This is a genomic window from Streptomyces sp. NPDC007863, assembly GCF_040633895.1.
GTDB lineage: Bacteria > Actinomycetota > Actinomycetes > Streptomycetales > Streptomycetaceae > Streptomyces.
Map to the genome: position 1 here is coordinate 1 of NZ_JBEYEI010000030.1, position 56661 is coordinate 56661.

At 73.9% G+C, this 56661-nt stretch carries 47 protein-coding genes and 1 pseudogene (1 of these 48 only partly in view); 14 read left to right on the top strand and 34 right to left on the bottom strand.

Going from position 1 to position 56661, the window contains the following annotated elements; all coding sequences use genetic code 11:
• Positions 1 to 79: 79 nt before the first annotated feature.
• From adhE to ABZ621_RS34290, 5 genes and pseudogenes are all read right to left on the bottom strand, one after another.
• Positions 80 to 2674 carry a bifunctional acetaldehyde-CoA/alcohol dehydrogenase gene (adhE, locus tag ABZ621_RS34270; protein WP_360610585.1) on the bottom strand — a complete coding sequence of 865 codons (2595 nt, stop codon included), beginning with the start codon at positions 2672 to 2674 and terminating at the stop codon, positions 80 to 82.
• A 231-nt stretch (positions 2675 to 2905) separates the two neighbouring features.
• Positions 2906 to 3760 carry a S1 family peptidase gene (locus ABZ621_RS34275; protein ID WP_360610586.1) on the bottom strand — a complete coding sequence of 285 codons (855 nt, stop codon included), beginning with the start codon at positions 3758 to 3760 and terminating at the stop codon, positions 2906 to 2908.
• A gap of 204 nt (positions 3761 to 3964) precedes the next feature.
• Complete coding sequence (locus ABZ621_RS34280; RefSeq protein ID WP_360610669.1) at positions 3965 to 4777, bottom strand: DUF1684 domain-containing protein; 813 nt, start codon at positions 4775 to 4777, stop codon at positions 3965 to 3967.
• A gap of 48 nt (positions 4778 to 4825) precedes the next feature.
• Positions 4826 to 6586: pseudogene (locus ABZ621_RS34285) on the bottom strand (FAD/NAD(P)-binding protein); the annotation flags it as partial.
• Positions 6587 to 6670: 84 nt separating this feature from the next.
• A complete protein-coding gene (locus tag ABZ621_RS34290) occupies positions 6671 to 7966 on the bottom strand; it encodes a DUF5685 family protein (RefSeq protein ID WP_360610587.1) in 1296 nt (431 codons plus the stop codon).
• A gap of 309 nt (positions 7967 to 8275) precedes the next feature.
• Here ABZ621_RS34290 and sepF point away from each other — a divergent pair, with 309 nt between their 5' ends.
• Positions 8276 to 8707 carry a cell division protein SepF gene (gene sepF, locus ABZ621_RS34295; RefSeq protein WP_169092496.1) on the top strand — a complete coding sequence of 144 codons (432 nt, stop codon included), beginning with the start codon at positions 8276 to 8278 and terminating at the stop codon, positions 8705 to 8707.
• A 157-nt stretch (positions 8708 to 8864) separates the two neighbouring features.
• Here sepF and ABZ621_RS34300 read toward each other — a convergent pair whose 3' ends face one another.
• Positions 8865 to 10643: an MFS transporter gene (locus ABZ621_RS34300; protein WP_360610589.1), complete on the bottom strand. Its 1779-nt coding sequence runs from the start codon at positions 10641 to 10643 to the stop codon at positions 8865 to 8867.
• 408 nt (positions 10644 to 11051) lie between these two features.
• On the opposite strand from ABZ621_RS34300, the gene ABZ621_RS34305 reads away from it, so the two are divergent.
• Entirely contained in the window at positions 11052 to 11942 is an 891-nt protein-coding gene (locus tag ABZ621_RS34305) for a phosphatase PAP2 family protein (protein WP_360610590.1), read from the top strand.
• A 69-nt stretch (positions 11943 to 12011) separates the two neighbouring features.
• Here ABZ621_RS34305 and ABZ621_RS34310 read toward each other — a convergent pair whose 3' ends face one another.
• Positions 12012 to 12227 (bottom strand): I78 family peptidase inhibitor, encoded by a 216-nt coding sequence (locus ABZ621_RS34310; protein ID WP_360610592.1) that lies wholly within the window; start codon positions 12225 to 12227, stop codon positions 12012 to 12014.
• A 262-nt stretch (positions 12228 to 12489) separates the two neighbouring features.
• Between ABZ621_RS34310 and ctaD the strand changes: the two genes are divergently transcribed.
• Positions 12490 to 14169 carry a cytochrome c oxidase subunit I gene (gene ctaD, locus ABZ621_RS34315; protein WP_360610593.1) on the top strand — a complete coding sequence of 560 codons (1680 nt, stop codon included), beginning with the start codon at positions 12490 to 12492 and terminating at the stop codon, positions 14167 to 14169.
• An 18-nt stretch (positions 14170 to 14187) separates the two neighbouring features.
• Here the strand turns inward: ctaD and ABZ621_RS34320 are convergent, their stop codons facing one another.
• From ABZ621_RS34320 to ABZ621_RS34330, 3 genes are all read right to left on the bottom strand, one after another.
• Positions 14188 to 15471, bottom strand: a complete 1284-nt coding sequence (locus ABZ621_RS34320) for a glycosyltransferase (RefSeq protein ID WP_360610595.1) — start codon at positions 15469 to 15471, stop codon at positions 14188 to 14190.
• Positions 15472 to 15535: 64 nt separating this feature from the next.
• The gene (locus ABZ621_RS34325; protein WP_360610597.1) at positions 15536 to 16849 is read right to left on the bottom strand and encodes an ABC transporter substrate-binding protein; all 1314 of its coding nucleotides are present in this window, start codon (positions 16847 to 16849) and stop codon (positions 15536 to 15538) included.
• The gene (locus ABZ621_RS34330; RefSeq protein ID WP_360610599.1) at positions 16827 to 17342 is read right to left on the bottom strand and encodes a hypothetical protein; all 516 of its coding nucleotides are present in this window, start codon (positions 17340 to 17342) and stop codon (positions 16827 to 16829) included. Before ABZ621_RS34330 ends, ABZ621_RS34325 begins: the two co-directional genes overlap by 23 nt.
• Before the next feature lie 101 nt (positions 17343 to 17443).
• Here ABZ621_RS34330 and ABZ621_RS34335 point away from each other — a divergent pair, with 101 nt between their 5' ends.
• From ABZ621_RS34335 to ABZ621_RS34345, 3 genes are read left to right on the top strand one after another with little or no spacing between them, the layout of a single operon-like run.
• Positions 17444 to 17854 carry a hypothetical protein gene (locus ABZ621_RS34335; RefSeq protein WP_360610600.1) on the top strand — a complete coding sequence of 137 codons (411 nt, stop codon included), beginning with the start codon at positions 17444 to 17446 and terminating at the stop codon, positions 17852 to 17854.
• Positions 17842 to 20358, top strand: coding sequence for an ATP-binding cassette domain-containing protein (locus tag ABZ621_RS34340; RefSeq protein ID WP_360610602.1), 2517 nt, complete (start codon positions 17842 to 17844; stop codon positions 20356 to 20358). The genes ABZ621_RS34335 and ABZ621_RS34340 overlap by 13 nt, the downstream gene beginning before the upstream one ends.
• A complete protein-coding gene (locus ABZ621_RS34345) occupies positions 20355 to 21005 on the top strand; it encodes an ATP-binding cassette domain-containing protein (protein WP_360610604.1) in 651 nt (216 codons plus the stop codon). The genes ABZ621_RS34340 and ABZ621_RS34345 overlap by 4 nt, the downstream gene beginning before the upstream one ends.
• A 24-nt stretch (positions 21006 to 21029) precedes the next feature.
• On the opposite strand, the gene ABZ621_RS34350 is transcribed toward ABZ621_RS34345, so the two are convergent.
• The gene (locus ABZ621_RS34350) at positions 21030 to 21611 is read right to left on the bottom strand and encodes a transglycosylase family protein (RefSeq protein ID WP_360610671.1); all 582 of its coding nucleotides are present in this window, start codon (positions 21609 to 21611) and stop codon (positions 21030 to 21032) included.
• A gap of 412 nt (positions 21612 to 22023) precedes the next feature.
• Between ABZ621_RS34350 and ABZ621_RS34355 the strand changes: the two genes are divergently transcribed.
• Entirely contained in the window at positions 22024 to 22806 is a 783-nt protein-coding gene (locus ABZ621_RS34355) for a hypothetical protein (protein ID WP_360610606.1), read from the top strand.
• A gap of 179 nt (positions 22807 to 22985) precedes the next feature.
• Positions 22986 to 23273: a hypothetical protein gene (locus tag ABZ621_RS34360; RefSeq protein ID WP_360610608.1), complete on the top strand. Its 288-nt coding sequence runs from the start codon at positions 22986 to 22988 to the stop codon at positions 23271 to 23273.
• Between the two features lie 105 nt (positions 23274 to 23378).
• Here the strand turns inward: ABZ621_RS34360 and der are convergent, their stop codons facing one another.
• The 5 genes from der to ABZ621_RS34385 all read right to left on the bottom strand — a co-directional run bounded on the left by der (position 23379) and on the right by ABZ621_RS34385 (position 28041).
• Positions 23379 to 24827: a ribosome biogenesis GTPase Der gene (gene der, locus ABZ621_RS34365; RefSeq protein WP_360610610.1), complete on the bottom strand. Its 1449-nt coding sequence runs from the start codon at positions 24825 to 24827 to the stop codon at positions 23379 to 23381.
• Positions 24828 to 24901: 74 nt separating this feature from the next.
• Positions 24902 to 25546, bottom strand: a complete 645-nt coding sequence (locus ABZ621_RS34370) for a lysophospholipid acyltransferase family protein (RefSeq protein ID WP_360610612.1) — start codon at positions 25544 to 25546, stop codon at positions 24902 to 24904.
• Positions 25543 to 26217, bottom strand: a complete 675-nt coding sequence (gene cmk, locus ABZ621_RS34375; RefSeq protein WP_360610614.1) for a (d)CMP kinase — start codon at positions 26215 to 26217, stop codon at positions 25543 to 25545. The genes ABZ621_RS34370 and cmk overlap by 4 nt, the downstream gene beginning before the upstream one ends.
• Positions 26218 to 26356: 139 nt before the next feature.
• The gene (locus tag ABZ621_RS34380) at positions 26357 to 27445 is read right to left on the bottom strand and encodes a prephenate dehydrogenase (protein WP_360610616.1); all 1089 of its coding nucleotides are present in this window, start codon (positions 27443 to 27445) and stop codon (positions 26357 to 26359) included.
• 152 nt (positions 27446 to 27597) lie between these two features.
• Entirely contained in the window at positions 27598 to 28041 is a 444-nt protein-coding gene (locus tag ABZ621_RS34385; protein ID WP_360610617.1) for a YidB family protein, read from the bottom strand.
• 112 nt (positions 28042 to 28153) lie between these two features.
• On the opposite strand from ABZ621_RS34385, the gene ABZ621_RS34390 reads away from it, so the two are divergent.
• Genes ABZ621_RS34390 through ABZ621_RS34400 form a run of 3 tightly spaced genes read left to right on the top strand, consistent with a single transcriptional unit; the run spans position 28154 to position 29729 of the window.
• Positions 28154 to 28489 carry a DUF952 domain-containing protein gene (locus tag ABZ621_RS34390; protein ID WP_360610618.1) on the top strand — a complete coding sequence of 112 codons (336 nt, stop codon included), beginning with the start codon at positions 28154 to 28156 and terminating at the stop codon, positions 28487 to 28489.
• Between the two features lie 54 nt (positions 28490 to 28543).
• Positions 28544 to 29014, top strand: coding sequence for a Rieske (2Fe-2S) protein (locus ABZ621_RS34395; RefSeq protein WP_360610620.1), 471 nt, complete (start codon positions 28544 to 28546; stop codon positions 29012 to 29014).
• Positions 29015 to 29039: 25 nt separating this feature from the next.
• Entirely contained in the window at positions 29040 to 29729 is a 690-nt protein-coding gene (locus ABZ621_RS34400) for a nucleotidyltransferase domain-containing protein (protein ID WP_360610673.1), read from the top strand.
• Here ABZ621_RS34400 and ABZ621_RS34405 read toward each other — a convergent pair.
• From ABZ621_RS34405 to ABZ621_RS34470, 14 genes are all read right to left on the bottom strand, one after another.
• A complete protein-coding gene (locus ABZ621_RS34405; protein ID WP_360610621.1) occupies positions 29709 to 30479 on the bottom strand; it encodes a nucleotidyltransferase domain-containing protein in 771 nt (256 codons plus the stop codon). The genes ABZ621_RS34400 and ABZ621_RS34405 overlap by 21 nt on opposite strands.
• A gap of 25 nt (positions 30480 to 30504) precedes the next feature.
• Complete coding sequence (locus ABZ621_RS34410) at positions 30505 to 31524, bottom strand: ADP-ribosylglycohydrolase family protein (protein ID WP_360610622.1); 1020 nt, start codon at positions 31522 to 31524, stop codon at positions 30505 to 30507.
• Positions 31521 to 32258: an NUDIX domain-containing protein gene (locus ABZ621_RS34415; RefSeq protein WP_360610624.1), complete on the bottom strand. Its 738-nt coding sequence runs from the start codon at positions 32256 to 32258 to the stop codon at positions 31521 to 31523. The genes ABZ621_RS34410 and ABZ621_RS34415 overlap by 4 nt, the downstream gene beginning before the upstream one ends.
• The gene (locus ABZ621_RS34420) at positions 32255 to 33334 is read right to left on the bottom strand and encodes an AAA family ATPase (protein WP_360610625.1); all 1080 of its coding nucleotides are present in this window, start codon (positions 33332 to 33334) and stop codon (positions 32255 to 32257) included. Before ABZ621_RS34420 ends, ABZ621_RS34415 begins: the two co-directional genes overlap by 4 nt.
• Complete coding sequence (pnuC, locus tag ABZ621_RS34425) at positions 33331 to 33984, bottom strand: nicotinamide riboside transporter PnuC (RefSeq protein WP_360610627.1); 654 nt, start codon at positions 33982 to 33984, stop codon at positions 33331 to 33333. The genes ABZ621_RS34420 and pnuC overlap by 4 nt, the downstream gene beginning before the upstream one ends.
• A gap of 125 nt (positions 33985 to 34109) precedes the next feature.
• On the bottom strand, positions 34110 to 35231 hold the full coding sequence (locus ABZ621_RS34430; protein ID WP_360610629.1) for a pseudouridine synthase: 1122 nt from the start codon (positions 35229 to 35231) through the stop codon (positions 34110 to 34112).
• Positions 35231 to 35851, bottom strand: a complete 621-nt coding sequence (scpB, locus tag ABZ621_RS34435) for an SMC-Scp complex subunit ScpB (protein WP_360610631.1) — start codon at positions 35849 to 35851, stop codon at positions 35231 to 35233. The genes ABZ621_RS34430 and scpB overlap by 1 nt, the downstream gene beginning before the upstream one ends.
• On the bottom strand, positions 35848 to 36816 hold the full coding sequence (locus tag ABZ621_RS34440) for a ScpA family protein (protein WP_360610632.1): 969 nt from the start codon (positions 36814 to 36816) through the stop codon (positions 35848 to 35850). Before ABZ621_RS34440 ends, scpB begins: the two co-directional genes overlap by 4 nt.
• Positions 36817 to 36864: 48 nt before the next feature.
• Positions 36865 to 37368: a hypothetical protein gene (locus ABZ621_RS34445; RefSeq protein ID WP_360610634.1), complete on the bottom strand. Its 504-nt coding sequence runs from the start codon at positions 37366 to 37368 to the stop codon at positions 36865 to 36867.
• Positions 37365 to 38408, bottom strand: coding sequence for a ParA family protein (locus ABZ621_RS34450; RefSeq protein WP_240981853.1), 1044 nt, complete (start codon positions 38406 to 38408; stop codon positions 37365 to 37367). Before ABZ621_RS34450 ends, ABZ621_RS34445 begins: the two co-directional genes overlap by 4 nt.
• Before the next feature lie 454 nt (positions 38409 to 38862).
• Positions 38863 to 39978, bottom strand: coding sequence for an alanine dehydrogenase (ald, locus tag ABZ621_RS34455; RefSeq protein WP_360610636.1), 1116 nt, complete (start codon positions 39976 to 39978; stop codon positions 38863 to 38865).
• Positions 39979 to 40124: 146 nt separating this feature from the next.
• Entirely contained in the window at positions 40125 to 42110 is a 1986-nt protein-coding gene (locus ABZ621_RS34460) for an NB-ARC domain-containing protein (protein ID WP_360610638.1), read from the bottom strand.
• Between the two features lie 425 nt (positions 42111 to 42535).
• A complete protein-coding gene (locus ABZ621_RS34465; protein WP_360610640.1) occupies positions 42536 to 43162 on the bottom strand; it encodes an NUDIX hydrolase in 627 nt (208 codons plus the stop codon).
• Between the two features lie 84 nt (positions 43163 to 43246).
• Positions 43247 to 44899 (bottom strand): CTP synthase, encoded by a 1653-nt coding sequence (locus tag ABZ621_RS34470; protein ID WP_360610641.1) that lies wholly within the window; start codon positions 44897 to 44899, stop codon positions 43247 to 43249.
• Positions 44900 to 45466: 567 nt separating this feature from the next.
• Between ABZ621_RS34470 and ABZ621_RS34475 the strand changes: the two genes are divergently transcribed.
• The gene (locus ABZ621_RS34475; RefSeq protein WP_360610643.1) at positions 45467 to 47230 is read left to right on the top strand and encodes a glycoside hydrolase family 15 protein; all 1764 of its coding nucleotides are present in this window, start codon (positions 45467 to 45469) and stop codon (positions 47228 to 47230) included.
• A gap of 69 nt (positions 47231 to 47299) precedes the next feature.
• On the top strand, positions 47300 to 48688 hold the full coding sequence (locus ABZ621_RS34480; RefSeq protein WP_360610645.1) for an FAD-binding oxidoreductase: 1389 nt from the start codon (positions 47300 to 47302) through the stop codon (positions 48686 to 48688).
• A gap of 3 nt (positions 48689 to 48691) precedes the next feature.
• Here the strand turns inward: ABZ621_RS34480 and ABZ621_RS34485 are convergent, their stop codons facing one another.
• Both ABZ621_RS34485 and ABZ621_RS34490 read right to left on the bottom strand, forming a co-directional pair.
• On the bottom strand, positions 48692 to 50329 hold the full coding sequence (locus ABZ621_RS34485) for an NAD(P)/FAD-dependent oxidoreductase (protein ID WP_360610646.1): 1638 nt from the start codon (positions 50327 to 50329) through the stop codon (positions 48692 to 48694).
• 25 nt (positions 50330 to 50354) lie between these two features.
• Positions 50355 to 51878, bottom strand: a complete 1524-nt coding sequence (locus tag ABZ621_RS34490; protein WP_360610648.1) for an APC family permease — start codon at positions 51876 to 51878, stop codon at positions 50355 to 50357.
• Between the two features lie 159 nt (positions 51879 to 52037).
• Here ABZ621_RS34490 and ABZ621_RS34495 point away from each other — a divergent pair, with 159 nt between their 5' ends.
• Positions 52038 to 53660, top strand: a complete 1623-nt coding sequence (locus ABZ621_RS34495) for a PucR family transcriptional regulator (RefSeq protein WP_360610650.1) — start codon at positions 52038 to 52040, stop codon at positions 53658 to 53660.
• A gap of 54 nt (positions 53661 to 53714) precedes the next feature.
• Here ABZ621_RS34495 and ABZ621_RS34500 read toward each other — a convergent pair whose 3' ends face one another.
• Both ABZ621_RS34500 and recN read right to left on the bottom strand, forming a co-directional pair.
• Positions 53715 to 54806: a glycosyltransferase family 4 protein gene (locus ABZ621_RS34500; RefSeq protein ID WP_360610651.1), complete on the bottom strand. Its 1092-nt coding sequence runs from the start codon at positions 54804 to 54806 to the stop codon at positions 53715 to 53717.
• A 169-nt stretch (positions 54807 to 54975) separates the two neighbouring features.
• On the bottom strand, positions 54976 to 56661 hold the 3' portion of the coding sequence (recN, locus tag ABZ621_RS34505; protein ID WP_360610653.1) for a DNA repair protein RecN. The gene runs 66 nt beyond the window's last position; the window shows 1686 of its 1752 coding nt (coding positions 67-1752); its start codon lies off the right edge, out of view; it ends in the stop codon at positions 54976 to 54978.

A 56661-nucleotide genomic window follows, 5' to 3' on the forward strand; every position in this document is an offset into this window, starting at 1 on the left:
GTGCCGGGCACCTGGGCGTTCGCGGTCTCGGTGCGCCGCCCCCCGCCGGGGGGGGCCCCCCCCCACGTCTCCGGGCGGACTACTCGCCGTAGTAGGCCCGGACCATCAGCTCCTTCATCTCGTCGATCATCGGCATCCGCGGGTTGGCCGGGGCGCACTGGTCGGCGTAGGCGTTCATCGCCTGCCGCTGCAGGGCCTCCATGTAGGCCGTCTCGTCGACGCCCTCGGCCCGGAAGCCCGCCGGGATGCCGCACCGCTCGCGCAGCTCCTCGACGGCCCGGGCGTACGACTCCACGCCCTCCTCCGGCGTCGCGGCCGGCAGGCCCAGCATGCGGGCGATCTCCTGGTAGCGCTCGGGCGCCCGGTAGACCTCGGCCTTGGGCCACGGGACGGCCTTGTGGGTGACGGTGCCGTTGTGCCGGATGACGTGCGGCAGGAGCAGCGCGTTGGCGCGGCCGTGGGCGACGTGGAAGGTGTTGCCGAGGGTGTGGGCCATGGCGTGGACGAGGCCGAGGAAGGCGTTGGCGAAGGCCATGCCGGCGATGGTGGAGGCGTTGTGCATCCTCTCGCGGGCCTCGGGCGCCTTCGCGCCCTGCGTCACACAGGTCTCCAGGTTCTCGAAGATCAGCCTGATCGCCTGGAGACACTGGCCGTCGGTGAAGTCGTTGGCGTAGGCCGAGACGTACGCCTCGGTGGCGTGGGTCAGGGCGTCGAAGCCGGAGTCGGCGGTGACGGTCGGCGGGAGGTGCAGCGGGAGGACGGGGTCGACGATGGCGACGTCCGGGGTGAGGGCGTAGTCGGCGAGCGGGTACTTCTGCGCGGCCTCGGGGTCGGAGATGACGGCGAAGGGGGTGACCTCGCTGCCGGTGCCGGAGGTGGTCGGGACGGCGACCAGCCTGGCCTTCTCGCCCAGCTTGGGGAAGGTGTAGGCGCGCTTGCGGATGTCGAAGAACTTCTCCTTGGTGTCCGCGAACTCGACCTCGGGCCGCTCGTACATCAGCCACATGATCTTCGCCGCGTCCATCGGGGAGCCGCCGCCGAGGGCGATGATGGTGTCCGGCCGGAAGTCCCGCATGGCGGCGGCGCCGGCCCGGACGGTGGCGAGCTCGGGGTTGGGCTCGACGTCGTCGATCACCTGGATCGCGACGGGCTCGGCGCGTCCGTTCAGGATGTCGGTGACCTTGGCGACGAAGCCGATCTCGCCCATGGTCCTGTCGGTGACGATCGTGACCCGCTTCAGCCCCTCCATCTCGCCGAGGTACCGGATGGCGTTGCGCTCGAAGTAGATCTTCGGCGGGATCTTGTACCACTGCATGTTGGTGTTGCGCCGTCCGATCCGCTTGACGTTGATCAGGTTCACCGCGGTGACGTTGTCCGAGACGGAGTTGTGCCCGTAGGAGCCGCAGCCGAGGGTGAGGGAGGGGAGGAAGGCGTTGTAGACGTCGCCGATGCCGCCGAAGGTGGAGGGGGCGTTGACGATGACGCGGATCGCCTTGACCCGCCGGCCGAACTCCTCGGCGAGCGCCTCGTCCTCGGTGTGGATGGCGGCGCTGTGCCCGAGGCCGTGGAACTCGACCATGGCGGCGGACAGTTCGAGGCCCTGCTCGGTGGAGCCGGCCTTGAGGGCGGCGAGCACCGGGGAGAGCTTCTCCCGGGTGAGGGGTTCGTTCTCGCCGACCTCGGCGCACTCGGCGAGCAGGATCGAGGTGCCCTCGGGGACCTCGAAGCCGGCCTGTCCGGCGATCCACACCGGGGACTTGCCGACGACGGCCGCGTTGAGCTTGGCCCCGCCGCAGTTCGTGCCGTAGGCGGTGGCGCCGAAGAGGTACTCCTCCAGCTTGGCCTTCTCGGCGGCGGTGACGACGTGGGCGCCGAGCCGCTCGAACTCGGCGATGCCCTCCTCGTACACCTCGGCGTCGAGGATGACGGCCTGCTCGGAGGCGCAGATCATGCCGTTGTCGAAGGCCTTGGAGAGGACGATGTCGTGGATCGCGCGCCGGAGCCCGGCGTCCTTGGCGACGTAGGCGGGGACGTTTCCGGCGCCGACGCCGAGGGCGGGCTTGCCGCACGAGTAGGCGGCCTCGACCATGGCGTTGCCGCCGGTGGCGAGGATGGTGGAGACGCCGTCGTGGCGCATGAGGAGGCCGGTGGCCTCCATGGAGGGTTCCTCGATCCACTGGACGCAGCCGGCGGGGGCTCCGGCGGCGACGGCGGCGTCGCGGACGACGCGGGCGGCCTCGGCGGAGCAGTGCTGCGCGGAGGGGTGGAAGGCGAAGACGATCGGGTTGCGGGTCTTGAGGGCGATGAGCGCCTTGAAGACGGTGGTCGAGGTGGGGTTGGTGACCGGGGTCATCGCGCAGACGACGCCGACGGGCTCGGCGATCTCCGTGATGCCGTTCAGCTCGTCGCGGCGGATCACCCCGGCGGTCTTCAGGCCGGCCATCGAGTGGGTGACGTGCTCGCAGGCGAAGAGGTTCTTGACGGCCTTGTCCTCGAAGAGGCCGCGGCCGGTCTCCTCGACGGCGAGGCGGGCCAGCTCGCCGTGGGCGGCGAGGGCCGCGAGCGACGCCTTCTTGACGATGTGGTCGACCCGCTCCTGGTCGAGGGCCTCGAACTCCGCGAGCGCCCCGAGCGCCCGGCCGACGAGTCCTTCCACCATCTCCTTGGCCTCCATGACGGGCCTCCTTCACCGGTCCCTGGTTTCTTCGTCTCCTCCATTCGACACCCGTTGACCTGGGAAAAGAGGCGCGGAAAGACCCTCGGGAGGGGGTCGGAAGTCCTTTTGTGAACGGATTCACAAGATCTTGGGAGGGGAAGCCCCCGGCCGCACGGCCAGGGGCTTCCGAAGCGGGGACTTCCCGAGGCGGGGACTTCCCGAAGCGGGACTTCCCGAAGCGGGGCCGGGTCAGTACAGGGAGACCCCGTACTTGGCGAGCGCCTCCGGCACCGGCTGGTAGAACGTGGTGCCGCCGGTCGAGCAGTTGCCGCTGCCGCCGGAGGTGAGGCCGAGCGCCTTCGTGCCGTCGTACAGCGCGCCGCCGGAGTCGCCGGGCTCGGCGCAGACGTTGGTCTGGATCATGCCCTTCACCGTGCCGCCGCCGGAGTAGCGGACGGTGGCGTTGAGGCCGGTCACCGTGCCGCTGCGGGTGCCGGTGGTGGAGCCGGAGCGCTTGACGGACTCGCCGACGTAGGCGTCGGCGGCGGTGAAGCCGCCGGTGTGGGCGAGCGAGGTGTTGTCGTAGCGGACCAGGGCGTAGTCGTTGCCCGGGAAGCTGGAGCCGACGGTGGCGCCGATCAGGGTGGACTGGGCGGAGTTGGCGTACCAGGTGTTCACCACGTTGCCGCAGTGGCCGGCGGTGAGGAAGTAGTACGTGGAGCCGCTGCGCACGTTGAAGCCGAGCGAGCAGCGGTAGCCGTTGCCGTAGATGGCGTCGCCGGCGCCGAGGAGGGGCTTGAAGACGCCGGGGTCGCGCTGGACGCGCAGGGCGCCGGAGTCGGCACCGGCCGCCGAGCGGACCTTCGCGAGCTCCGCCTCGGAGACGGTCGAGTCGGCGGTGACGACGACCCGGCCGGCGGCCTTGTCGACGTACCAGGCGACGCCGCCGACCCCGGCGGCGTCGACCGCCGACTCGGCGCGGGCCAGCTGGGCGGCGGGGGCCGGGCCGGGGGCGGGCGCGGCCTGGGCCCCGGGGAGCCCGAGGGCGGTGACGGCCGCGAGTCCGGCGGCGACGGCGAGCAGACGGGTGCGCTTGATCCTCACTGTGCTCCTCACATCCTTCTGGGAAAAGCGGAGGGGGCCCGGGGGGTGAGAGGCCCGTGAGGCGCCATCAGGTGACGTGTCCCTGACATCCACCGCCAGTGATGGTGCCGCCTCCCGGCCGGACGCACAAGACCGCCGCACACACCGGCGCCCCGGCCGTACCGTTCCGGGGCACCCGTCGTCCGGATTGCGGAAGGCCGGAGGTCAGCCCGTCAGCACCCGCCGCTCCCCCGCCTCCACGGCAAGGTCGAGGGTGTTCCCCGGCGGCGGGAAGGGGCAGATGAAGTGGTCCGCGAAGGCGCACGGCGGCAGCAGCGCCCGGTTGAGGTCCACCGTCACCGCGCCGTCCTCGTCCGGCGCCGCCGGGCGCAGGAAGCGGAAGCGGAAGGTGGACCGCCCGCTGGTGGCGTCCGCGAAGACCGCCCAGAGCGAACCGTCCTCCTCCACCGCCACCTGGAGCGCGTGCACCCGCCCGTCGAGCTCGAAGACGACCTCGCCGGAGAGCCCGAGCCCGCGCTCCCTGCCGTCCGCGTTCTCCACCCGGACGCTGCGCCCCTCCTCGTACGGCCGGTAGACCCCCGGCACCACCCAGCGCGGGTCGTACGGCGTGGCCTCGATGCCCCGGAAGGCCCGGCGCGCCGCCGAGCCGGGGTCGAAGTCCCGTACCGCCCACAGTCCTTCGCGGCGCATCACCATGATCCGGCGGCCCGCCGACTCGACCCGGGACTCGTGGACCGGCGCGTGGTCGGCGGTGAGCCGGACGGTGCCGGCGAAGGGCTCGCCGTCGACGGTGAGCCCGTCCCCGGCGTCCGCCGTCAGGACGACCTCGTCGCCGTCCTCCCGCCACTCCCCCGGCAGGTCCGGCAGCGTGCCGTCGGGGAAGTCCGCGAGCCAGTGGGTGCCGGTGAGGGAGAGCGGGCCGTACGAGGAGGCCACCGCCGCCTCGCGCCGCTCGTGCCAGTCCCGCCACTCCCCCGCCGCGTCGGTGGTCTCGGTGCTGCTCGTGGTGTCGCTCATGGTGTTCCACCCTTCCACACCGGCGCCTGATGCCCGGGGTGCGACCCCCCGCAGCAGGGCGAGGGCGGCCCGGGCGGCGGCGTCGTTCTGCGCGAAGGCGGGTCCGCCGGACCGGGGCCGGGCGAAGCCGCCGCCCACCCCGGCCGTGGTGTACGGGCCGAGGGCGATCCGGCGCGGGTGCGGACGGCCGTCCCGCTGGACGATCCGCCCGTCGGCGGGGTCCACGGCGAGCAGCCCGCCGGGGGTGGCCCGGGCGCCGTCCTCGTACAGGCCGCGCAGCAGCGGGCTCGCGGTGCCGGTGACGGTGGCGGCGGGCAGCCGGGCCTCGACGAGGGCGCGGGCCTCGGTGCCGGGACCGGGCACGGCCGGCGAGGAGGCCCGGAAGACGCCGCGCCGGCCGTCGGTCCCGACGGCGAGGCGGGGGCCGAGGAAGCGGACGACGCCGGCCTCGGAGAGGGCGAGCAGCCGGCGCAGCCGGGAGGCGGGCGGGCCGGAGCCGAGGTGGCTGTAGAAGCCGTGCCACCAGTCGCCGGTGTCGGTCCGGTGGGCGAGCCGGCCGAGCTGTCCGTAGACGGAGTCGAGGGCGGCGACGAGGGCCGCGTCGGCGCTGTGGGCGGGGTCGTGACGGCGCGCCAGACCGGCGGCGACATGGCGGCGCAGCTCCTCCTGGAGCGCCTCGGCGCTCGGGGCGCGCAGCCCTGCGAGGGGGTGGTCGAGGGCCTCGGGGTCGAAGCGGTCGGCCGGGTCGGGGACGGCGGCGGCGACGAAGGCGGCGAGGCCGGGGTCGTCCGGCGCGGCGGCGGACCAGCGGGCGTCGAACGCGGCCCAGGGGCCGGCGACGCGCTCCGGGTGGGCGGCGAAGAGGCGGTGGTAGTGGGCCCCGCCGAGCTCCCGGGCGATGTGCGGCCAGACCTCGCGCCGGAAGTCCAGCGGCCGGTCCGCGGCGAGCAGGGCGTCGACCCGGGCGGGGCCGAAGTGGCGGGGCAGCGGCGGCCGTTCGCCGTCGAGCGCGTAGCCGGGCTTCGCGGGGTACGGGACGCCCCGGCGGGAGCCCGCGTACAGCACCGGCTCCCGCCCCGAGGGCACGTACACGAGCGCGTCCCCCGCCCTCTCGTACCGGCCGCCGCGTCCCTCGGTGAGCAGCGCCATCAGGTCGACGAAGGCGAGGCCGAGGCCCCGGACGAGGACGGGCTCGCCGGCCGGGAGGACGGAGGGGTCGAGGTCGGCGGTGGGTCCCGGCGGCAGGTGGACGAGGCCGTGGCGGGCGGCGAAGGCGGCCAGTTCCCGCTGTCCGGCGTCGGGTTCGGCGTCGAGGTGGCCGAGGGCGAGGACGACGAGGTCGGCGCGCAGCGGCTCGGGACGCCCGGCGAGCCGGACGAACTGCGGGCCCTCGCGGGGTCCTTCGACCCGCAGGGCGGTGGTGCGGTGCTCGTGGAGGGTGACGGTGGCGGGCAGGGCGGCCTTGGCCCGGGCGTACGCCCAGCCCAGATAGGCGCCCAGTTCGGGGCGGGTGGCGAAGCGGCGGCCGTCGGTCCCGGACCAGTCGGCGAGCGTGGGTCCGGGGCGCACCGGCCCTTCGAGGCGGACGGTGTCGTCGGTGAAGACGGTGACGTCCCCGGCCCGGGAGTTCATCAGGAGCAGCGGGGACTGCGCGGTGCGCCAGATCCGGCCGGGCCCCGGCGGGTACGGGTCGACGAGGTGCACGTCGAGCGGCCGCCCGCCGTACAGCCCGGGCACGGCGGCGGCGAGCCGCTCCAGGAAGCCGGTGCCGCGCGGCCCGGCACCGACGATCACCAGGGAGGAGGTCATGCGGACTCCAGGACGGGGCCGGGGACTCGCGGGACGCCGGGGCGGGGCCGGGGGACGTACGGCCCCCGCCCCGGCGGTCCCGGATCAGCAGCTGCCGCAGTCGCAGTTGCAGTCACAGCCGCAGCAGCCGTCCTCGCCGCCGCACGAGCAGCAGTTGGAGCAGCAGTCACAGCCGTCGCAGCAGCTGCCGCAGTCGCACTGCTGGCAGAGGCCGTCCTTGCGCTCCCGGCTCCACGGGTCCTCGTAGGTGCCGCAGCACATCTGGCAGGTGCAGGCGAGGCCGGCCCAGACCGCGCAACCGGCGATCAGACCGCGCCGGTTGCGGTGCGGCGGCCCGGGCGGGAAGGGGCCGAAGCCGCCTCCGCCGCCGCCCGGGTCGGGGTTCCAGGGGCCGCCCGGGCCCGCGGGACCGCCGGGGCCGGGGGCGTAGGGGTTGTCGGGGACCGGCCCGCCCGGGGCGTACGGGTTGCCGGGCACCGGGCCGTGGGCGTGCGCGGGGGCGCCGCCGCCGACGTGGGAGCAGGTGGTGGTGCCGAAGGCGCGGTCGACGGAGACGCGCAGTTCGTGCGCGAGGAGCTGGTGGACGAGCTTGCCGTCGGTGAACTCGGCGTCCTTGAGGGCCAGCCGGATGCCGTGCAGGGCGTCGTCGGCGAGCCGGCGGGCCTCCTCGCGGGAGGTGCCGGTGGCGGTGAGCGGGTTCCAGGCTCCCGCCTCGGCGTCGGCGGCCTGGTCCTCGACGGCGTCGAGGAGGTGGGCGAGGCGGCCGAAGAGCCGGCCGGCCTCGGCGAGCGCGTCGGCGTTCCCGGGCCGCCCGGCGAGGAGCGCGGTGTGCGCGAAGGCGGCGGCGGTGGCGGTCTCGGTGGGCTCGGTGACCACGAGCAGCGAAGTGCCGGGCCCGGCGAGGGACTCGATGCCGGTCTGGCGGTCCACGGCGTCGACGAGGACGGCGGTGTCGAAGCCGACCGCGTGGCCCGCGCGGGCACCGGCCTTGTCCCAGGAGCGGGCGACCCGGCGGGCCGCGGCGGCGACCGGGCGGCGGGCGAGGAGACCGTCCCGGTCGGCGACGTGGTCGCGGACCTTGGCCGAGGCGAGGACGAGCGAGACGGCGGCGGCGAGCCGGGCGCCCTCGCCGCGCGCGACGGGCGCGGTGCGCATGGCGCGCAGCGGGCAGGGGCCCGCGGTGCGGCGGCCGGAGTCGGTGACGCCGGTCTGAGCCTCCGTCAGGACCGAGACGATGAGCCCGTCGTAGTTGGTGACGACCCGGGCGAACTGACCGTGGTCGGCGCGCAGGGCCAGGCACAGGCCGCAGAGGTGGGCCATCCACTGGGTCTTCAGGTGGTCGGTGAGCCGGTGTGTGCAGGGTCGGACTATTCCGAACAATTCCATCCCCCGTGGTGCGGTGCGAGAGCGTGTCGCGGCATCGTAGCGAGGGGCGCGTTCACCCGTACGCGCCCGACGTCACCCTTCTGGACCGACTTTCATATTTTCAGCAGCATGGCCCTCCATCAGGCGCCGCATACCCCAAGTTTCCTGACGATTCGCCAGATTTCGGGCCTCACGTTCTGCACCAGTACCGTCACGAATCCCCTGCGCGGCGCCTATCCACTTGGCGCGCGATCCGCATCATGGACGACGATAGGGAGTGCGGAACCACAAGTGACCGCAGTGACCGCGTGAAAGGAGGCGTCCATGGGATCGGTGCGCAAGGCGAGTGCCTGGCTGGGACTCGTCGAGGACAACGACGAGCGTTACTACGACGACGAGTACGCCGACGGTGCCGAGAGCGGCGACGCCTGGGTGACGGACCCCCGGGTCCGGGTCGCCTCGGACACCGCCGAGGACCGGGGCCGCCGGATCGCCACCGTCTCGCCCGACAGCTTCCGGGACGCCCGGGCCATCGGCGAGCTCTTCCGGGACGGCGTGCCGGTGATCGTGAACCTGACCGCCATGGAGCCGAACGACGCCAAGCGGGTCGTGGACTTCACCGCCGGCCTCGCCTTCGGGCTGCGCGGCTCGATCGAGCGCGTCGCGACCCGGGTCTTCCTGCTGACGCCCGCCGACACCGAGATCGTCAGCGAGTCCGGCCGTCGTCAGCAGGACGGTTTCTTCAACCAGAGCTGACCCCGCCCGCAGCGCCCCGACCCGACCGACGCCCTCCGGCCCGGACCCGCCCGCGGACCGGGCCGGCCGCATGTCCGGGACCAGGAGCCTCGGGGGCCGCTCGCCCGCCGTACCGGCTCGTACTCGGCGGCCTCTCGTACGCAGTGGCCGCTCGCGCTCAGTGACCGCTCGTGGCCGCGCCGGTCATCGGCTCCGCGGGACCGGGCGCCGGATGCGGGGCCGGACAGGACGCGGCGGACGGACGCTGCTCGGCCGGGGAGCCGGCCGGCTGGCCGGGGACCATGGCCGGGCCCGCGGGCCGGGACTCCGCCGGGGGCGCGCACCGGCCCGCCGTCTTCGCCTCCGCCAGCGCCGCCGCTTCCGCCGCGGCCTCCTCGACCGCCGCCTCCACGTCCACCGGGCACTCCATCACCCGGGGCAGCCGCAGGGCCATCGCGGCCCCGGCGAGGAGCAGACCCGCGCTGACGAAGAGCGTGAGGTGCAGGCCGTCGACGAAGGCGTGGCGCGCGGCCGCGTGCAGGGCCTCGCCGGCCGCGCCGCCGAGCCGCTCGGCCACCTGGTACGCCTCGCCGAGCGAGTTCGCCGCGGCGCCGCTCGCCGCCGCCGGCACCCCGGGGACGTCCGCGAGGCCGGGGGCGTACGCCGCGTTCATGACGCTGCCGAGCAGGGCGATGCCCATGCCCGCGCCGAGCTGGTACGAGGTCTCGCCGATCGCCGCGGCCCCGCCGGCGCTGCGCGGCGGCGCCTCGCTCAGCATCGACTCGTACGCCGAGAAGAGGGTCGTCTGGAGGCCGAAGCCGAGCAGGACGAAGCCGGCGGTGAGCAGCAGCGGCCGGTCGTGCTGGCCCATCAGAGTGAGCAGCAGCACCGCCCCTGCGGTGAGCAGGAAGCCCCAGCCGACCATCCGCCGGGGGCCGATCCGGCGCAGGGTGTACGAGCCGGTGGCGCCGGCCGCCATGGCGGCGAAGGTGAGCGGGAGGAGCCGCAGCCCGGTCTCCAGGGGCGTGAGCCCGAGGACCAGCTGGAGGTACTGGACGGCGATGAGCTCCAGGCCGACGAGGGCCAGCATGGCGAGGACGATGCAGCCGACGGAGGTGGTGAAGGCGGCCCGGGAGAAGAGCCGCATGTCGATCAGCGGGTGCGGCCTGCGCCGCTGGCGCCGGACGAAGAGGACGAGCAGCAGCGCCCCGGCGAGCAGTGGTCCGGCGGTGAGCGCGGAGAGCGCCGGCTCGCCCGCGCCGAGCCGCTTCACGCCGAGGACGCAGCCGAGCACGCCGGCCGCGGCCATCAGCGCGCCGAGGACGTCCCAGGGCCCTTCCGCGCTCCCCCGGGACTCGGGCAGGAGCCGGCGGGCGAGCGGCAGGATCAGCGCCATCAGCGGGATGTTGATGAGGAAGACGGAGCCCCACCAGTAGTGCTCGACGAGGAAGCCGCCGAGCACCGGCCCGGCGGCCGCGCCGATCGCGGCGACGGCCGTCCAGATGCCGATGGCGGTGGCGCGCTCGCGCCGGTCGGGGAAGACGGTCCGGATGAGGGAGAGCGTCGCCGGCATGATCATGGCGCCGCCGACGCCGAGCAGCGCGCGGGCCGCGATGAGGACCCAGGGCTCGGTGGCGAGGGCGGCGACGGCCGAGGCGAGGCCGAAGATCCCGTACCCGAGGAGCAGCACCCGGCGCCGGCCGATCCGGTCACCGAGGGTGCCGAAGAGGATCAGCAGCGAGGCGCAGACCAGCGGGTAGGCGTCGACGATCCAGAGCAGCTCGGTCGCGCCGGGGCGCAGGTTCTCGGTGAGCGAGGGGACGGCGACGTGGAGGATGGTCGCGTCCAGGGCGACCAGGAGAAGGCTGACGCAGAGGACGACGAGGACGGCCCAGCGGTTGGCGCCGCCGCCGGCGGCGGCCCGCCGTCCTGCTGGGGCCGTGATCGTCCGCGACATGTGCGTACCTCCAAGTGATGCTCTCGCGCTCGGCAGACGCCGCCGACCTGGGCTGATGTGCGTGGGCGGCGCGGCGATGAGGGGCGAGTGAGCCGTCAGCGTACGCGAGGACGGGGCCCTGGAGGGTGGCGCACCTCTCACCCCGGCGAGGCTCCCGGTGTGGCGTACGCCACTCCGTCCGGCCCGCGCGTCGCATGGAATTCCGCACGGACGGGTGTTTGAAGTAATTCCGTGCCACGCAAACAGGCTTCCGGAATCGCCCCCGGCGGCAATAGGGCTGAAGGTCATCGGATTTTCCGACGGGAGTCCGGAAAAGGCGGGCGACTGAGACCCACTCCACATCACATCGTCATCACGAAGGGAGCGGATCGCCCGGGTCGTCTCCTCACCCCCTGTAACGTCGATTGGGTGCGTACCGACATCTTTGCCCGGCTGGACCGGGAGCCGGTCCCGCCGAAGATAGAGGTCCCGCGGATGACCCGGACGCGTCTCGCCCTCTTCGGCGGGACGTCGGCGTTCTATCTCATCGTCGTGGTGGCGGTGCTGCTGTCCACCTGGCTGGTGACCCTCGACTGGAAGATCATGCTCTTCCGTCCCTACCAGCAGTGGCCGGAGCTGCACGCCTTCCTGGACTACTACGTCGTCCTCGGCCAGCGCGGTCCGACCGCGGTGATGGTGGCGGCCTGGCTGGGCTGGCGCTCCTGGCGCCAGCACACCCTGCGGCCGCTCCTCTCCCTCGGCGCGGCCCTGCTGCTCCTCAACGTCACCGTCGGCGCGGTGAAGCTCGGACTCGGCCGGCTCGGCCCCCACTACGCGACACAGGTCGGCTCGGCCGAGCTGTTCGCGGGCGGCGACATATTCCCCTCGGGTCACACCGCGAACGCGGTGGTGACCTGGGGCATCCTGGCCTATCTCGCCACCACCCCGCGGGCCCGCCGCTACCTGTCGGCGCTCTCCGCCGTGGTCGCCCTCGGCGTCGGCCTCACGACGGTCTACCTCGGCACCCACTGGCTCAGCGACGTGCTGCTCGGCTGGGCCGCCGGCCTGCTGATCCTGCTCGCGCTGCCCTGGTGCGAGCCGGTCATCGCCGCGGTGGAGGGCTGGATCCTCGACCGACGGGACCGGATCAGGGAGCGGCTGCGGGCCCGGCGCCGGCTGGTGCCCTCGCTGCCGGTGGCCTCCGGCGGGCCGCGGCTCTTCCCGGCCCCGGCCGCGGAGGAGCCGGCCAGGGAGACCGTGGGGGCGGCCGCGAGCCGGGCCAGGGCGGCCCGCCCGTCCTCGGACCGCCTCACCGCCTGACCCCCGCCCCGTCCGTACGCGAAGGGCCCCGACCGCGCTGTGCGGTCGGGGCCCTTCGCGCGTCCGGACTCAGCCGATCCAGCAGCGGGTGACGGTGTCGTCCTCGACCTCGAAGTTGAGCCGCCCGGCGACGTACTCCATGGTGACGATCGCACCGGGCGGGAGGGTCCGGACGACGCGCCAGCCGCGCGTCCGGGCGAGCCGGCCGGCGCCGTCGGCGTCGAGGCCCACATAGGACTCGGGCGCGTCTCGGGGTGGTTCGGGGCTGCGCGACATGGGTGCCATGGGGTTCACGTTAGTCCCCTCGCGGTCACGCTTGCGTCACAACTTCTCGACAGCCGGCGTGACGGACCCGGCCACGGCGGAACGTCTGTTTCCGGCCGTTTCTCCGGTAATTCGAAAAGGCGGCCGGAGGTTCGCACGAACCGTTCGGGGGAATTCACCGGCGAAATGTCGGCGGAGTCCGCGCGCCGCTCCCTCACCGTTCCCTTACACAATGCTTACGCTGACCGGACGCCGGAGAACGGAACACGGGGCGGAGGCACCGATGAGGACCGAGGCTGCGGCCACCGCGGCGGAATCGGGCGGACGGGAGCGGCTCGGCCGGATCCTGATCGACTGGCTCACCACCACCGACCACAAGAAGATCGGTCACCTCTATCTGGCGACCTCCTTCGCCTTCTTCCTGTTCGCCGGGGTCCTCGCGATGGCGATGAGGGCGGAGCTGGCGCGGCCGGGGATCCAGTTCCTCTCCCCCGAGCAGTTCAACCAGGCCTTCACCCAGCACGGCACGATCATGCTGCTGCTCTTCGCGACCCCGACCTTCGCGGGCTTCGCCAACGAGCTGGTGCCGCTCCAGATCGGCGCGCCCGACGTGGCCTTCCCGCGCCTGAACATGTTCTCGTACTGGCTGTTCCTGCTCGGCGGCCTGATGGTCGTCGGCTCCTTCCTCACCCCGAGCGGAGCGCCCGACTTCGGCTGGACCGCCTACGCCCCGCTGAACAGCGCGGTCCGCTCCCCCGGGATCGGCGCCGACCTGTGGATCATGGGGCTCGCGCTCTCCGGCTTCGGCACGATCCTCACCTCGGTGAACTTCCTCGCCACGATCATCGGGATGCGGGCGCCCGGCATGACCATGTTCCGGATGCCGGTCTTCACCTGGAACGTGCTCTTCACCGCGGTCCTGGTGCTGATCGCCTTCCCCGTCCTCGCGGCGGCGCTGCTCGCCCTGGAGGCGGACCGCCGGTTCGGGGCCCTGACCTTCGCCCCCGGCAACGGCGGGGCGCTGCTCTGGCAGCACCTCTTCTGGTTCTTCGGCCACCCCGAGGTCTACATCATCGCCCTGCCGTTCTTCGGCATCATCAGCGAGATCATCCCGGTCTTCGCCCGGAAGCCGATCTTCGGCTACCTCAGCCTGATCGCCGCCACCATGACGATCACGGGTCTGTCGGTGGTGGTCTGGGCGCACCACATGTTCGCGACCGGGGCGGTGCTGCTGCCGTTCTTCTCCTTCCTGTCCTTCCTGATCGCGGTGCCGACCGGGGTGAAGTTCTTCAACTGGACGGGGACCATGCTGCGGGGCTCGCTCTCCTTCGAGACCCCGATGCTGTGGGCGACCGGCTTCCTGGTGTCCTTCCTCTTCGGCGGCCTGACCGGGGTGATCCTGGCCTCGCCGCCGATGGACTTCCACGTCACCGACTCGTACTTCGTCGTCGCCCACTTCCACTACACGGTCTTCGGCACGGTCGTCTTCGCGACCTTCGCCGGCTTCCACTTCTGGTGGCCGAAGTTCACCGGCCGGATGCTCGACGAACGGCTCGGGAAGATCCACTTCTGGACCCTCTTCACCGGCTTCCACCTCACCTTCCTCGTCCAGCACTGGCTGGGCGCGGAAGGCATGCCCCGCCGCTACGCCGACTACCTGGCGGCCGACGGCTTCACCACCCTGAACACCCTGTCGACCATCGGCGCCTTCCTCCTGGGCACCTCCACCCTGCCGTTCCTCTACAACGTCTGGCACACCTGGCGGTACGCCCCGAAGGTCCGGGCCGACGACCCCTGGGGCTACGGCCGCTCCCTGGAGTGGGCCACCTCCTGCCCGCCGCCGCGCCACAACTTCACCTCCGTCCCCCGCATCCGCTCGGAGTCCCCCGCCTTCGACCTGCACCACCCGGAGTTCGCGCACTACGAGCGGATGCGGATCACGAGCCCGCCGCCGGGCCGGTAGCCCCGGCGGCGGGACGGGTCAGCGCAGGCCGAGGCGGCGCAGGGTGCGGCCCGCGCCGGCCTTGGCGGTGTAGGCGGCGTCGTAGGCCCGGCCGGTCCAGGCGTGCCGGGCGGCGGCCGCCGGGGAGTGGGCGCGGCGGGGGGCGGCGCGGTCCACGAGCTCGGTCCACAGCTGCTCGTGGCGGGCGGCGATGCGGGCCGGGTCGAAGCGTTCCGCCGCCGCGAGGGCGGCCCGGCCCGCCTTGGCCCGCCGCTCCTCGTCGGCCATCAGCTCGCCGAGCGCGCGGGCCACCGCTTGGGGGTCCCCGACGGGGACGAGCCGGCCGTCGACGCCGTCCTCGACGATCTCGCGCGGCCCGTGCGGGCAGTCCGCGGCGACCACCGGGAGGCCGCACCGCATCGCCTCCACGATCGTCATGCCGAAGGCCTCCCGCTCGGAGGTGACGGCCGCGATCGAGCCCTTCGCCCACTCCGGCTCCATGGGGTGGACCTGGCCCATCAGGCGGACCCGTCCGCCGAGCCCGAGGGCCTCGATCTGCCGGGTCAGCGGCGCCCGCAGGTCCTGCGCGGCGTCCCCGCTGCCGTAGATCCGCAGGCTCCAGTCGGGATGGTCGCCGGCCAGTTCGGCGAAGGCGTCGACGAGGACGTCGAAACGTTTGACCCGGGTGAGCCGGCCGGCCGCGACGACCACCCGGGACGCGGGGTCGGCGGGCGGCACCGCGGGCGCGGGCACCCCGTTGGGCACCGACTCGACGCGGACGGAACCGGGCAGCCCGAGCCGCCGGTAGGACCGCGCGTCGGCCTCGGTGACGGTGGTGACGAGGTCGAGGAGCGCGTACTCGTGAGCGATGTCCCGGCGCAGCCGGCGGCTGTGCCCGTCGAGGACGAGGTGTTCCTGGGCGACGAGGACGGGCCCCGGCCCCGCCTGCCGGGCCAGCTGGACGTTGAGCCCCGGCCGGGTGCCGACGAGGACGTCCGCCGCCACCCCGCGCAGCAGGTCCCCGATCCGCGCGTCGGTCAGCGCGCTGTACTGCTTCCACCGGCCGTCGCCGCGCGGGAAGACGCGGGCGGGGCGGTGGGCGTCGGGGTGGTCGCCGTCGTATTCCGGCGAGTCCTCGCGCAGGTCGACGAGGTGACGGAGGGTCACCCCCGAGGGAAGGCCGAGCCGGGGCCGGTCACGGTGGCGGAAGACCGAGACGATCTCCACCTCGTGCCGTTCCGCGAGTTGTTCGGCGAGCGTGAACGTGGTCCGGATCGTGCCGCCGTAGTGATAGCCGTTGTGGAGCAGGAAGGAGATACGCATCTGCCGGTTCCCCCCGGTCAGTTGGTAGGTCGGGGCGACTGTACTGCTCCGACGGCGGCGCTCCTCACGGCCGGTAACCGAGCTGGGGGACGACCGCGCAGTTCCGCGTCATCTCCCCCTGGCTCACCCAGCCGCTCCCGTCCCGCCAGCGGGCCACGGAGAGGCAGGTCTCGCGGGTGGCGGGCGGGCGCTCCAGGTGTTCGAAGCGGACGGGGAGCAGCAACCCCCGTGCGGTGTACGGCTCCTGGCGGTTCAGATACGCCTCGACGCACGTCCGGGTGAGTCCGCCCCGGTCGGGGCGGTCGAGACAGGAGCGGGCCGCGTCGGTGAACCACATGGCGGCCGCCCAGCCCTCCAGCTGCCACTGGGAGGTCTCCCGCTCCCCCATCGCGGCCCGGAAGGCGCGGACCGCGGGGTGCCCGGTCTCGTCCACGTTGCGGCTCGACCCGGTCACCCAGAGGGAGTCACGGCAGCCGGGCGCGCGGGCGTAGTCGCGCGCCACGGAGGAGGACCAGTTCTGCACGTTCGTCACCTTGGCGTCGACGCGGACGCCGAGCGCCTCCATCGCCTCGCACAGCCGGACGTTGCCGTGCCCGTCCAGCGCGTCGAACACCAGATCGACATGGCGTTCGCGCAGATCGGCGGCGACGGCCCGGAAGTCCGGCAGGACGAAGTCGACCCGCTCGTCCACGACCCGGTAGCCCTCCGCCCGCAGCCCCTGGGCGACGAGCCGGGCGTAGGCGGCGGAGGCCGGCTGGTCGTACGCGACGACGGCGGCGGTCCGCGCCCCGCGTTCGCGCGCGAACCACCGGTACACCTCGGTGCCCCCGTACAGGGTGCCGTCCCAGCCGGGCGAGGCGCCGGTGCGCGGGGCGGAGCTGCCGTAGAGCGAGTAGAGGTGCGGGTAGGTCTCGTAGGCGGGGGTGAGGGGCTGGCCGCCGACGTCGGGCACGCCGGCCCGGGAGACGAGCGGGGCGCCCTCGTAGTCGAGGGCGGTGGTGGCGACGAGGGCGAAGACCTTCTTCTCGTCGAGGAGTTCGCGGACGCAGGCGGTGTTGCCGACGCCGCTGCCGCCGTCGTCACAGGTCTCGACCTCGACCCGGCGCCCGTCGAGCCCGCCGGCGGCGTTCAGGGCGTCGAACCAGGCGCGGGCGCCGTCGCGCGGGCCGGTGAGGGCGGCGCCGCCGACCGGGCTGGTGGCGCTGGTGATGATGCCGACGCGGAGCGGCTCACCGCCGGAGGGGTGGGCGGTGGGCCGCGTCCCGAAGGCGCGTTCCGGGAGCCGGCTGCCGCATCCCGCCAGGAGGAGCAGGAGCAGGGCGAGCAGCAGGGCCGGGAACCGCGCCGCGGCCGTCTCAACAGCCTTCGACGGTGACACCGCTGAGCTGCACCAGACCGCACAGGGTCTTCACGGAGACCTTCCAGGTGTCGTCCTGCAGCACCGCGGTGCCCCGGGAGTCGGGGAGCGCCGGGTTGCCGCCGACGAGCAGGTCGTAGGTGACGTCGGCGCCGGAGGACGAGGTGAAGGCCACGTCCGTGACCTCGGCGCTGGTCGCCACGGCCTGCGGGTTGTCGGCGAAGGCGGCCAGGACGGCCTCCATCTCCTCGCCGTTCTCCACGAGCCCCACCCGCTCGGCGGCCGGGGTGTCCGCGTCGAAGAAGGCCGCCCAGTTCCGGGTGATCTCCTCCTTGGCCGCGGCGGGGTCGTCGGGCTCCTCGGCGCCGGGCGGCTGGGCCGTCATACCGGGTGGGGCGGTGGTGGTGACCTGGTTGCCGGTCGCGGGCTCGTCGTCGGAGCAGGCCGCGACGGCCGGGGTGAGGAGCAGCACCGCAGCGGCCGCGAGGGCGGCCGCTCGTCGCCTGAGAACCATCGGGCTCACCACCGTTCGGCGTCGTGCTTCCAGGGTCGGACGATACGGAGCGGAGCGCAAGAATACGGGGCATAGTCGGAGGAAAGGGCGGAGGTCTCGCGGTGCCGACGGCGCGGTTCCTGCTGTGGGGCGGCCTGGTGGCGGCCGCCGGGGGCGCGCTGCTGTGCGTCCTCGGCTGGTACGGGATCTCGGGCGAGCGCTTCGCCGAACGCCAGCTCCCCTACCTCGCCTCGTGCACCGTGCCGGGGGCGGCGCTGATCGTGGCGGGCGCGGTCCTGATCGGCGCGGCGGCGGCGCGGCGTACCGACGCACGGCCGGCCGGCTCCGAACCCCCCGGGACGGACCCGGACACCGCCGCCCCCTCCTCCGGGGAACCGCCGCTGCGCGTCCCCGGCGGGACGCTGGCGCACCGCCCCGACTGCCCGCTGGTGGCGGACCGCGCGGACGCGGTGCCGGCCGCCGGGGACCCGGCGCTCGCGCCCTGCCCGGTGTGTGAGCCGTGGCCTCCCTGACGTACGAGCTGACGCTGGCCGGCCTCGCGGTCGGCAGCGCGGCGGCGCTCACCGGCATCGGCCTGATCGTCACCCACCGGGCGACCGGGGTGCTGAACCTCGCGCACGGCGCGGTCGCCATGATCTGCGCGTACGTGCTCCGCCAGCTGGTGGTCGCCTGGGGATGGCCGCTGTGGCCGGCGGCCCTGCTGACCCTGTTCGTGGTGGCGCCCGGTCTCGGTCTCGTCCTCGACCGGGCCGTCTTCCGCCCGCTGGCCCGGGCGGGCGCCGGTCCGGCCCGCACCCTGGTCGCCTCCACCGGCGTCTTCGTCCTCCTCGTGGGCGCGGCCGTCCTGCTCTGGGGCGCCGGGGCCCGGAACGACGCGCCCGTCCTGCTCGGCGACGATCCCTGGCTGCAGCTGGCGACGGTGGTGGCGGTGGCCTGCCTGGTCACGGCGGTGACCCGGTGGACCCGCTTCGGGCGGGAGCTGCGGGCGGTGGTCGACAACCGCCCGCTGGCCGTCCTCGCCGGGGTGGACGCGGACCGGATCGCCGCGGCCGGCTGGGCGTTCGGCGCGTTCACCGCCGGGCTGACGGGCGTGCTGCTCGCCCCGTACGTCCGGCTCGACCCGTACGGGCTGCCGCTGCTCGTGGTGGAGGTGATGGCGGTCGCGGTCATCGCCCGGATGCGGTCGCTGCCGGTCGCGATCGGCGCGGCGCTGCTGATCGGGGTGACCCAGGCCCAGCTGACCCGCTTCCACCCGGAGGGCTGGGCGGAGCCGCTGCTGCGCTCGGTGGGGGCGAACCTCTTCGTCCTCGCGCTGCTGGTCGCGGCGCTCGTCCTGCCGGGCATCGGCGGCAAGGGCCAGGACGCGCTGCCGCCCCCGTCCCGGGCGACCCGCACGCCCCCGGCGGTCTGGCCCTTCGCCGCCGTCTGCTTCCTCCTCCCCCTGGTGGCGGGGGGCGCCGACCTGCGCACGGCGGTCCAGGTCCCGGCCCTCGCGATCGTCCTCCTCTCCCTGGTCGTGGTGACGGGCCGCACGGGCCTGCTGGCCCTGGGCCAGGCGGCCTACGCGGGCCTGGGGGCCCTCTTCACCACCCTCTTCACGACGGCCGGCGTCCCGCCCCTCCCGGCCCTGGCCCTGGCGGTCCCCCTGACGGGAGCGGCGGGCCTGCTGACGGCGGGCCCGGCGATCCGCCGCCACGGCCTGGCGCTGGCCCTCGCGACCCTGGCGGTCGGGGTGGCGGTCAGCCGCTTCGTCCTGACCCAGCCCTACGCCACGGCGGACCTGGCCGCCCCCGCCCGTCCCGGCCCCTTCGCCACGGACCGCGCGTACTACGCCCTGGAACTCCTCCTGCTCGCCCTGGCCCTCCTCCTGGTGGCGGCCCTCCGCCGGGGCCGCACCGGCCGCGCGCTGGCGGCGCTGCGCGACCACGAACCCGCCGCGGAGGCCGCCGGCATCCCCGCGACCCCCCTCAAACTCCTGGTCTTCACCCTGGCCGCCGCCCTGGCGGCCCTGGGCGGCGGCCTCCTCGCGATGGCCACCCAGGCCTTCGACCCCACGGCGTACGACCCCCTGCGCGGCCTCCTCTGGTTCGCCGCGGTCATGGTCCTGGGCGCGGACAACCTCCTCACGCCCCTCCTCGCGGCCCCCCTCCTGCTGACCACCGACACCACGACCCCCGCCGCCCTGGCCGCCCTGACCCTGGGCCTCCTGGCCACCCAGACGGGCCGCCTCCCCCCGCTGACCGCCCTCCTGAACCTCCCCCGGAACCGCGGAGCCCCCCGCGCCCCGCACCCCCGCACGGCCGCGACGAGCCGGCGCACCGCCCCGGCCGCGGGCCGGGAAGCCCCCCGGGACCCGCCGGCCGAGCGGCTCGTCGCCGAGGGGCTCTGGTTCACGCACCCCGGCGGGGTGACGGCCCTCAGGGGGGTAGGGCTCGTACTGCCGACCGCCGAGGTCACCGCGCTGGTGGGGCCGAACGGCGCCGGGAAGAGCACCCTCTTCGACTGCCTGGCCGGCGCCGCCCGCCCCCGCCCGGGCGGCCGGGTCCTCCTGGACGGCCGGGACGTCACGCGCCGCCCCGCCCACGCCCGGGCACGCCTCGGCCTCGCGCGGACCTTCCAGCAGCCGGCCCTGTTCCCGTCGCTCTCCGTGGAGGAGAACGTCCGCGTCGGCGCCGAGCACGGCCGCCGCCGCGGCGACCCGGCCGCCGCCACCGAACGCGCCCTCCGGCTCGCGGGCCTCGCCGGGCCCGTGCGCCACCGCCGCACGGCGGGCCTGCCGACGGGCCTGCTGCGCCGCGTCGAGCTGGCCCGCGCGCTCGCGGGCCACCCGCACACCCTGCTCCTGGACGAACCGGCCGCCGGACTGGACGCGGCCGAGGCCGAGGCCCTGTCCCGGCTCCTGACCGCGCTCGCCGCCGACGGCCTGACCGTCCTCGTCGTCGAACACGACCCGGACCTCGTCGCCGGCACGGCGGCCACCGTCCACACGATGGAGGGAGGCCGGCTCCGCCCATGACCACCGAGATGGAGCTGCGCGGCGCCCGCGTCCGCTACGGGCCCCTGGAGGCCCTGCACGGCCTGGACCTCCCGGTCCCGGCGGGCACGGTGACCGTCCTGACGGGCCGCAACGGCGCCGGCCGCACCACCGCGCTGCGGGCCCTCGCCGGGACGGTACGGCTCTCGGCCGGCCGGGTCCTGTGGCGCGGCGAGGACGTCACCGCGCTGCCCCCGCACGAACGCGCCCGCCGAGGACTGTGCCTCGTCCCGGACCGGGGCGCCGTGTACGAGGGCCTGACCGTCGCCGAGAACCTGGCCCTCGCGGGCCCGGCCGCCCCGGTCCCGTACCCGGCCCTCGTCCCGCTGCTCCCCCGCACCGCGGGCACGCTCTCCGGCGGCGAACGCCGGATGCTGGCGGTGTCCCGCGCCCTGCTGCGCCCCGCCCGCGTGGTCCTCGTCGACGAGGCGGCCCTCGGCATGGCCCCGCCGGTCGCGGCCCACACCTACGCCCTGCTCGCCGCCCTCGCCACCGAGACCGGCGCGGCGGTGCTCCTCGCCGAACAGCGCGTGCCCGACGGCCTCCCGCCCGGCACCCTCCTCCACGAACTGCGCCGCGGCACCCGCGTCTTCAGCGGCGAGGCGGCGGAGGAACGCCGCCCGGCCTGATCCGGAAGACACGGCCTGGGCCGCTCAGAGCGGTGCGATGCGCAGCATCATCCCGACGTACAGGCGGTTCGGGTCGGGGCCGATGACGGTCTTGTTGGCCTCGTAGAGCCGCTGCCAGCCGCCCTTGACCGCGAAGCGGCGGGCGATGCCGGCGAGGGTGTCGCCGGGCTGCACGGTGTGGGCGCGGCCGCTGAGCCCGTACCGCTTGGAGCAGACCGGCCAGGCTCCCCAGCCCTGCACGCGCAGGACGTCCTCGGCGACGGTGATCTGCTGCTGCCGGGTGGCGAGGTCGGCGCGGCGGGCGTACGCGAGTCCGCCGTACTCGATCCAGGTCGGCTGCCAGAACTGGAGGCCGCCGTAGTAGCCGTTGCCGGTGTTGACGTCCCAGCGTCCGCTGCTCTCGCACTCGGCGACGCAGCCCCAGGGCCACTGGTCCTCGGCGCAGGCGTACGCGGGCACGCCCGCCGGTCCCGCCGAGGGTGGCGGCGGGACCGCCCCGACGCCGCCGGTCCCGCCGACGGCGCCCTGGGCCGCCTCGACGGCGGCCGCCGCGTCGGCGAGCGCCTCCGCGACCGCGCCCGCCGCCGCGTCCGGCAGCACGGGCACCGCCGGTACGCCGGGCGCTCCGGGCGCTCCGGCCGTGCCGGGCCCGTCGTCGCCGGGCGCGGCGAGGGCGACGGGCGCCTGGTGGAGGGCGAGCAGCGCCGCCGCGGAGGCCGCCGCGAGCGAGCCGGCTGTCCAAAATCGGATCATCGACATCGCCGCAGGCTAGGTCGGCCGCCCGGGCCCCACCCCCGTGCCGCGCGGAACACTGTTCACTTCCCACCCGGTCGGAGTCACCCCCGGTGCCGCCCCCGCCGGAGGCACCACGGCCGCCCGTCCCCGGGCGCCCGCACGCGCCAGTGGCAACTTGCCTCGCTTCCGCGCGTGACCCCGCCCGCGCCTGACCCGTTGAACTCGGCATGAGACGCCCGGGAAAGGCCCGGGGTCCGTCCTTACCGAATCCAGGGAGCCCTCCGTGCCGCGCATGCTCGACGTCAGCGAGGACGTACGCGCCGAGATCGGCGACGAAGAAGCCGACCGGCTGCTCGCCGGCGACAACGCCCCGGGCAGCTACGACTGCACCTCCTGCCGCACGCCGGGCGACTCCGAGCAGGAGCGCACCTCCACGGTGCTGTTCGTCGGCGAGGAGACCGCGGTCCTCGCGTTCGCCCACGCCAGCTGCATCCCGTCGCAGGTGGTCCAGGTCGCCGAGGACCAGCTCCAGGGCGCCGTCGCCTCCATCACGGCCGCCGACGCCGCCGACGCCCTCTCCGCGGCCCACCCCGAGCAGGCCGTGCTCGGCGTCACCAGCGGTCTGGTCCTGATCGACGGCGAGCTGCACCCGGCGCTGGTCGTGGAGCCGACCGCGCCGGTGGCCCGACCCGGTTCCGGCGGGCTCACCGACGAGTTCCTGTCGCTCCTCTCCGAGCAGGGCTTCCACCCCGTCGAGGACCTGAACACCAAGCCGGCCGCGCTGCCCGGCTGGTCGGTCCTGGTCGCCATGGGCCAGCTGCACTCGGTGCTCCAGCCCGGCGCGGGCGGTGGGGGCCAGGCGGCCTGGTGGCAGGCGCACCAGCCGCTCCAGGTCACCGAGGGCTGGCGCGCGGCGGCCAACAAGTCGCACACGGTGCTCGTCTTCGCCGCGCCGGTCGGCTCCATCGGCCAGCAGCCGCGCGAGGACCTGCTGCGGGACGCCCTGGAGAAGGCCGCGGCCAACGGGCGCCTGGTCGCCGCCGCGATGCCGCTGGCCGGGACCTGATGGACGACGGGCGTCCGGGGATAGGGCCGGTGCGCGGGCCGGGGGTCCCGACCGTCCCCCGGCCCCGGCGGGCCCCTCTTTCGGAGAGCCGCCCGCATCCGACGGACGGCGGGGTCGTTGGCACCTACGTGCACCCATACGACCCTTTCCCCCAGCCGTATCCGAGTCCGATCCCCGCCATGCGCCCGGCGCAGGACGTTCCGGCCGGGTACTCGGCGACGCCGATCTTCGATGCCCTGTACTCGGAGTACCGCCGGTCGTTCCGCACGCTTCCGGGTGACCGCAGCGGCGAGGAGGAGCTGGCGTTCCGGGCCTTCGGCACGGCGATGAGCACGGGCCTGTCCGGTTTCACCGGCCTCTCGGGGTTCCACGGCCAGCACCACGCGGCGTATCCGTCGGCCTGGTCGGCCCCCCAGCACCATCCCCCGCAGGCGGCGCTGCCGCCGGGGCCCCGCCGCAGCCTCTGAGCGCGGCCGGGGCAGGAGAAACGGCCGAGGGCCGGAGTCGTCCGCGTACGGTACGACTCCGGCCCTCGGCCGTGTGCGCGGTGCGGGTTACTTCTTCTTGCCGCGTTACTTCTTCTTGCCGCGCTTCTCGCGCACGCGGACCGAGATGTGGATCGGGGTGCCCTCGAAGCCGAACTCCTCGCGCAGCCGGCGCTCGATGAAGCGGCGGTAGCCGGCCTCCAGGAAGCCGGAGGCGAAGAGCACGAAGCGCGGCGGCTTGGTGCCGGCCTGGGTGCCGAAGAGGATGCGGGGCTGCTTGCCGCCGCGGACCGGGTGCGGGTGGGCCGCGACCAGCTCGCCGAGGAAGGCGTTGAGCCGGCCGGTGGGGACGCGGGTCTCCCAGCCGGCGAGGGCGGTCTCGATCGCCGGGACCAGCTTCTCCATGTGGCGGCCGGTCTTGGCGGAGACGTTGACCCGGGGCGCCCAGGAGACCTGCTGCATCTCGGTCTCGATCTCGCGCTCCAGGTAGTAACGGCGCTCCTCGTCGAGCTCGTCCCACTTGTTGTACGCGATGACGATGGCGCGGCCGGACTCGACGGCCATCGTGATGATCCGCTGGTCCTGCACCGAGATCTGGTCGGTGGTGTCGATGAGGATGACCGCGACCTCGGCCTTCTCCACGGCGGCGGCCGTGCGGAGGGAGGCGTAGTAGTCGGCGCCGGCCTGGAGGTGGACCTTCTTGCGGATGCCGGCGGTGTCGACGAACTTCCAGGTCACGCCGCCGAGCTCGATGAGCTCGTCGACCGGGTCACGGGTGGTGCCGGCCAGCTCGTTGACGACCACGCGGTCCTCGCCCGCCACCTTGTTCAGGAGGGAGGACTTGCCGACGTTGGGGCGGCCGATGAGGGCGATGCGGCGGGGGCCGCCGAGCGCCTTGCCGAAGGACTGCTCGGGGGCCTCGGGCAGCTTCCTGAGGACCTCGTCGAGGAGGTCGCCGGTGCCGCGGCCGTGCAGCGAGGAGACCGGGAACGGCTCGCCGAGGCCGAGCGACCAGAGCATGGCGGCGTCGGCCTCGCCGGACTGGCCGTCGACCTTGTTGGCGGCGAGGACGACCGGCTTGCCGGCGCGGCGCAGGAGCTTGACGACGGCCTCGTCGGTGTCGGTGGCGCCGACGGTGGCGTCCACGACGAAGAGGCAGGCGTCGGCGGCCTCGATGGCGTACTCGGCCTGGGTGGCGACGGAGGCGTCGATGCCGAGGACGTCCTGCTCCCAGCCGCCGGTGTCGACGACCTTGAAGCGGCGGCCGGCCCACTCGGCCTCGTAGGTGACGCGGTCGCGGGTGACGCCCGGCTTGTCCTCGACGACCGCCTCGCGGCGGCCGATGATGCGGTTCACCAGGGTCGACTTGCCGACGTTCGGACGGCCGACGACGGCGAGGACGGGGAGCGGCCCGTGGCCGGCCTCCTCGATCGCCACCTCGACGTCCTCGATGTCGAAGCCCTCTTCCGCGGCGAGCTCCATGAACTCCGCGTACTCGGCGTCGCCAAGTGCCCCGTGGTCGTGCTGGTCGTTCATGAAGTCCGTTCCTTGATCATTCGTGGTCGGTGGTCCCGGCGGCCGGAGCCGTGGTCCCACTACTGAAGTGTCACTCAGCGCCCGGTGAGGCGCCTGGCGTTTTTCAGGTGGCCGGTGAGGTGCTCCTGGATGCGGAGCGTGGCCTCGTCGAGCGCCTTGCGGGTACGCCGCCCGCTGCCGTCGCCGGCCTCGAAGGCGTCCCCGAAGACGACGTCCACCCGGCTGCGGAGGGCCGGCAGCCCCTTCACGAGCCGTCCGGGCCGCTCGGTGCTGCCGAGGACCGCGACCGGGACGATCGGGGCGCCGGAGCGGACGGCGAAGTAGGCGAGCCCGGCGCGGAGCGAGGCGAAGTCGCCCTCGCCCCGGGTGCCCTCGGGGAAGATCCCGAGGACCCCGCCCTGTTCGAGCACGCCCAGCGCGTTGCCGATCGCGTTCCGGTCCGTGGACTCGCGGTCGACCTTCACCTGGCCGATGCCCTCCAGGAAGCTGCCCAGCGGTCCGACGAACGCCTCCTGCTTGATGAGGAAGTGCACGGGGCGCGGGGCAGTGCCCATGAGCATGGGGCCGTCGATGTTGTGCGCGTGGTTGACGGCCAGGATGACGGGGCCGGTGGCCGGCACCCGCCAGGCACCGAGGACGCGCGGCTTCCAGAAGCCGTACATCAGTCCGATGCCTATGCGGCGGCCGACCGCGGCGCCCTTCGCGGACGGCTGGGTCACTTGACGGCCGCCCTCTTCTCCTCCACCAGGGTGACGACGCACTCGATGACCTGGTCGAGGGTGAGCTCGGTGGTGTCGACCTCCACCGCGTCCCCGGCCTTGGCGAGCGGGGAGGTCTTGCGGCTGGAGTCCGCCGCGTCCCGCTTGACCAGGGCCTCCTGGGTGGCCCGCACGTCGACGCCCTTCAGCTCGCCGGAGCGGCGGGCGGCGCGGGCCTCGGCCGAGGCGGTGAGGAAGATCTTGAGGTCGGCGTCGGGGAGGACGGTGGTGCCGATGTCCCGGCCCTCGACGACGATGCCGCGCTCGGCCTCGCGGGCGATGCGGCGCTGGAGCTCGGTGATGAGCGCGCGGACCTCCGGGACGGCGCTGACCGCGCTGACCCGGGAGGTGACCTCCTCGGTGCGGATCGGTCCCGCGGCGTCCACGCCGTCCACCGTGATGGTGGGGCGGGACGGGTCGGTGCCGGAGACGATGACGGGCTTGCCGGCGGCGTTCGCCACGGCCTCGGCGTCGGCCACGTCGACCCCGTTGCCGATCATCCACCAGGTGATCGCCCGGTACTGGGCGCCTGTGTCCAGGTAGTCGAGACCCAGCTTGGCGGCGACCGCCTTCGAGGTGCTCGACTTGCCCGTGCCGGAGGGGCCGTCGATGGCGACGATCACGGATTCCACGGTGGGTGACCTTCCTGGGTGGGCGGGGCCCCGGCGACAGCCGGACCCCTACAAGGTTACCGAGTCCCCGAACCCGCCCGTGCCCCGTCCCCGCGGGCCCCCGCCCGCCGCCCGCGCGGGCCCGCGTCCCGCGGAGGAGTCAGGGCGTGCGGAGGGACCAGCCCTGGGACTGCAGGGAGTGGGAGAGGGCCGGGGCGGCCTTGGGGTCGACCATGAGCTGGACCAGGCCCGCCTGCTGGCCCGTCGCGTGCTCGATGCGGACGTCCTCGATGTTGACCCCCGCCCGCCCGGCGTCCGCGAAGATCCGGGCCAGCTCCCCGGGCCGGTCGCTGATGAGCACCGCGACGGTCTCGTAGGCGGTGGGCGCCGCGCCGTGCTTGCCGGGCACCCGCGCGCGCCCCGCGTTCCCGCGCCGCAGCACGTCCTCGACGCCCGCCGCCCCGCCCCGCCGCTCCTCCTCGTCCGAGGACTGGAGGGACCTCAGCGCCCGCACCGTCTCGTCGAGGTCCGCCGCGACCCCGGCGAGGACGTCCGCGACCGGTCCGGGGTTGGCGGAGAGGATCTCCAGCCACATGCGCGGATCCGACGCGGCGATCCTCGTGACGTCCCGTATCCCCTGCCCGCAGAGCCGTACGGCCGACTCCTCCGCCTCCTCCAGGCGCGCCGCGACCATCGAGGAGACGAGCTGCGGGGTGTGGGAGACGAGGGCGACCGCCCGGTCGTGGGCGTCGGCGTCCATGACGACGGGCACGGCCCGGCAGAGCGCGACGAGCTCCAGCGCGAGGTTGAGCACCTCGGTGTCGGTGTCCCGGGTCGGCGTGAGGACCCAGGGCCGGCCCTCGAAGAGGTCGGCGGTGCCCGCCAGCGGGCCGGAACGCTCCTTGCCGGACATCGGGTGGCTGCCGATGTACGCGCCGAGGTCGAGGCCCGTCGCCTCCAGGTCGCGGCGCGGCCCGCCCTTGACGCTGGCCACGTCGAGGTAGCCGCGGGCCGCCCCGGCGCGCATGGCGTCGGCGAGCGTGGCGGCGACGTGCGCCGGCGGCACGGCGACGATCGCGAGGTCCACCCGGCCCTCGGGCTCCGCGTCGGTGCCCGCGCCGAGCGCCGCCGCGGTCCGGGCGCTCGCCGGGTCGTGGTCGCGCAGGTGGACCGTGACACCCCGGCCGGCGAGGGCGAGTGCGGCGGAGGTGCCGATCAGTCCGGTTCCGATGACGAGCGCTGTTCTCACGGGGGGATGTCCTTGGGGGCGCGGCAGGGCGGTGGCGGTAAGGGGCCAGCCTAGTCAGCCCGGGGACGGCACGCGCGCGTGCGCCCGCCCTGCGAGACGCGCGGGGCGGGCGCCGCGTACGGCCTGACGGCGACGGCCGAGGACCGACGCCGTCAGAGCTTCTGCGCCCGGATGATGTCCTCCAGCGACCCGCCCTGCGGCAGCGATCCGCCCGGCGTCAGCTTGTCGACGGCCTGCGGCAGCGACTGCGCGATCTCGTCGGCGGCCTGCTGCGGGGTCACCCCGGCGTCCTGGGCGACCTTCTGGAGGGTCTCGTCGGGGAGCGCCCGGGCGATCTGGGCGCCGTCGACGGGCTGGTTCTCGCCGGTGCCGATCCAGGACTGGGCCTGGTCGGCGAGGCCGGACTTGGTGAGCATGTCGAGCAGCCCGCCGAGCGGGTTCTGGCCGTTGCCCCCGCCGCCCGCGGCCCCGCTCCCCTGGCCGCCGCCCGCGAGCGCGCCGAGCAGGGAGCCGAGGATGCCGCCGGCCCCGCCGCCCTGCCCGCCGCCTCCGCCGAGCAGGGAGCCGAGGAGACTGCCGAGATCGTTGCCCGCCATGGTGGTTCCGCCTTTCGTCCGGTACACAGCCCCCGATCGCCTCAATCTCACGCATACCAGATGATTCCGCCACCCGGTGCGGGCGCCGGTGCGGAGCGGGTAGAAAGGGCGGATGCTGCTCCATGTCGTACCGCTGGACGAGTGGTCCGCGGACCCCGCCCTCCCCTACGCCCCGCCGTCGCTCGCCGCCGAGGGCTTCGTGCACTGCTCGCCGGACGAGCAGGCGGCGCTCGCGATCGCCGACGCCCACTACCGGGACGTGCCGGGCCCGCTCCTGGTGCTGGTGATCGACCCGGCGCTGCTGTCCGGGGAGGTCCGCTGGGAGGGTTCGGAGGACCGGCTCTTCCCGCATGTGTACGGGCCGGTGGAGCGGGCGGCGGTGACGGCCGTCCTGGAGGTGCTGCGGGACGCGGACGGCCGTGCGAGGGAGTTGGTGCCCTGGGTGTAGTCCGGGCCCGGCGTGTTGCGGGGGCGGCGGCGCGGCCGGCGCGAAGCTGGCCGTATGACCTCACGGACGACACGGACGACCCCGACGGCACCGACGGCACCCCGCCGGACGGTCCTGCTCGCGGCGGCCGCCCTGACGACGGCGGCCGCGGCGACGACCACCGGCTGCGGCTCGGACGACGGCGGAGGCGGCGACGGCGGTACGGAGTCGAGCGCGCCGACCCCGGCGGAGCCGAGCGGCACCCCGCTGACGAGCACCTCGGAGATCCCGGTGGGCGGCGGCACCGTCTTCAAGGACCGCAAGGTGGTCGTGACGCAGCCCACGAAGGGCGAGTTCAAGGCGTTCTCGGCGATCTGCACCCACCAGGGCTGCACGGTGGACAAGGTCGCGAACGGCACGATCGACTGCCCCTGCCACGGCTCGAAGTTCAGCATCACCGACGGCGCCGTGAAGGCCGGCCCGGCGCCGCGGCCGCTGCCCGCCGAGGAGATCACCGTCTCGGGGGAGACGATCACCCTCGCGTAGCCTGGCCGCCATGACCGCCGTGGACATGACCCCCGAGGCGCTGGTGCGCGAGCACACCGTCTACGCCTGTGTGATGGGCTCGCGCGCCTTCGGACTGGCGACCGAGGACAGCGACACCGACACCCGGGGCGTCTACCTCGCCCCGACGCCGCTCTTCTGGCGCTTCGACAAGCCCCCGGCGCACGTGGAGGGCCCGGCCCCCGAGCAGTTCAGCTGGGAGCTGGAACGCTTCTGCGAGCTGGCCCTCCGCAACAACCCCAACGTCCTGGAGTGCCTCCACTCCCCCCTGGTCGTCCACACCACCGAGTGGGGCCGCGAACTCCTCGACCTGCGCGGCGCCTTCCTCTCCCGCCGGGCCCACGCCACCTTCGTCCGGTACGCGGGCGGCCAGCGCCGCAAGCTGGAGGCGGACGTCCGCCAGTACGGCCACCCGCGCTGGAAGCACGCCATGCACCTGCTGCGGCTGCTCGGCAGCTGCCGGGACCTGCTGCGCACGGGCGAGCTGCGGATCGACGTGGGCGCGGACCGGGAGCGGCTGCTCGCCGTCAAGCGCGGCGAGGTCCCGTGGCCGGAGGTCGAGTCCTGGATGAACCGCCTCCAGGACGAGTCCGACACCGCCCTCGGCACCAGCCCCCTGCCGCCCGCCCCCGACCACGCGCGCGTGCAGGACCTCCTGATCCGCGCCCGCCGCGCCTCAGCCCTTCAGGTGCTCTAGCCGGGCCCGGACGACGAGGTCGTGGAGGGCGTCCCCGGCGCGGACGCCGTCCGCGAGGGCCGACTCCGCCCGGGCCGCGTCGAGCACCTCCTGCAGCGCCTCCACCTCGGCCCGTACGTCCTCTGCCGCCACCCCGGCGGCGCCGTGCTCGGCGGCCGTCTTCGCCGCGACCAGGTCCGGGACCCTCGCCGGGGCCTCCGGCACCTCCCCCACGAGCGTGGGCAGATGGGCCTGGACCTCGCCGGAGCGCATGAGGTGGATGCCGGTGAGCAGCGCCCGGTAGGTGTAGAGCAACGGCTTGAGCTCGCCGCTCCGCTCGAAGAGCCGCCACTGGGTGGCCGCGAAGCCCCGGTAGTGGTGGGCGTGGTGGGTGGTGAGCACCCCCGGCACCAGGGCTGCGAGCTCGGCGTGGACGGGGGTCGTGTGCACGACCAGCGGAGAGGTGAGCTGCTCCAGGACGTAGCCGTTGCGGCGCAGCATCAGCCGGGCGAACTTCCGCAGGTCGTGCGTGACGAGGTCCATCTCGACGCCGTCCCGCGTCCACATCCGGTCCCGGGTCTCCTCCGGCTCCCGGAGCCCGACCAGTGCCTCGGGGGGCAGCAGGTGCACGCCCCGCAGGTCCACGTCGGAGTCGCGGGACGGGAACCCGTACAGGTGGGCGCCGGAGACCGTGGCGAAGAGGAGGGGGTCCGGTTCCTCGGCGACGACGGCGGTCAGATCGGCCTTGTGGGCCTCGATGGTGAGCGTCATGGGACCGAAGCCTTCCAGAAGCCGCTCACGCGTCCCAGAGGGCCCCGAGTCCGAGCAGCTCGTCGCGGTGCTCGATCCGGGCGGTCCACTCCGCCGGCCAGGCGTCCGCGCCCAGGTGGGCACCGGCGAAGGCGCCCGCGAGGGCCGCGATGGAGTCGGAGTCGCCGCGGGTGCAGGCGGCCCGGCGCAGGGCGGTGAGCGGGTCGCCGGGGAAGAGCAGGAAGCAGAGCAGCCCAGTGGCGAGCGCCTCCTCCGCGATCCAGCCGTCGCCCGTGTACGTACAGGGGTCGAGCTCCGGGTCGGCGGTGCGCTGCACGGAGTCGAGCCGTTCGAGGACGGCCAGGCACTCGTCCCACCCGCGCCGGACGAAATGCAGGGCGCTCGGGTCCTGGGAGCGGGTCCAGAGGTCGCCGAGCCAGCGCTCGTGGTACGTGTCGCGGTTCTCGTACGCGTACGAGCGCAGCTGACCGACGAGCCCGGCCGGGTCCACCCCCTGGGCGAGCAGCCACACGGCCCGCGCGGTGAGGTCGGAGGCGGCGAGCCCGGTGGGGTGCCCATGGGTGAGCGCGGCCTGGAGCTGGGCGGCGCCCGCACGCTGTTCCTCGCTCAGTCCGGGGACGAGGCCGAGGGGCGCGACGCGCATGTTGGCGCCGCAGCCCTTGGAGCCGATCTGACTGGCGTCCTGCCAGGGACGGTCGCCGTCGAGGAGCATGCAGGCCCGCAGACAGGTGTTGCCGGGGGCGCGGTTGTTCTCGGGCGAGTGGTACCAGTCGACGAACTCGTCGCGGACGGGCCGGGCGAGCCGGAGCGGGGCGAGCGGCCCCCGGTCCATGGCAGTCCGGATGCCCCGGGCCAGGGCGAGGGTCATCTGGGTGTCGTCGGTGATGTACGCGGTCCCCCGCGTCACCGGCAGCTCCATCGTCCGCCACGGCCCGCACTTGGCGAGGATCGCGGGCACGTCGTTGAACTCGGTCGGGAAGCCGAGGGCGTCCCCCAGCGCCAGTCCCATCAGCGTCCCCGTGGCGGCCTGCTTCTGCTTGGTCATGCGGATCGTCCTTCCGGTCGGAGCAGCGGCGGGTGGAGGGCGGTGGCCTCGCCCGCCCGGTAGAGCGCGGCCGGTTTCCCCCGTCCGCCGGTGCGGCGCGGCGGTCCTTCCACCGGCTCGACGAAGCCGGGGGTGGTGAGGACCTTGCGCCGGAAGTTGGGGCGGTCGAGCGGGACGCCCCAGACCGTCTCGTACACCTCGCGCAGCTCGCCGAGGGTGAACTCGGGCGGGCAGAAGGCGGTGGCGAGGCAGGTGTACTCCAGCTTGGCGCCGACGCGCTCGCGGGCGTCGGCGAGGATCACGTCGTGGTCGAAGGCGAGCGCCGGGACCTCGTCGTAGGGCAGCCAGCGGGCCTCCGCCGCGTCCCCGCCGCCGCGCGGTTCGGGGAGGTCGGGGACGAGGGCGGTGTAGGCGACCGACACGACCCGCATCCTGGGGTCGCGGTCGGGTTCGGTGTAGGTGCGCAGCTGTTCGAGGTGGAGCCCGGCGACGGTGGCCCCGGGCAGTCCGGTCTCCTCGGCGAGTTCGCGGCGGGCGGCGGTGCCGGCGGACTCGCGGGGCAGCACGAAGCCGCCGGGGAGCGCCCAGGCGCCGGCGTACGGCTCCTGGCCGCGCTGGACGAGCAGGACGTGCAGCCGGCCGGCGCGGACGGTGAGGACGGCGAGGTCGACGGTGACGGCGAAGGGCTCGAAGGCCCGGGGGTCGTACCCCTCGGGACGCGGCGGGGTGTTCATCGGCGCTCCGGGAGGGGGTCGGCGAGGTGCCAGCCCTCGGCGAGCAGCGCGTCGACGGCGGCGACGGCGGTGGCGAGGCGCTCCTCGTGGGGGCCGGTGAGGACGACGGTGCGGCGGCCGCTGTGGGCGAGCTGGGTGAGGAAGCGGGCGGTCATCCACGGCCGGAGGTGTTCCCCGTCGCGCAGCCCGTCGTCCTCGAAGTCGACGCCCCGGTGGTCGGTGAGCAGCCACAGGTGCTGCCGGCCGCGGGCGGCGATCTCGCCGGTGGCCTCGCTGGTGGTGCCGAGGTACCGCTCGTGCCAGATGGTGGTGGCGAAGGCGTCGGTGTCGCAGAAGAGGACGGGCGAGCCGTCGCGGGCGGCCTCCTCCTCCAGCTCGGCCTGGCGCTGGGCGATGACGGGGAAGTCGGCGGTGTGGAAGGCGACGTCCGGCCAGGCGGCGGCCGGGTCGCTTTCGCGGAGTTCGGCGAGCTTGAGTTCGCTGTACGCGCGGCCGTACTCGGGGACGTACCGGGTGCGCGCCCAGATCCCGCCGCGCCGCCGGTAGTGGTCGGCGAGGGCGAGGGCCATGGTGGTGGTGCCGGTGGACTCGGCGCCGAGGACGACGATCCGGCGGGTGAGCGCGGCTCGTACGGGCGGCTCCAGGAAGTCCCAGGCGGCGGTGGGGTCGGCGCGGACGGCGGTGCCGGAGACGGGGAAGCGGAGCCGTTCGGGGTCGACGGCGACGGCGACGGCGCCGAAGCGGCGGCCGAGCTCCTCGCCGTACGGCTCCGAGGTGAAGACGGCGTCGACGGGTTCGGGGACGGCGGCCCGGAAGACCGCCATGTGGGCGTCCCAGACGCCGGGGTCGGTGAGGTCGACGGGGATGTCGTCGACGGCTCCGACGACGAGGGCGTCGGGGTGGACCTCGCGCATCCAGGCGACCCGCTCGGCCAGCGGCAGGGACTCCACGGAGGAGGCGCAGACGAGGACGGTGACGCGCTCGCAGGCGGCGAGGGCGGTGCGGACGAGGTGGTGGTGGCCGGCGTGCGGCGGATAGAACTTGCCGAGGACGAGCCCGTGGCCGTACGCGGTCATGCCACGGCCTCCAGCGGGCGGCGGGCGGCGGCGAGGTCGCGGCTCCAGCCGCGCAGGCCGGCCACGCACAGGGCCATGAAGCCGACGTACAGCAGCGAGGTCAGGTAGAGCCCCTTGTGCGCGTACAGCGGGACGTAGACGACGTCGGCGGCGATCCACAGCCACCAGGACTCCAGGCGCTTGCGGCACTGGCCGTAGGTGGCCATGAGGGAGAGGCCGGTGGTGAGGGCGTCCCAGAAGGGGACGGTGGAGTCGGTGGCCCGGTCGAGGAGAAGGGCGAGGGCGAGGGTCCCCACCGTCCCCGCCGCGAGCAGCCAGGTCCATTCGGTGCGGGTGGTGCGCCGCACCGGAAGGGCCTCGGCGGAGCCTGGTCCACCCCCGTGGGTCCAGGTCCACCAGCCGTACGCGGCGAGGACGATGAAGACGATCTGGAGGCCGGCGTCGGCGTAGAGGCCGGCCTGGGTGAAGAGCAGGACGAAGAAGACGTTGTTGGCGATGCCGATCGGCCAGTTGGCGAGGTGCTGCCGGGCGACGAGCCAGACGCACAGGGCGCCGCTGCCGAAGCCGAGGACCTCGGTCCAGCCGACCGGGGTGTCCAGCAGCGTGAAGAGGGGCTGCTGGAGGGGTTCGAGTACGTCCGCGAGGCTCACGCCCGCCTCCTTAAGAGTCACTGTGACTATAAAAGGCGGCGGGGTCCGCGCACAAGCCCGGAGAACGGCGGGGGCCCCGTATCCGCGACGCGGATACGGGGCCCCTGTGCCGGAGGGCGTGGGCCCTACAGACCGACTTCCTTCATCAGCATGCCGACCTCGGTGTTGGACAGGCGGCGCAGCCAGCCCGACTTCTGGTCGCCCAGGCCGATCGGGCCGAAGGCGGTGCGGACCAGCTTGTCGACCGGGAAGCCCGCCTCGGCGAGCATCCGGCGCACGATGTGCTTGCGGCCCTCGTGGAGCACGACCTCGACCAGGTAGTTCTTGCCGACCTGCTCGACCACGCGGAAGTGGTCGGCGCGGGCGTAGCCGTCCTCCAGCTCGATGCCGTCCTTGAGCCGCTTGCCGACCTCGCGGGGCAGCGGGCCGGTGATGGCGGCCAGGTAGGTCTTCTTCACGCCGTACTTGGGGTGGGTGAGACGGTGGGCCAGCTCGCCGTGGTTGGTGAGCAGGATGATGCCCTCGGTCTCCGTGTCGAGCCGGCCGACGTGGAAGAGCCGGGTCTCGCGGTTGGTGACGTAGTCGCCCAGGCACTGGCGGCCGTCGGGGTCCTCCATGGTGGAGACGACGCCGGCCGGCTTGTTCAGCGCGAAGAACTGGTACGACTGGGTCGCCACCGACAGGCCGTCGACGCGGATCTCGTCGCTGTCCTGCACCCGGAGGCCCTGCTCCAGGACGATCTCGCCGTTGACCTCGACGCGGGCCTGCTCGATCAGCTCCTCGCAGGCGCGGCGCGAGCCGTAGCCGGCGCGGGCCAGGACCTTCTGCAGCCGCTCGCCCTCCTGCTCGGCGCCCGGGAAGGTCTTGGGGGTCTTGACCTGGGGCTTGTTCGCGTACCGCTCGCGGTTGCGCTCCTCGGTCCTGGCGTCGTACTCGCGCGAGCGCGCCGGGGCCGTACGGCCGCCGGGGCCCCGCCGCTGCCCGCCGGCGGGCTGCTTCGGGGACTGCTTGGGGCCGCCCTTGGCGCCGCCGCGGGCCGTGTCGCCACGTCCCTTGCGCGGGGCGTCGGAGGGCATGCTCACGTCGTAGCTGCGCTCCTCGGGGCGGGCCTTCCGGGGGCGGCCGGCGCTCTGGCCGCGCTCGTCGCGGTTGTTGCCCGCGCCCCGGTAGTCGTTGCCGCGGCCGCCGCTCTTGGCACCACGGCTCCCGCCGTTGTTTCCGCTGTTCCTGCCGCTGCTGCTTCGCATCAAACTTCCGTCGTCTCTTCGTCCGCTGGTCCGTCCCCGCCGGGTTCGTCGTCCCGGTCGGGGTCGAACGACGGAACGCCTTCCAGGGAGTCCGGCTCGACCGCGTCCGCCTCGGGGAGGAAGGGCGCGAGCTCCGGAAGCTCGTCCAGGCCGCGCAGGCCCATCCGCTCCAGGAAGTAGTTCGTCGTCCTGTACAGGATCGCACCTGTTTCGGGTTCCGCGCCCGCCTCCTCCACGAGGCCCCGCTGGAGGAGGGTCCGCATCACGCCGTCGCAGTTGACCCCGCGGACGGCCGAGACCCGGGAACGGCTGACCGGCTGGCGGTACGCGACCACCGCCAGTGTCTCCAGGGCGGCCTGGGTCAGCCGGGCCTGCTGGCCGTCCAGGACGAAGGCCTCGACGGCGGCGGCGTGGGCGGGGCGGGTGTAGTAGCGCCAGCCGCCGGCGACCCTGCGCAGTTCGAAGCCGCGCCCGTCGGCGGTGTACTCGTCGGCCAGCTCGTGGAGGGCGTCGGCGACCTCGCGCGGGGTGCGGTCGAGGACCTTGGCGAGGTGGGCCTCGGTGGCGGGCTCGTCGACGACCATCAGGACGGCTTCGAGGGCGGGCTTGAGGTCGCTCATACCGGCTGGTCCTCCTGGTCGAATTCCTCGGTCACCCGGGTCTCGCCGTCGCCGCCCGTCCAGGAGACCGTGAGGCGGCCCAGCGGGTCCTCCTGGTCGAGGGCGACGGCCTTCTCCCGGTACAGCTCCAGGAGGGCGAGGAAGCGGGCGACGACGGTCAGGGTGTCCCCGGCGTCCTCGACCAGCTCCCGGAAGTCCGCGGTGCCGCGCTCGCGCAGCAGGGCGGTGACGATCCCGGCCTGCTCGCGGACGCTGACCAGCGGGGCGTGGATGTGGTCGACGTACACCTGCGGCGCGGCCTTCGGCTGCATCGCCTTCACGGCGAGCCTCGCGAAGCCCTCGGCGCCGACCGAGATGACGACCTCGGGCAGCAGCTCGGCGTGGTGCGGCTCCAGGCCGACGGTCCGGGGGTGGCGCCGGCCCTCCTGCTCCCAGCGCTCGGCGAGGATCTCGGCGATCCGCTTGTAGGCGCGGTACTGGAGGAGCCGGGCGAAGAGCAGGTCGCGGGCCTCCAGGAGGGCGAGGTCGGCCTCGTCCTCGACCTCGGCGGCGGGCAGCAGCCGGGCGGCCTTGAGGTCGAGCAGGGTGGCGGCGACGACCAGGAACTCGGTGGTCTGGTCGAGGTCCCCGTCCGGACCGAGGTTGCGGATGTGGGCCATGAACTCGTCGGTGACCTGCGAGAGCGCGACCTCGGTGACGTCCAGCTTGTGCTTGGTGATCAGCTGGAGCAGCAGGTCGAACGGCCCTTCGAAGTTCGCGAGCCGCACGGTGAACCGCCCGTCCCCGTCCCCGGGCTCCGAGGCCGCTGCGGGCTCCGCCACGGGAGCGGGTACCGGGTCCGGCACGGGCTCCGCCTGCGCCTCCGGCACCGGAGCCGGGGCCTCAGGGGGGTCGTCGAGCCCGCCGCCCCGGCCCAGCGCGCGGCGGCGCGGCGGGCGGGACGTTTCGTCGGCGTGCGGGTGCATCGGGGCGGTTCCAGGGGGTGCGGGGGCGGGGCCGCCCGCAGGGTACCGTCAGCGGCCGCGCAGACGGCGGACGAGGATGCTCGCCTCGCCGCGGGACTCCAGGTCCGCCAGGACCACGGCCACCGCCTCGCGGACGATCCGGCCGCGGTCGACGGCGAGGCCGTGCTCGCCGCGCAGCACGAGGCGCGCGTGCTCCAGGTCCATGAGCTCCTCGGCGGAGACGTAGACCGTGATCTTCTCGTCGTGCCGCTCCCGGCCGCTGGGCCGCCGCGCGGCGGCCCGGCCCCGGCGTCGCGCGGGAGCGCCGGCCTGGGCGGCCGCCTTCACGGGGGCGGGCTGCTGCGCGGGGACCGCCTCGGTCTCCCGGGCGCGCGGCTCGGCCGCCTCCGATTCGGCGGCCGTGTGCTCGGCGGAGCCGGCGGCGCCGCCGTCCGCGCCGGCCGCCGTGTCGCTCTCTCCCGCCGGAGCGGGAACGGTTCGGCGGGGCGACGACGACTGCAGTGCCGTCCCCCCGGTCGTACGGAAGAGTTCGTCGGCTCCGGGCAGACTCACTCGGCGTGACACCGGGCGAGCACCTCCCTGGCGAGCTGGCGGTAGGCGGCGGCGCCCACGGAGTTGGAGGCGTACGTGGTGATGGGCTCGCCGGCGACCGTGGTCTCCGGGAAGCGCACCGTCCGGCCGATCACCGTGTGGTACACGTGGTCGTCGAAGGCCTCGACGACGCGCGCGAGCACCTCGCGGGAGTGCACGGTCCGCGAGTCGTACATGGTGGCGAGGATGCCGTCGAGCTCCAGCTCGGGGTTGAGCCGCTCCTGGACCTTCTCGATGGTCTCGGTCAGCAGGGCGACGCCGCGCAGCGCGAAGAACTCGCACTCCAGCGGCACGATGACCTTGTGAGCGGCCGTCAGGGCGTTCACGGTCAGCAGGCCGAGCGAGGGCTGACAGTCGATCACGATGTAGTCGTAGTCGTTCATCAGCGGCTTGAGGGCGCGCTGGAGCGTGGACTCGCGCGCGACCTCGGAGACCAGCTGCACCTCGGCGGCGGAGAGGTCGATGTTGCTCGGCAGCAGGTCCATGTTCGGGACCGCCGTCTTGAGCAGCACCTCGTCCGCCGACATGCCCCGCTCCATGAGCAGGTTGTAGACGGTGAGGTCGAGCTCCATCGGGTTCACGCCGAGGCCGACCGACAGGGCGCCCTGCGGGTCGAAGTCGACGAGCAGCACCCGTCGTCCGTACTCGGCGAGCGCTGCGCCCAGGTTGATGGTCGACGTGGTCTTGCCGACGCCGCCCTTCTGGTTGCACATCGCGATGATCTTGGCGGGGCCGTGGTCGGTCAGCGGGCCCGGGATCGGGAAGTACGGCAGCGGCCGTCCGGTCGGGCCGATCCGCTCGCGGCGCTGGCGGGCAGCGTCGGGCGCGAGGGTGGCCGCGTACTCCGGGTCGGGCTCGTACTCGGCGTCGGGGTCGTAGAAGTGCCCCTCGGGCAGCTCGTCGTAGGCGGCGAAGTGGGTGGACTCTCGGCCCATCTCGTTGCCGGCCGTGGCGTTCACGTGTAGGCCGTCCATCGTCTTCAGCGTGTGGGGTGTCGTCATGGGCTGGTGCGTCGCGAAGGTCCGCACCGCGACGGAGCCGACCGGGGCACCTGGCGCACCGCTCCCGGGAGTAAATGTCGACTTATTCACAAGTCGTCTTACCTCCTTGGATGTGACCAGGAACATTTATCGATCTGTCAGCGTGGCACCATGCCGACGGTTGGCGACTCTATGGCGTGTCACCGCTCCGCAGCAACACAATCGCCCGGACCCGGCCCGATGTGTCGGCAACCGAACACGGCTCTGTCAAGGGTGCGCGACCACGCATCCACACGTTTCAGGGGTGTGCGAAACGGTTAAAGGGTTACGTTCGAGGCGAGTTGACCGAACGTTTTGGCGTGGCCGGAGACACAGCCGGCCGGACCTTGTCGAACAAGGTCCGGCCGGGTGCGTGACATTGACGGCGGGCGTTGACGGGGCCGCCGCCGGAGCCCTCGCGAGGGCGGCTCCTGGGTCAGCCGACGAGGGTGCTCAGCTCGACGTGCTCGTAGCCGTGCGCCTCGGCGACCTCCTTGTAAACCACCTTGCCGTCATGGGTGTTGAGGCCCAGGGCGAGGGCGGCGTCGCGGCGCAGCGCCTCGACCCAGCCGTTGTTCGCCAGCGACACGATGTAGGGCAGCGTGGCGTTGGTGAGCGCGTAGGTGGAGGTGTTCGGGACCGCGCCGGGCATGTTGGCGACGCAGTAGAAGACCGAGTTGTGGACCTGGAAGGTCGGCTCGGCGTGGGTGGTCGGGTGCGAGTCCTCGAAGCAGCCGCCCTGGTCGATCGCGATGTCGACAAGGACACTTCCGGGCTTCATCTTGGCGACGAGCTCGTTGGTGACCAGCTTCGGGGCCTTGGCGCCCGGGATGAGGACGGCGCCGATGACGAGGTCGGCCTCGACGACGGCCTTCTCCAGCTCGAAGGCGTTGGAGACGACGGTCTGCACCTTGGTGCCGAAGATCTTGTCGGCCTCGCGGAGCTTGTTGATGTCACGGTCGAGCAGGGTCACGTGGAAGCCCATGCCGACGGCGATCTGCACGGCGTTCCAGCCGGAGACGCCGCCGCCGATGACGACGGCCTTGCCGGCGTGGGTGCCGGGGACGCCGCCGGGCAGGACGCCGCGGCCGCCGGCCGAGCGCATCAGGTGGTAGGCGCCGACCTGCGGGGCCAGGCGGCCCGCGACCTCGGACATCGGGGCGAGCAGCGGGAGCGCGCGGTTCGCGGTCTCGACCGTCTCGTAGGCGATGGCGGTGGTGCCGGACTCCAGGAGGGCGTCCGTGCACTCCTTGGAGGCCGCGAGGTGCAGGTAGGTGAAGAGCGTCTGGTCCTTGCGGAGACGGTGGTACTCCTCCGCGATCGGCTCCTTGACCTTGAGGAGCAGGTCGGCGGTGGCCCAGACCTCGTCGGCGGTGGCGAGGATCCCGGCGCCCGCGGCGACGTACTCCTCGTCCGTGATCGAGGAGCCGACGCCGGCGTTCTGCTCGATGAAGACCTGGTGGCCGTTGCGGACGAGCTCGTGGACACCGGCGGGGGTGATGGCCACGCGGAACTCGTTGTTCTTGACCTCGCGGGGGATGCCGACCTTCATCGTCGATCACGGTCCTTGAATCGGGGGGATAACTGGTGCACTGCGATACATACCCGGATGCACTGCGGCACACCGGAGCAGACCACGTTCGAACGCGGCGGAACCAGTCTAATGAAGGAGTTCCCGCTGTCTAGCCTTTCAAAGTACTAATCTTCCGCAGACCCACTGCGGATTTCGTAGGCGCAGCGGTCGGTTTCCAGAAGACGGTCCGCCGCGGCCCGGTGCAGCCGCGCCGCGGCCGGGTCGCCGAGCCGGTCCAGGGTGTCGGCGAGCCGCAGCTGGAGCGCCGCCTGGAGTCGGGTGTCCCGCGCGCGACGGGCCCACTCGACCGCCTCCTCGCAGGTCCGCAGCGACTCCTCGGGGCGTCCGGCGTACTCCTGTACCCGGGCCGCCTCGCTCAACGCCCGCGCGTGGCCCGGGAGATCGCCGAGCCTGCGGTAGCCGGCCGCTGCCGCCCGCCAGTGCCGCAGCGCCTCCCCGTACCTCCCGGCGTAGGTCTGCACGGCTCCGAGGCGGGCGTACAGGCGGGCCTGGTCGGCCCGCTCGTCATGGGCGAGGCGCTGGGCCAGGGCGCGGCCGTACCAGTCGCCGGCCCGCTGCCAGTCGCCGAGCTCCTGATAGCTGCCACCTACGGATTCCATTGCGCGACCGGTGGCGTACGGATCATTTGCCTGCCTTCCGACCTCCCATGCCAACCGATATCGCAGCAGGGCGTCCTTCGTGCGGCCCGTCTTGGCATCGAGGTCGCCGAGGTTGAGCAGGGCGGCGGCCCGCTCGCGGTGGAGTCCGCGCCGCTCGGCGACGTCCAGGACGAGCCGGTGCAGCCCGTAGAGGTCGGGGGCGGCCGCCTCGGCCCCGCGGTGCGCGGTCAGCGCCCGCACCAGGGAGGCGATGAGCCGGCGGGCGAGGGTGTCCAGCTCGCCGTCGGCGACCGCGAGCCGGGCGCAGGCGAGCAGCTCGGTGCGGCGGGAGGCCAGCCAGTCGGCGGCCTCCTCGGGGGTGGGGAAGCGCAGGGCGCGCGGCAGACCGGCGAGCCTGCGGCGGGCCGGGGAGCCCTCGGGTTCGGTGACCGCACGGCAGGACTGGAGGAGCCGTACGGTCCGCTCCAGCATCCGGGCCCGGGCGAGCTGCACCTCGGCGGGCCGGTCGCGCTCCTCCAGCTGGGCGCGAAGGAGGGGGACGAGATGGCCGGGGACCTCGTACCGCCCGTCGGCGGTCTCGGCCACCAGGCCGAGCCGGGCGAAGTCCGCGAGCGTGGTCGCCGCCGCAGAGACCGAGCAGCCGGCCAGGGCGGAGGCGGTGTGGGCGTCGGCCCGGCCGAGCGGGGCGAGCGCCAGGAAACGCAGTATCCGGGCGGCCGGCTGGGGCAGTGCCTGGTGGGCCAGGAGGAAGGTACGGGTGAGGGAGTCGCCGCTCAGGCCGCGCAGCCGCTTGGCGAGGTCGGCGACGGAGGTCTCGGGCCGGCCGGCCAGCCAGCCGCCGGCGAGGACCACCGCGGCGGGCAGTCCGCCGCACTCCTCGACCAGCGCCTCGGCGGCCTGCGGGTCGACGGTGATGCGGACCGAGCCGGTGGCGGAGGTCAGCAGCTCGATGGCCGACTTCGGGTCGAGCCCGCCGAGGGTGCAGGGGCGGACGTCCGGGATGCCGGTGAGCGGCCCCCGCGCCACGGCGACGACGAGGGCGTCGGGGTTGTCCGGGAGCAGCGGGTCGGCCTGCTCGGCGTCGACGGCGTCGTCCAGCAGGAGGATCGCCCGGCGCGTGCCGAGCGCCTCGCGGACCAGCTCGGTCAGCTCGTCCTCGGCGGCGCCGGGCGGCTCGGCGACCCCGAGGTCGCGCAGCAGTTCGCGGGCGGCCCTGGCGGTGGGGACGGGCTCCCCGCCGGGCTCGGTGAGCCGCGCCCGGTAGACCCCGTCGGGGTAGCGCGCGGCGACCGAGGCGATGAGCTCCTCGGCGAGCGAGGTCCGCCCGGAGCCGGGCCGGCCGGCGACGAGGAGGACACGGGCGCGGGGCTCCTTGCGGCCGGTGAGGGTGTCCAGACCGGTCCGCTCGATGTCGGCGCGGAGGGCCTTCAACTCCCGCTGCCGGCCGTAGAACTGCCGGCTGCCGGCCGCTGCCACCGCCTGATCCGTCACGGGCCACACTCCCGTCCACCTGCGCACGAGCCGATCCCCGCGAGGGACTCCGCACGGGCGTGTACGAGCGTAGTTCAGCCCCTGGTGCCGACCCCGCGGAGCGCGGCGGACGCATCCCCCGATCGGATCAGCCGACAGTCACACCGGCCGGCCCCCGTTGTGGGCATGCGTTCCGCCAGGGGCGTGGGGGTCCCCCCTGCTCGAGCGAAGCCGAGAGCTTGGGGGAGGGTGGGCACACGGGACGGCGCCCCCAGCGGGGCCTCCGCGTCCCGCGCCTGGACCCGCACCACGAGTGCGGCGCGGTCCCGGTGCGGGTTCAGGCCCGGAAGCCTCTGGCGCCGGCAAGGGCGCCGTCCCGTTGTGCCCACCCGTTCCGCCCCTGCGGAACGCCTGCCCACAACGGGGCGCGGAACGCGGCGGAGGCCCTACTTCTCGAACGGCCTCGCGGGCCACGGCGCGTCGGCGGGGCGGAGCGCGTCGACACCGTCGCCCGCACGCGCCGCGACCAGCGCCAGCACCCCCACCACCAGGCAGTTGTTGTGGAGCTCGCCGGCGAGGACCCCGCGCACGAGGTCGGCGAGCGGGACCCGCGCCACCTCCATGTCCGCCTCCTCCTCGGAGACCGCGTACCGCTCCCCCTCCGCCTCGGCGAGATCCCGGGCCAGGAAGATCCGTACGGCCTCGTCGCAGCCGCCCGGGGTGGTGTAGACGTCCGTGAGGACCCGCCACTCCCCCGCCTTGGCGTACGCCTCCTCGTACAGCTCGCGCTGCGCGGCGCGCAGCGGGTTCTCCCCGGGCACGTCGAGCAGGCCGGCCGGGATCTCCCACAGCTTCTGCCGCACCGGGTGGCGGTACTGCCGCAGCACGAGCACCCGGTCCTGGTCGTCCAGGGCGAGCACGGCGACGGAGCCGGGGTGGACCTGGTAGTCGCGGCGGGCGACCGAGCCGTCCGGCATGACCACGTCGTCCGTGCGGACACTCGTCTTGTTTCCCGTGAAGGGGGTGGTGGTGGCGGCGACGCGCCACTCCTCCGGGGTGTCCTGCACCTTCATCTCTGTCCTCCCGTACCCGAACCACATACGAAAACCGGGGTACCGGCCCGTCAGGACCCGTACCCCGGCAACGTTAACGCCTGGCTACTTCTTGCCGGTCTTGCGCTCGACGGCCGCCTTCACCAGGCCCGCGAAGAGCGGGTGCGGGCGGGTCGGGCGGGACTTCAGCTCCGGGTGCGCCTGGGTGGCGACCAGGTAGGGGTGGATCTCCTTCGGGTACTCGACGAACTCGACGAGCTTGTTGTCCGGGGAGGTGCCGGAGAAGACCAGACCGGCCTTCTTCTCCAGCTCGGCGCGGTACGCGTTGTTCACCTCGTAGCGGTGACGGTGGCGCTCCTCGACGTACGGCTCGCCGTCGTAGGTCTCGCGGACGACCGAGCCCTCGGCGAGCTTCGCCGGGTAGAGGCCCAGGCGCATCGTTCCGCCCAGGTCGCCGGCGCCCTCCACGTAGGCGAGCTGCTCCTCCATCGTGGAGACGACGGGGTGCGCGGTGGCCGGGTCGAACTCGGTGGAGTTCGCCTCGGGGATGCCCGCCAGGTTCCGGGCCGCCTCGATGACGATGCACTGCAGGCCCAGGCAGATGCCGAGCAGCGGCACCTTGTGCTCACGGGCGTACTGGATGGCGCCGACCTTGCCGGAGACGCCGCGGTCGCCGAAGCCGCCGGGGATGAGGATGGCGTCGCAGTCGCCGAGCTGCTTCTCGGCACCGGCCTGGGTCTTGCAGTCGTCGGAGGTGACCCACTTGACCTTGACCCGCGCCTTGTTGGCGAAGCCGCCGGCGCGCATGGCCTCGGTCACCGACAGGTAGGCGTCCGGCAGGTCGATGTACTTGCCGACGAGCGCGACGGTGACCTCGTGGTCGGGGTTGTGGACGCGGTCCAGGAGGTCCTCCCAGACGGTCCAGTCCACGTCGCGGAAGGGCAGGTCGAGCTTGCGGACGACGTAGGCGTCGAGGCCCTCGGTGTGCAGCACCTTCGGGATGTCGTAGATCGACGGGGCGTCGATGGCGGCGACGACCGCGGCCTCGTCGACGTCGCACATCAGCGAGATCTTGCGCTTGATGGCGGTGGGGACCTCGCGGTCGGCGCGCAGCACGATCGCGTCGGGCTGGATGCCGATGTTGCGCAGGGCGGCGACCGAGTGCTGGGTCGGCTTGGTCTTCAGCTCGCCGGAGGGGCCGATGTAGGGCAGCAGCGAGATGTGCACGACGAAGACGTTGTCGCGGCCGACCTCGTGGCGGACCTGGCGGACGGTCTCCAGGAAGGGCAGCGACTCGATGTCGCCGACGGTGCCGCCGACCTCGGTGATGACGACGTCGACGTCGTCGGTGGCCATGCGGCGGATCCGCGACTTGATCTCGTTGGTGATGTGCGGGATGACCTGCACGGTGTCGCCGAGGTACTCGCCGCGCCGCTCCTTGGCGATGACCTGCGAGTAGACCTGGCCGGTGGTGACGTTGGCCGAGCCGTCGAGGTCGACGTCGAGGAAGCGCTCGTAGTGGCCGATGTCCAGGTCGGTCTCGGCGCCGTCGTTGGTGACGAACACCTCACCGTGCTGGAAGGGGTTCATCGTGCCCGGGTCGACGTTGAGGTACGGGTCGAGCTTCTGCATCGTGACCCGCAGGCCCCGGGCCTTGAGGAGCGCACCCAGGCTGGAGGCGGTGAGGCCCTTGCCGAGGGAGGAGGCGACACCCCCGGTGACGAAGATGTGCTTGGTCGTCGTGGTGTTGGGCGGCATCGCCAAGAGGGGGCTCCCGTGGTCGCGTTCTGGAGGTGCGAAGCGGCAGGTCCTCCGGAAGAATCGGGGGTGCCGTCGCTGCGGTTTCGGGGGTTTCGGCTGGCGCCGTTTCCCACCGGTCCACGGGGTACCAGGGTATCAGTGACAGCAGGAGACCGCTTCCGGCCACACGGGCGGCACGCCCTCCGACCGGGTGGGACGGGCCTTCTCGGGGCCTCAGGGGGCGCCCGGCGGGGCTCCGGGGGCGTATCGAAAGCAGCTGTTCACCCGTGTGGAGCAGCGCGTTACACAGGTGATCACCACGGTCACTACTGTGCGGAGCATCCCGCCCGGCCTCGTCGCCGGGCGGCCGGCCGACGGCACCACCCCCGCCCGTGGAACCGGACCGGGAGGCCGTGTCGCTTCCCCTCGATCCGCTGCCGGAGCCGGCCATCCCGCACACTGGCACCGCGGGCACCTCTCGCAACTCGCAACATCTGCTGCACGCGCCCCGAGGGGCGGACAGGCCGTTCGACTGGAGTGAAGCACGTGGCCGGGCGTATCGAGGATTACGCACTCATCGGAGACATGCAGACCGCGGCGCTGGTCTGCCGGGACGGCAGTGTCGACTGGCTCTGCCTCCCCCGCTTCGACTCGCACGCGGTCTTCGCGGGGCTGCTCGGCACCGAGGAGCACGGCTTCTGGAGAGTGGGCCCGGCCGGCCCCGCCGACGCCGAAGCCGCCCCCGCCGACCGCCGCCGCTACCGGGGCGACTCGCTGATCCTGGAGTCCGAGTGGGACACCCCGCGCGGCACGGTCCGGGTGACCGACTTCATGCCGCCGCGCGACGGCGCGCCCCAGCTGGTCCGGATCGTGGAGGGGATCAGCGGCCGGGTGCGGATGCGCTCGGCGCTGCGGATGCGGTTCAGCTACGGCCGGATCGTCCCCTGGGTCCACAAGGTCGGCGAGCGGACGGTGGCCGTCGCCGGACCGGACTCCGTCTGGTTGGACACCGACGCCGAGACCCACGGCGAGGACCTCACCACCTACTCCGAGTTCACCGTCACCCCCGGCGACCGGATCACCTTCACCCTCTCCTGGCAGCCCTCGCACAAGGAGCCGCCGGCGCTGCCGGACCCGGAGGGCTCCCTGGAGGCGACCGCCGACTTCTGGCGCGACTGGGTGGAGCACTGCACCTACCACGGCCCCTACCGGGAGGCCGTGGTCCGCTCGCTGATCACCCTGAAGGCGCTGACGTACGCGCCGACCGGCGGGATCGTCGCCGCGCCGACGACCTCGCTGCCCGAGGAGATCGGCGGCGTACGGAACTGGGACTACCGCTACACCTGGCTGCGGGACGCGGCCATCACCCTCTCCTCGCTGCTGCGCACCGGCTACCGCGACGAGGCCCGGGCCTGGCGGGACTGGCTGCTCCGCGCGGTCGCGGGCGACCCGGAGAACCTGCAGATCATGTACGGCATCGCGGGCGAGCGGGAGCTCGGCGAGGCGGAGCTGGACTGGCTGCCGGGGTACGAGAACTCCGGCCCGGTCCGGGTCGGCAACGGCGCGGCGAACCAGCTCCAGCTGGACGTCTACGGCGAGGTCGCTGAGGCGCTCCACCTGGCGCACATGACGGGCCTGTCCCGCAACGACTACGCCTCCCTGCTCCAGATCAAGCTGATCAACTACCTGGAGACCCACTGGGACCAGCCCGACGAGGGCATCTGGGAGGTCCGCGGCCCGCGCCGGCACTTCACCCACTCCAAGGTGATGGCCTGGGTGGCGGTCGACCGCACGATCAAGCTGATCGAGTCCGGGGACGCGGAGGGCCCGCTGGAGCGCTGGCGGGAGCTGCGCGACGAGATCCACCGGGACGTCTGCGAGAAGGGCTACGACAAGGAGCGGAACACCTTCACCCAGTCGTACGGCTCCAAGGAGCTGGACGCCTCGCTGCTGCTGATCCCGCAGATGGGCTTCCTGCCGCCGGACGACAAGCGGGTGATCGGCACGATCGAGGCGATCCAGCGGGAGCTGTCCACCGAGGACGGCTTCGTGCTGCGCTATCCGACAGCCGGCGAGGAGGCGGGCGTCGACGGCCTGGAGGGCGACGAGGGCGCGTTCCTCGCCTGCTCGTTCTGGCTCGCCGACGACCTGGCGATGATCGGCCGGGTCGACGAGGCCCGCACCCTCTTCGAGAAGCTGCTCGCGCTCCGCAACGACCTGGGGCTGCTCGCCGAGGAGTGGGACCCCCGGCTCCAGCGGCAGGTCGGCAACTTCCCGCAGGCGTTCAGCCACGTCCCGCTGATCGACACGGCGCTGCGGCTGACGGCGAGCGGCGCGTACGGCGGCTGAGCGGCGGCCCCGGGGGCCCGGACCTACGATGAGAGGTGTTCTGGCCCCCGTACCGAAAGGGGGGCGGCCATGGCTCCCCACACCACCGTTCCGCCGAGCGCCCTGACCGGACTCCGCGAGGATCTGGCCGGTGAGGTGTACGTGCCCGGCGATCCGGGCTACGACGAGGCCAGGGCCGTCCACAACGGGATGATCGACCGCCGTCCGGCGGTCATCGCCCAGTGCGAGACCCAGGCCGACGTGGCCAACGCGATCCTCTTCGGCCGGGAGACCGGGCTGCCGATCGCGGTGCGCGGCGGCGGCCACAGCGTCGCCGGGGTCTCCGTCGTCGACGGAGCGCTCGTGGTCGACCTGCGCCGGATGCACGCGGTGGTCGCGGACCCGGAGCACCTGACGGTGCGGGTCGAGGGCGGGGCGCTCATGAGCCACCTGGACCGCGCGACCCAGCCGTTCGGTCTGGCGACGACCGGCGGGCGGGTCTCCACGACCGGTGTCGGCGGCTTCGCGCTCGGCGGCGGCTCCGGCTGGCTGGAGCGGAAGTTCGGCCTGGCCAGCGACAACCTGCTCGCCGTCGAGCTGATCACGGCCGAGGGCAGGCACGTGGTGGCGAGCGACGAGGAGAACCCGGAGCTGTTCTGGGCGCTGCACGGCGGCGGCGGCAATTTCGGCGTGGCGACCTCGCTGACGCTGCGGCTGCACGAGCTGCCGCACATGAGCGTGGCACTGATGCTCTTCCCGCCCCGGTCCGGCCACGAGGTCGTGGACGCCTACCGCCGGCTGGCGCAGTGGGCGCCGGACGAGATCGGCGGCGGGGTCATCTACTTCCCGGCCCCGCCGGAGCCGTACGTGCCCGAGCACCTGGTGGGGCAGCTGGTGTGCGGCGCCCTGGTGACGTGCGCGGGGCCGGTGTCCCGGGCCCGCGAGGCCGCCGAGCCGCTGCTCGCGCTGCGGCCGGTGGTGGAGCTCGTCGCCGACATCCCGTACGCGGAGCTCCAGTCCATGATGGACGACCCGCCGGGGCTGCGGAACTACTGGTCGGCGGAGTATCTGAGCGGCTTCCCCGAGGAGGCCGTGGACGTCTTCTGTTCGCGCGGCGAGCGGATCCCGGCCGGGACGGCGACCCAGCACGTGCTCTTCATGATGGGCGGGGCGGTGGCGTCCGGCCCGTCCGGCTATCCGCTGCCGTGGCGGACCGCGCCGTGGGTGGTGCACCCGTTCGCGACCTGGGAGGACCCGGCGTACGACGGGCGGGCGGTGCAGTGGGTGCACGACGTCCGCGCGGACATGCGGCCGTGGACCACGGACGCCGTGTACCTCAACTTCATCGGCGCGGAGGGCGAGCAGCGGGTCGTCGCCGGGTTCGGCGAGGAGAACGTCCCCCGGCTCGCCGCCGTGAAGGCGGCCTTCGACCCCGACAACGTCTTCCGCCACAACCACAACATCCGGCCGGCGGCCTGACCCCTACCGCAGGGCGTCGATCACCTCCCGCGCGGCGCGCTCGCCCTCGGTGGCGCCGCCCTCCATGAAGCCCTGGAAGTCGTAGGAGCAGTGCTCGCCGCCGATGTGGACGTTGCCCTGGGCGGTGCCCTCGTACCCCGCGTACCGGTGGAGGTAGCCCACCGGCCAGCAGGAGTAGGCGCCGAGCGCGTTCGGGTTCTCGTGCCAGGCGGAGAGCTGGGCGCGGCCGTTCCAGGCCCGTGAGGTGCCGGGGAAGAAGGCGTCGACGCCGGCGAGGTAGCGGCTCACGAGGCCGCGCACGTACGGGTCGGCCTCGGTGGAGAAGGGTCCGGCGGGGTTCAGGTTCCGGGCGAGGCTGCCGCCGTTGTACTGGATGAGGATGCCGCCGGTGCCGCCCTGGATCTTGGTGGTGTCCCAGGTCTGCTGGATGTCCAGGTCGGTGAAGCAGTCGCCGGCGGAGACCCCCGGCCAGGGTCCGGTGCCGCGCCAGGGGCGGGTGCCGAACTGCATGTTGAGCTTGGTGCAGTGGCCCATGCGGGCGTCCCGGAGCAGGTTCGTCATGAGCGGGTCGAAGCCGGCCCGGGTGAGGTCGAGCCGCTGGAGGACCGGCAGCGGGACGCACAGGACGGTGTGGTCGGCGGTGACGGTCCGGGTGGCGCCGCCCTCGGCGAAGGTCAGCGTCTGGGTGCCGTCGGCGTTGGCCCGTACGGCCTGGAGGGTGAAGCCCCTCCGGAGGGTGCCGGGGTTCAGGGCCGCCGCGATGGCGTTCGGGAGCCGGTCGTTGCCTCCGGTGATGTGGTAGCGCTCGTTGGACAGGCCCCAGATGTTGAAGTTGCCGGGATTGGTCTGGTAGCCCATGAGCAGGACGAGGGCGAGCGAGGACTGTTCGGTGGTGTCGGCGCCGTACTCGACGTTGTAGGCGACGTCGATGAACCGGCCGAGCGGCGAGGCGTGCCCGCCGGGGACGCGGCTCTCGATCCACTCGTACACCGACATGTCGTCGAGGGCGGTGCCGGTGGGCGTCGTCCGGTTCCAGAAGACCTCCCCCGCCTCGGACAGGTCGCGGCGCAGGGCCTGGTAGACGCCGTTGAAGTCCTCGTCGGCCTGGTGGCGCGGGTAGTAGCCGCCGTTGAACCAGAGGACCTCCTCGGCGCCGTTGGGGCCGCCGCCGAGGAAGTCCTCGACGGGGAGGTCGAAGCGGCGGCAGAGCTCCAGCATCTTCTTGTGGCCGGTGTCGATGAGCTCGCCGCCGATCTCGGAGGTCTGCCCGTAGGCCCAGTGGTTCCGCTGGGTCCACATCCGGCCGCCGACGCGGGCCGGGTCGGCCTCGTAGAGGACGGGGGCGAGGCCCGCGTCCTGGAGGGTGAGGGCGGCGGTGAGTCCGGCGATGCCGGCGCCGACGACGGCGATCCGGGCGTCGGACCGCACCGGCGGGTCGGGGACGGCTGCGACGGCGGGGGCGGCCGCGACTCCGGCGGAGACCGCGATCCCGGCCGCGGCGGCGGCCTTGAGGAGGGTGCGGCGGCCGAGCGGGTCGTGCCTCAGGCCGCGCAGCTCGTCGACGGGCAGGCCGAGCCGGCGGGCGTCGGCGTGGTCGGCGGCGAGGCGGTTCAGGAGGTGCATCGGGTGGGTGCGTGCCATGGGGCGCTCCTGGAGGGATGAGGGGTCAGCTGTGGGCTGCGGGTACGGGCTCCGCCTGCTCGTCGTCGCGTTCGGCGGCGTCCTCCAGGACGATCCGGCCGATGATCTCGTACCGCTCGGGGCGCCGGGCCTTCAGGTAGAGGCCGAGGGCGAGGCCGCCGAGGAAGACCCCGCCGACGATCCACGGGATCGCCTTGAAGAAGAGGGAGCCTGCGGCGGGCCCGGCCGCGGTCTCCATGTTGACGACGAGCAGGACGACGACGGCGGTCATGCCGATGCCGCCGAGGAGGGGCGCGGTGAGGGTCCTGAACCAGTGCCGGTCCTCGGGGTGGTTCCTGCGGAAGTAGCCGATGACGGCGAAGGAGCAGAGCGTCTGCACGATGAGGATCGCCATCGTGCCGAGGATCGCGAGCAGCGTGTAGAGGTGGATGTAGGGGTCCTGGCCGGTGAGCCAGAAGGCGCCGACGAGGACGACGGCGATGGCGCTCTGCACGAAGGAGGCGAGGTACGGGGAGCCGTGCTTCGGGTGGGTGCGGCCGAGGGCCGGGTGGAGGAAGCCCTCGCGGCCGATGGCGTAGAGGTAGCGCGAGGCGCACTGGTGGAAGGCCATGCCGCAGGCGAAGGAGCCGGTGAGCAGCAGCCACTGGAAGGCGTCGACGGCCCAGGCGCCGATGAAGGTCCGGGTCGGCGCGAAGAAGAGGTCGAGCGGGGAGGGGGACTGGGAGAGCGCCACGGAGCCGGCGAGGCCGTTCCCGGCGATCGCCATCCACGAGACGTAGATGTAGAAGAGTCCGACGCCGACGACGGAGATCAGGGTGGCGCGGGGGATGACCCGCTTGGGGTCGCGGGACTCCTCGCCGTACATGGCCGTGGACTCGAAGCCGACCCAGGACCAGAAGGCGAAGAAGAGGCCGAGCCCGGCGGAGGCCCCGGTGAAGGCGTTCTTCGGGTTGATCGGCTCGACGGGGATGCCGTCGGGGCCTCCGCCGTGGACGAGGACGGCGGTGGCGACCGCGAAGAGGACGGCGATCTCCGCGATGAGCATGACGCCGAGGGCCTTGGCGGTCAGGTTGATGTCGAAGTACGACAGGACGGCGGTGACGGCCAGCATGGCGGCCGCGTAGTAGATCCACGGCAGGTCGGCGCCGAGCTGGTCGGCGACCGTGGTCTTCGCGAAGTAGGCGAAGACGCCGACGATGGACGCCTCGAAGACGATGTACGCGAGGACGGCGAGCATGCCGGAGGCCATGCCGGCGATCCGGCCGAGGCCGTGCGAGATGTAGCCGTAGAAGGCTCCGGCGGCGGTGATCCGCTTGGCCATGGCCACGTAGCCGACGGAGAAGACGGTGAGGACGAGGGTGGCGAAGAGGTAGCCGGCGGGCGCGCCGGTGCCGTTGCCGAGGCCGACGGCGATGGGGAGGTTCCCCGTCATCGCGGTGATCGGCGCGGCGGTGGCCACGGCCATGAAGACGACGCCGACGAGTCCGACGGAGTTCGCCTTGAGCCGGTCGACGCGGGGCGCCTGCCCCTTGCTGGAGGTGTCTGCCATGGCGCGAGAGCATCCTCGGAAGTGATGTAGGCCACAAGCGACAGGTGGTCACACAATTCCCGCCACGGCACGACGAGTTGCCGGTCTCTTGTACGAAGTGTCCGAACGGTTGACGATCGGGTGATGTCCGGGAAACACGGTGGGCGATACCGTCCGCCCATGGACACGCAGGGCGGCATCACCGTACAACGGGCACTCGAACTGCCGGGGCTCCGCAGCGGCCTTCCGGAGGTCGTCGCCGGGGCGGACCGGCTCCAGCGGACCGTGCGCTGGGTGCACGCCGGCGAGGTGCCCAACATCGCGTCCCTGCTGAAGGGCGGCGAGCTGCTGCTGACGACCGGCCTGGGCCTCGGCACCCGCCCGGCCGAGCAGCGGGCCTTCGTCCGCCGCCTCGCCGACCGCGGCATCGCCGCCCTCGTCGTCGAGCTCGGCCCGCGCTTCGCCCGCCTGCCGGCGACGATCGTGGAGACGGCGCGGGCCGCCGGGCTGCCGCTCGTGCAGCTCCACCGCGAGGTCCCCTTCGTCGCCGTCACGGAGGAGATCCACACCGAGATCGTCAACGGCCACTACGCGCTCCAGCGGCGGGCCGAGGAGGTCCACCGGCAGTGCACCGAGGCACTGCTCGGCGGCGGCGGAGTGCCCCAGGTCCTGCGGATCCTCTCCGACTTCGCCGCGAACCCGGTCTTCCTGGAGACCGCCGAGGGACAGCTCCTGTACGCGGCGGGCACCGAGTCCGGGCCCGCCGACCCGCTCCAGGTCTGGGACGGGCTGCGCGGCCAGCGCGCCGCCCGCGAGTCCGGTCCGCCGACCGGCACGGTCCTCGTCGACGTCCCCGGCGGTGGCCCCGGTACGGGCTCGGTGCGGGCCCGTCTCGTCCTCCTGGCGGTCTCCGGCGCCCTCTCCCCCGTCCACCGGATGGCCGCCGAGCGGGCGGCGGGGCTCCTCGCCGTCGTCCTCATGCAGGCCCGGCAGGAGGAGGAGCTGGCGGCCCGGGGACGCGGCGACTTCCTCACCGACCTGGCGGAGGGGCGGATCTCGGCGGAGGACGCGCCGGCGCAGGCCCGCGTCCTCGGCTTCAAGCCGGGCGAGGGCCCGCTGCTCCCGGTCGTCATGCGCCTCGCCCCCGAGCTGTCCCCCTCGGGCAGCTGGGCGCTGCTGGCCCGTGCCGTCCACGAGGAGCTGTCCTCCGTCGGCGTCCCCGCCCTCCTGGGCGTCCGCCCGGTCGAGGGGCGGGTCCCGCTCCTCCTGGGCCTGCGCTCGGAGTCGGAGCGGACGGCGGTCGCCGACCGGGTCGCGGCGGCGCTGCGGGCCGGCGTCGAGCGGGCCGGCCTGGAGGGCGCCGGGGCGCACCCCCCGGTCGTCGTGGTCGGCATGGCCGGCGGCTGGGCCGCGGCCTCGGCCGGCCTGCGGCACGCGTCGGAGACGGCGACGGCGGCGCAGGGCCTGACGGACCGGCCCTGGTACGACGCCCGGCGCCTCGACATCGACCTGCTGCTGTGGCGGCTGCGCGACCATCCGGACCTGGCGGCCTTCGTCGACCGCGCGATCGGCCCCCTCCGCGACCACGACCGCGCCTCGCGTCCGCCGCTCCTCCCCACCCTGGAGACGTACCTGGCGCACGCGGGCCGCAAGGCGGAGACGGCCCGCGAACTCCACCTCAACCGCCAGACCCTCTACAACCGCCTGGCCCGCATCTCCGAACTCCTCGGCACGGACCTCGACGACCCCCAGACGGTCCTGGCCCTGTCCCTCGCGCTACGGGCCCGCCGCCACATCCTGTAGCCGACGGCGCGGGAGTCCCCGCGGAGCCGTGGGCGCGGCCCGCCGGCCGAGGCGTCAGCGGGTCGCGGCCAGTTCGTCGTAGACGCTCAGGACGTGCGCGATGGTGTCGTCCTCCGACGGCCACGTCCCCGCCTGCACCCGTCCCGCCGCCGCGAGGTCCATCCGCCGCTCCGCGTCCTCCAGGAGCCCCCGCACCGCCGCCGCGAGCGCCGCCGCGTCCCCGTACGGCACCAGTTCCGCCGCGTCGCCGACGAGTTCCGGTACGCCGCCGACCGCCGTGGCGACCAGCGGCACGCCGAGCCGCAGCGCCTCCTGCGCGAGCAGGGACCGGGCCTCCCAGCGCGAGGGCAGCACCGCGACGTCCGCCGCGGCGAGGAGTTCGGCGACGTCGTCGCGGCGCCCGATGAGCCGCGCGGCGATCCCCTCCGCGACGATCCGCCGCTGCAGCGCGGCCCGTTCCCGCCCCTCGCCGGCGATGACGAGCAGCGGCTGCGGCTCCAGCTCCCGCCACTCCCGCGCCGCGTCGAGCAGCGTCCCGTACCCCCGCCCGGGTTCGAGCGCGCCGACGGCCATGAGCAGCGGCCGGTCGACGGCGCCGAGTTCGGCGCGGGCCTTGCCGTCGTGGAGGCAGACGGGTCCGCGCGCGGCGGGCACGGTGACGGGGGCGAGCCGCGCGTCGCGGGCTCCGCGCCGCCGGGCCCGGTCGACGAGTTCGGAGGAGGTCCCGAGGACGACGGCCGCCGCCCGTACGGTCCGCCGTTCCAGGAGGCGTACGAGTCCGGCCTTGGGCCCGTCGGCGTAGGGCCGCCCGTGCCAGGTGGTGACGAGCGGGGTGCGGGCGGGCCCGACGGCGCCGGAGACGGCGAGCGCGGCCCGTACGGAGGCGTGCAGTCCGTGCGCGTGGACGACGTCGGCGCCGATGCAGGCGTTGCGGAGCACGCCGACGGTCGCCGGGTCGTTGCGGCGCGGCAGCGGCACGACGTGCGCCCCGACCCCGGAGTAGTCGTAGAGGCGGTCGAGTTCGGCCGGAGCGCAGACGGTCACCCGGACGCCCCTGGCCACCAGCCCCGAGGCAAGTGATCTGACGTGAGCGCTGCTGCCCGCGCTGCCGCCGCCCAGCACTTGGACCGTACGGAGCTGTGTCACGCGCCCAAGGATGCCAGCCCCGGCGGCCACCCGTACGCACGTTCCGGCACCGACACCGCAACGTTCCCCGCGCCGCCGGGCACCGGTCGTACGGCCCCGCCCACGGATTCACCCGTCCGAGCGAGCGCGCGGGGGAAACCCCGCGCGCCCCTGTCGTCCTCCGTGCCCGTCAGGCGTCCGCCCTGGCCGTGGCCAGGAGCTCCTCCGCGTGGGCCCGGGCGGTCTCGGAGTCCTCCTGTCCCGCGAGCATGCGGGAGAGCTCGCGGACCCGCTCCTCGCCCTCCAGGACGGTGACGCCGGACCGGGTCACCGAGCCGTCGTTGGTCTTCTCCACCAGCAGCTGCCGGTCGGCGAAGGCGGCCACCTGCGGCAGGTGGGTGACGACGACGACCTGCGCGGTGCGGGCCAGCTTGGCGAGCCGGCGGCCGATCTCGACCGCCGCCTTGCCGCCGACGCCCGCGTCGACCTCGTCGAAGAGATAGGTCGGCACCGGGTCGACCCCGGCGAAGACCACCTCGACGGCGAGCATGACCCGGGACAGCTCACCACCGGACGCGCCCTTGGCGATGGGCCGGGGCGGCGCGCCGGGGTGCGGGGCGAGCAGCAGTTCGACCTCGTCGACGCCGGACGGCCCGTACGCGACCCACCGCCCGTCGACCCGGACGCCGTTCGCCTCGTCGGCCGCGTCGGTCTGCCGGATGTCGAAGGACACGCGCGCGTGCGGCATGGCGAGCGAGGCCAGCTCGGCGGTGACCGCCCCGGCGAACCGGTCCGCGGCCTCCACCCGGGCGTCGGTGAGCCGCTGCGCGAGGACGGACAGCTCGTCGCGGAGCCGGTCCCGCTCGGCGGTCAGCTCCCCGATCCGCTCGTCGTCGCCGTCGAGCTCCCCGAGCCGCTCCGCGCTCTCCTCCGCCCAGGCCAGGACGGCCGTGACGGACTCGCCGTACTTCCGGGTCAGCTGGGTGAGCGCGGCCCGCCGCTCCTCGACCGCGGCGAGCCGCAGCGGATCGGCGTCCAGGTCGTCGGCGTACCCGGCCAGCTCCTGCGCCACGTCGGCGAGGAGGATGGAGATCTCCCCCGCCCGGTCGGCGAGCGCGGCGAGCGCCGGGTCGTGCGCGCGCACCGCCTCCAGGGCCCGGCCCGCCCCGCCGACCAGCGTGGTCGCGTCGACGGACTCGGGGTCCTCCGGGTTCCCGGCCAGCGCGGCGTGCGCGAGCGCGGCGGCGGAGGCCAGCGCCTCGGCGTGCCCGAGCCGCTCGGCCTCGGCGGCCAGCTCCTCGTCCTCGCCGGCCCGCGGCGCGACGGCCTCGATCTCGGCCAGCCCGAAGCGCAGCAGATCCGCCTCCTGGGCTCGCTCACGTGCCCGGGTGGTGATCTCGTCCAGCTCCGTGGTGACGGCCCGCAGCCGGCGGTACGCCTCGCCGTAGGCGGCGAGCGGACCGGAGACGGCCTCGCCGGCGTACCGGTCGAGCGCGCCGCGCTGCCGGGCGGGCTTCAGCAGGCCCTGCTGGTCGGTCTGGCCGTGGACGGCGACGAGTTCGTCGGCGAGCTCGGCGAGCAGCCCGACGGGCACCGAACGCCCGCCGAGGTGGGCCCGCGAGCGCCCCTCGGCGGAGACGGTGCGGGTCACGAGCAGGGCGCCCTCGTCGAGCTCCGCCCCGGCCTCCCGGGCCCGCAGCGCGGCGGGCGCGCCGGGCGGCAGGGTGATCCGCCCCTCGACGACCGCCGAGCCCGCCCCGATCCGTACGAGGGCCGGGTCGGCCCGGCCGCCGAGCAGCAGCCCCAGGCTCGTGACGACCATGGTCTTGCCCGCACCGGTCTCACCGGTCACCGCGGTGAAGCCGGGCGACAGCTC

What these genes read in the sequence shown, in the direction of transcription:
- adhE (WP_360610585.1), bottom strand. Translation starts at nt 2,674, where the DNA reads ATGGAGGCCAAGGAGATGGTGGAAGGACTCGTCGGCCGGGCGCTCGGG.
- ABZ621_RS34280 (WP_360610669.1), bottom strand. Translation starts at nt 4,777, where the DNA reads ATGAGCGACACCACGAGCAGCACCGAGACCACCGACGCGGCGGGGGAG.
- sepF (WP_169092496.1), top strand. Translation starts at nt 8,276, where the DNA reads ATGGGATCGGTGCGCAAGGCGAGTGCCTGGCTGGGACTCGTCGAGGAC.
- ABZ621_RS34300 (WP_360610589.1), bottom strand. Translation starts at nt 10,643, where the DNA reads ATGTCGCGGACGATCACGGCCCCAGCAGGACGGCGGGCCGCCGCCGGC.
- ABZ621_RS34310 (WP_360610592.1), bottom strand. Translation starts at nt 12,227, where the DNA reads ATGGCACCCATGTCGCGCAGCCCCGAACCACCCCGAGACGCGCCCGAG.
- ctaD (WP_360610593.1), top strand. Translation starts at nt 12,490, where the DNA reads ATGAGGACCGAGGCTGCGGCCACCGCGGCGGAATCGGGCGGACGGGAG.
- ABZ621_RS34320 (WP_360610595.1), bottom strand. Translation starts at nt 15,471, where the DNA reads ATGCGTATCTCCTTCCTGCTCCACAACGGCTATCACTACGGCGGCACG.
- ABZ621_RS34330 (WP_360610599.1), bottom strand. Translation starts at nt 17,342, where the DNA reads ATGGTTCTCAGGCGACGAGCGGCCGCCCTCGCGGCCGCTGCGGTGCTG.
- ABZ621_RS34345 (WP_360610604.1), top strand. Translation starts at nt 20,355, where the DNA reads ATGACCACCGAGATGGAGCTGCGCGGCGCCCGCGTCCGCTACGGGCCC.
- ABZ621_RS34360 (WP_360610608.1), top strand. Translation starts at nt 22,986, where the DNA reads ATGCGCCCGGCGCAGGACGTTCCGGCCGGGTACTCGGCGACGCCGATC.
- der (WP_360610610.1), bottom strand. Translation starts at nt 24,827, where the DNA reads ATGAACGACCAGCACGACCACGGGGCACTTGGCGACGCCGAGTACGCG.
- ABZ621_RS34385 (WP_360610617.1), bottom strand. Translation starts at nt 28,041, where the DNA reads ATGGCGGGCAACGATCTCGGCAGTCTCCTCGGCTCCCTGCTCGGCGGA.
- ABZ621_RS34390 (WP_360610618.1), top strand. Translation starts at nt 28,154, where the DNA reads ATGCTGCTCCATGTCGTACCGCTGGACGAGTGGTCCGCGGACCCCGCC.
- ABZ621_RS34395 (WP_360610620.1), top strand. Translation starts at nt 28,544, where the DNA reads ATGACCTCACGGACGACACGGACGACCCCGACGGCACCGACGGCACCC.
- ABZ621_RS34400 (WP_360610673.1), top strand. Translation starts at nt 29,040, where the DNA reads ATGACCCCCGAGGCGCTGGTGCGCGAGCACACCGTCTACGCCTGTGTG.
- ABZ621_RS34405 (WP_360610621.1), bottom strand. Translation starts at nt 30,479, where the DNA reads ATGACGCTCACCATCGAGGCCCACAAGGCCGATCTGACCGCCGTCGTC.
- ABZ621_RS34410 (WP_360610622.1), bottom strand. Translation starts at nt 31,524, where the DNA reads ATGACCAAGCAGAAGCAGGCCGCCACGGGGACGCTGATGGGACTGGCG.
- ABZ621_RS34415 (WP_360610624.1), bottom strand. Translation starts at nt 32,258, where the DNA reads ATGAACACCCCGCCGCGTCCCGAGGGGTACGACCCCCGGGCCTTCGAG.
- ABZ621_RS34420 (WP_360610625.1), bottom strand. Translation starts at nt 33,334, where the DNA reads ATGACCGCGTACGGCCACGGGCTCGTCCTCGGCAAGTTCTATCCGCCG.
- ABZ621_RS34430 (WP_360610629.1), bottom strand. Translation starts at nt 35,231, where the DNA reads ATGCGAAGCAGCAGCGGCAGGAACAGCGGAAACAACGGCGGGAGCCGT.
- scpB (WP_360610631.1), bottom strand. Translation starts at nt 35,851, where the DNA reads ATGAGCGACCTCAAGCCCGCCCTCGAAGCCGTCCTGATGGTCGTCGAC.
- ABZ621_RS34440 (WP_360610632.1), bottom strand. Translation starts at nt 36,816, where the DNA reads ATGCACCCGCACGCCGACGAAACGTCCCGCCCGCCGCGCCGCCGCGCG.
- ABZ621_RS34450 (WP_240981853.1), bottom strand. Translation starts at nt 38,408, where the DNA reads ATGACGACACCCCACACGCTGAAGACGATGGACGGCCTACACGTGAAC.
- ald (WP_360610636.1), bottom strand. Translation starts at nt 39,978, where the DNA reads ATGAAGGTCGGCATCCCCCGCGAGGTCAAGAACAACGAGTTCCGCGTG.
- ABZ621_RS34465 (WP_360610640.1), bottom strand. Translation starts at nt 43,162, where the DNA reads ATGAAGGTGCAGGACACCCCGGAGGAGTGGCGCGTCGCCGCCACCACC.
- ABZ621_RS34470 (WP_360610641.1), bottom strand. Translation starts at nt 44,899, where the DNA reads ATGCCGCCCAACACCACGACGACCAAGCACATCTTCGTCACCGGGGGT.
- ABZ621_RS34475 (WP_360610643.1), top strand. Translation starts at nt 45,467, where the DNA reads ATGCAGACCGCGGCGCTGGTCTGCCGGGACGGCAGTGTCGACTGGCTC.
- ABZ621_RS34480 (WP_360610645.1), top strand. Translation starts at nt 47,300, where the DNA reads ATGGCTCCCCACACCACCGTTCCGCCGAGCGCCCTGACCGGACTCCGC.
- ABZ621_RS34485 (WP_360610646.1), bottom strand. Translation starts at nt 50,329, where the DNA reads ATGGCACGCACCCACCCGATGCACCTCCTGAACCGCCTCGCCGCCGAC.
- ABZ621_RS34490 (WP_360610648.1), bottom strand. Translation starts at nt 51,878, where the DNA reads ATGGCAGACACCTCCAGCAAGGGGCAGGCGCCCCGCGTCGACCGGCTC.
- ABZ621_RS34495 (WP_360610650.1), top strand. Translation starts at nt 52,038, where the DNA reads ATGGACACGCAGGGCGGCATCACCGTACAACGGGCACTCGAACTGCCG.